48 protein-coding genes (2 of these 48 running past the window's edge) are annotated in these 57,671 nt (G+C 40.5%); 24 read left to right on the forward strand and 24 right to left on the reverse strand.

What is annotated here, in order from left to right:
• The 4 genes from gspD to AC2SLN_RS01145 form a co-directional block, all read left to right on the forward strand.
• A protein-coding gene (gene gspD, locus AC2SLN_RS01130; protein WP_486548914.1) for a type II secretion system secretin GspD crosses the window boundary here: on the forward strand, nt 1-618 show its final stretch. 1,734 nt of this gene lie to the left of the window's left edge; the window shows 618 of its 2,352 coding nt (coding positions 1,735-2,352); its start codon lies beyond the left edge, outside the window; the stop codon is at nt 616-618.
• Nucleotides 619-692: 74 nt separating this feature from the next.
• Nucleotides 693-851 carry a hypothetical protein gene (locus AC2SLN_RS01135; protein ID WP_486548913.1) on the forward strand — a complete coding sequence of 53 codons (159 nt, stop codon included), beginning with the start codon at nt 693-695 and terminating at the stop codon, nt 849-851.
• Nucleotides 852-1,049: 198 nt separating this feature from the next.
• On the forward strand, nt 1,050-1,961 hold the full coding sequence (locus tag AC2SLN_RS01140) for a TatD family hydrolase (RefSeq protein ID WP_486548912.1): 912 nt from the start codon (nt 1,050-1,052) through the stop codon (nt 1,959-1,961).
• A gap of 143 nt (nt 1,962-2,104) precedes the next feature.
• A complete protein-coding gene (locus tag AC2SLN_RS01145) occupies nt 2,105-2,986 on the forward strand; it encodes a tRNA threonylcarbamoyladenosine dehydratase (protein ID WP_486548911.1) in 882 nt (293 codons plus the stop codon).
• Nucleotides 2,987-3,011: 25 nt separating this feature from the next.
• Here the strand turns inward: AC2SLN_RS01145 and mnmC1 are convergent, their stop codons facing one another.
• The 4 genes from mnmC1 to ispZ all read right to left on the reverse strand — a co-directional run bounded on the left by mnmC1 (nt 3,012) and on the right by ispZ (nt 7,156).
• On the reverse strand, nt 3,012-5,165 hold the full coding sequence (gene mnmC1, locus AC2SLN_RS01150; protein WP_495057349.1) for an FAD-dependent 5-carboxymethylaminomethyl-2-thiouridine(34) oxidoreductase MnmC1: 2,154 nt from the start codon (nt 5,163-5,165) through the stop codon (nt 3,012-3,014).
• A gap of 299 nt (nt 5,166-5,464) precedes the next feature.
• On the reverse strand, nt 5,465-5,938 hold the full coding sequence (locus AC2SLN_RS01155) for an SH3 domain-containing protein (RefSeq protein ID WP_486548909.1): 474 nt from the start codon (nt 5,936-5,938) through the stop codon (nt 5,465-5,467).
• A gap of 53 nt (nt 5,939-5,991) precedes the next feature.
• Nucleotides 5,992-6,288: a YciI family protein gene (locus AC2SLN_RS01160; RefSeq protein ID WP_486548908.1), complete on the reverse strand. Its 297-nt coding sequence runs from the start codon at nt 6,286-6,288 to the stop codon at nt 5,992-5,994.
• Nucleotides 6,289-6,571: 283 nt separating this feature from the next.
• Nucleotides 6,572-7,156, reverse strand: coding sequence for a septation protein IspZ (ispZ, locus tag AC2SLN_RS01165; RefSeq protein ID WP_486548907.1), 585 nt, complete (start codon nt 7,154-7,156; stop codon nt 6,572-6,574).
• Nucleotides 7,157-7,483: 327 nt separating this feature from the next.
• On the opposite strand from ispZ, the gene AC2SLN_RS01170 reads away from it, so the two are divergent.
• On the forward strand, nt 7,484-8,380 hold the full coding sequence (locus tag AC2SLN_RS01170) for a PHP domain-containing protein (RefSeq protein WP_486548946.1): 897 nt from the start codon (nt 7,484-7,486) through the stop codon (nt 8,378-8,380).
• A gap of 74 nt (nt 8,381-8,454) precedes the next feature.
• On the opposite strand, the gene truD is transcribed toward AC2SLN_RS01170, so the two are convergent.
• On the reverse strand, nt 8,455-9,660 hold the full coding sequence (gene truD / locus AC2SLN_RS01175; protein ID WP_486548906.1) for a tRNA pseudouridine(13) synthase TruD: 1,206 nt from the start codon (nt 9,658-9,660) through the stop codon (nt 8,455-8,457).
• Between the two features lie 170 nt (nt 9,661-9,830).
• Here truD and AC2SLN_RS01180 point away from each other — a divergent pair, with 170 nt between their 5' ends.
• Nucleotides 9,831-10,505: a GNAT family N-acetyltransferase gene (locus AC2SLN_RS01180; RefSeq protein WP_486548905.1), complete on the forward strand. Its 675-nt coding sequence runs from the start codon at nt 9,831-9,833 to the stop codon at nt 10,503-10,505.
• Nucleotides 10,506-10,546: 41 nt separating this feature from the next.
• On the opposite strand, the gene AC2SLN_RS01185 is transcribed toward AC2SLN_RS01180, so the two are convergent.
• The 4 genes from AC2SLN_RS01185 to lon all read right to left on the reverse strand — a co-directional run bounded on the left by AC2SLN_RS01185 (nt 10,547) and on the right by lon (nt 17,117).
• Nucleotides 10,547-11,629, reverse strand: coding sequence for a regulatory protein RecX (locus tag AC2SLN_RS01185; protein WP_486548904.1), 1,083 nt, complete (start codon nt 11,627-11,629; stop codon nt 10,547-10,549).
• Between the two features lie 38 nt (nt 11,630-11,667).
• On the reverse strand, nt 11,668-12,726 hold the full coding sequence (gene recA / locus AC2SLN_RS01190) for a recombinase RecA (protein ID WP_486548903.1): 1,059 nt from the start codon (nt 12,724-12,726) through the stop codon (nt 11,668-11,670).
• A gap of 540 nt (nt 12,727-13,266) precedes the next feature.
• The gene (locus tag AC2SLN_RS01195) at nt 13,267-13,830 is read right to left on the reverse strand and encodes a superoxide dismutase family protein (protein WP_486548902.1); all 564 of its coding nucleotides are present in this window, start codon (nt 13,828-13,830) and stop codon (nt 13,267-13,269) included.
• Nucleotides 13,831-14,480: 650 nt separating this feature from the next.
• Nucleotides 14,481-17,117: an endopeptidase La gene (gene lon / locus AC2SLN_RS01200; RefSeq protein WP_486548901.1), complete on the reverse strand. Its 2,637-nt coding sequence runs from the start codon at nt 17,115-17,117 to the stop codon at nt 14,481-14,483.
• A gap of 312 nt (nt 17,118-17,429) precedes the next feature.
• Here lon and AC2SLN_RS01205 point away from each other — a divergent pair, with 312 nt between their 5' ends.
• Nucleotides 17,430-18,920: a Na+/H+ antiporter family protein gene (locus AC2SLN_RS01205; RefSeq protein ID WP_486548900.1), complete on the forward strand. Its 1,491-nt coding sequence runs from the start codon at nt 17,430-17,432 to the stop codon at nt 18,918-18,920.
• Between the two features lie 164 nt (nt 18,921-19,084).
• On the opposite strand, the gene AC2SLN_RS01210 is transcribed toward AC2SLN_RS01205, so the two are convergent.
• Together AC2SLN_RS01210 and AC2SLN_RS01215 are read right to left on the reverse strand one after the other, a co-directional pair.
• Entirely contained in the window at nt 19,085-19,390 is a 306-nt protein-coding gene (locus AC2SLN_RS01210; protein WP_486548899.1) for a hypothetical protein, read from the reverse strand.
• Nucleotides 19,387-20,007, reverse strand: coding sequence for a 5-formyltetrahydrofolate cyclo-ligase (locus tag AC2SLN_RS01215; RefSeq protein WP_486548898.1), 621 nt, complete (start codon nt 20,005-20,007; stop codon nt 19,387-19,389). Before AC2SLN_RS01215 ends, AC2SLN_RS01210 begins: the two co-directional genes overlap by 4 nt.
• Nucleotides 20,008-20,310: 303 nt before the next feature.
• On the opposite strand from AC2SLN_RS01215, the gene fumC reads away from it, so the two are divergent.
• The 4 genes from fumC to AC2SLN_RS01235 all read left to right on the forward strand — a co-directional run bounded on the left by fumC (nt 20,311) and on the right by AC2SLN_RS01235 (nt 26,297).
• A complete protein-coding gene (fumC, locus tag AC2SLN_RS01220; RefSeq protein WP_486548897.1) occupies nt 20,311-21,699 on the forward strand; it encodes a class II fumarate hydratase in 1,389 nt (462 codons plus the stop codon).
• A 610-nt stretch (nt 21,700-22,309) separates the two neighbouring features.
• Nucleotides 22,310-22,660, forward strand: a complete 351-nt coding sequence (locus AC2SLN_RS01225; protein ID WP_486548896.1) for a hypothetical protein — start codon at nt 22,310-22,312, stop codon at nt 22,658-22,660.
• 371 nt (nt 22,661-23,031) lie between these two features.
• A complete protein-coding gene (locus tag AC2SLN_RS01230) occupies nt 23,032-23,463 on the forward strand; it encodes an ACP-like domain-containing protein (protein ID WP_486548895.1) in 432 nt (143 codons plus the stop codon).
• Between the two features lie 1,175 nt (nt 23,464-24,638).
• The gene (locus AC2SLN_RS01235) at nt 24,639-26,297 is read left to right on the forward strand and encodes a hypothetical protein (RefSeq protein ID WP_486548894.1); all 1,659 of its coding nucleotides are present in this window, start codon (nt 24,639-24,641) and stop codon (nt 26,295-26,297) included.
• A gap of 567 nt (nt 26,298-26,864) precedes the next feature.
• On the opposite strand, the gene AC2SLN_RS01240 is transcribed toward AC2SLN_RS01235, so the two are convergent.
• The 7 genes from AC2SLN_RS01240 to AC2SLN_RS01270 all read right to left on the reverse strand — a co-directional run bounded on the left by AC2SLN_RS01240 (nt 26,865) and on the right by AC2SLN_RS01270 (nt 33,223).
• Nucleotides 26,865-27,293 carry an Hsp20/alpha crystallin family protein gene (locus AC2SLN_RS01240; protein WP_486548893.1) on the reverse strand — a complete coding sequence of 143 codons (429 nt, stop codon included), beginning with the start codon at nt 27,291-27,293 and terminating at the stop codon, nt 26,865-26,867.
• A gap of 454 nt (nt 27,294-27,747) precedes the next feature.
• Nucleotides 27,748-28,242 (reverse strand): hypothetical protein, encoded by a 495-nt coding sequence (locus AC2SLN_RS01245; RefSeq protein ID WP_486548892.1) that lies wholly within the window; start codon nt 28,240-28,242, stop codon nt 27,748-27,750.
• Complete coding sequence (locus AC2SLN_RS01250) at nt 28,220-29,248, reverse strand: DNA adenine methylase (RefSeq protein ID WP_486548891.1); 1,029 nt, start codon at nt 29,246-29,248, stop codon at nt 28,220-28,222. Before AC2SLN_RS01250 ends, AC2SLN_RS01245 begins: the two co-directional genes overlap by 23 nt.
• Nucleotides 29,241-30,269, reverse strand: a complete 1,029-nt coding sequence (locus AC2SLN_RS01255; RefSeq protein ID WP_486548890.1) for a DNA cytosine methyltransferase — start codon at nt 30,267-30,269, stop codon at nt 29,241-29,243. Before AC2SLN_RS01255 ends, AC2SLN_RS01250 begins: the two co-directional genes overlap by 8 nt.
• A 291-nt stretch (nt 30,270-30,560) precedes the next feature.
• Nucleotides 30,561-31,133, reverse strand: coding sequence for an rRNA maturation RNase YbeY (gene ybeY / locus AC2SLN_RS01260; protein ID WP_486548889.1), 573 nt, complete (start codon nt 31,131-31,133; stop codon nt 30,561-30,563).
• A 352-nt stretch (nt 31,134-31,485) separates the two neighbouring features.
• On the reverse strand, nt 31,486-32,616 hold the full coding sequence (locus tag AC2SLN_RS01265) for a PhoH family protein (RefSeq protein ID WP_486548888.1): 1,131 nt from the start codon (nt 32,614-32,616) through the stop codon (nt 31,486-31,488).
• 247 nt (nt 32,617-32,863) lie between these two features.
• Entirely contained in the window at nt 32,864-33,223 is a 360-nt protein-coding gene (locus tag AC2SLN_RS01270; protein ID WP_486548887.1) for a hypothetical protein, read from the reverse strand.
• A gap of 181 nt (nt 33,224-33,404) precedes the next feature.
• On the opposite strand from AC2SLN_RS01270, the gene AC2SLN_RS01275 reads away from it, so the two are divergent.
• The 6 genes from AC2SLN_RS01275 (at nt 33,405) to AC2SLN_RS01300 (ending at nt 43,950) form a co-directional block, all read left to right on the forward strand.
• Nucleotides 33,405-34,733 (forward strand): FAD-dependent monooxygenase, encoded by a 1,329-nt coding sequence (locus AC2SLN_RS01275; protein WP_486548886.1) that lies wholly within the window; start codon nt 33,405-33,407, stop codon nt 34,731-34,733.
• Between the two features lie 145 nt (nt 34,734-34,878).
• A complete protein-coding gene (locus tag AC2SLN_RS01280; protein WP_486548885.1) occupies nt 34,879-36,168 on the forward strand; it encodes an FAD-dependent monooxygenase in 1,290 nt (429 codons plus the stop codon).
• A 112-nt stretch (nt 36,169-36,280) separates the two neighbouring features.
• On the forward strand, nt 36,281-38,113 hold the full coding sequence (locus AC2SLN_RS01285) for a class I SAM-dependent DNA methyltransferase (protein WP_486548945.1): 1,833 nt from the start codon (nt 36,281-36,283) through the stop codon (nt 38,111-38,113).
• Nucleotides 38,103-39,512 carry a restriction endonuclease subunit S gene (locus AC2SLN_RS01290; RefSeq protein WP_486548884.1) on the forward strand — a complete coding sequence of 470 codons (1,410 nt, stop codon included), beginning with the start codon at nt 38,103-38,105 and terminating at the stop codon, nt 39,510-39,512. The genes AC2SLN_RS01285 and AC2SLN_RS01290 overlap by 11 nt, the downstream gene beginning before the upstream one ends.
• Nucleotides 39,505-40,686, forward strand: coding sequence for an SIR2 family protein (locus AC2SLN_RS01295; RefSeq protein WP_486548883.1), 1,182 nt, complete (start codon nt 39,505-39,507; stop codon nt 40,684-40,686). Before AC2SLN_RS01290 ends, AC2SLN_RS01295 begins: the two co-directional genes overlap by 8 nt.
• A 69-nt stretch (nt 40,687-40,755) precedes the next feature.
• On the forward strand, nt 40,756-43,950 hold the full coding sequence (locus AC2SLN_RS01300; RefSeq protein ID WP_486548882.1) for a type I restriction endonuclease subunit R: 3,195 nt from the start codon (nt 40,756-40,758) through the stop codon (nt 43,948-43,950).
• Nucleotides 43,951-43,965: 15 nt separating this feature from the next.
• Here AC2SLN_RS01300 and AC2SLN_RS01305 read toward each other — a convergent pair whose 3' ends face one another.
• From AC2SLN_RS01305 to nadA, 3 genes are all read right to left on the reverse strand, one after another.
• A complete protein-coding gene (locus AC2SLN_RS01305; protein WP_486548881.1) occupies nt 43,966-44,874 on the reverse strand; it encodes a LysO family transporter in 909 nt (302 codons plus the stop codon).
• Between the two features lie 147 nt (nt 44,875-45,021).
• Entirely contained in the window at nt 45,022-46,995 is a 1,974-nt protein-coding gene (gene nadB, locus AC2SLN_RS01310; protein ID WP_486548880.1) for an L-aspartate oxidase, read from the reverse strand.
• 74 nt (nt 46,996-47,069) lie between these two features.
• Entirely contained in the window at nt 47,070-48,179 is a 1,110-nt protein-coding gene (gene nadA, locus AC2SLN_RS01315) for a quinolinate synthase NadA (RefSeq protein ID WP_486548944.1), read from the reverse strand.
• A gap of 535 nt (nt 48,180-48,714) precedes the next feature.
• On the opposite strand from nadA, the gene AC2SLN_RS01320 reads away from it, so the two are divergent.
• The 3 genes from AC2SLN_RS01320 (at nt 48,715) to AC2SLN_RS01330 (ending at nt 51,990) form a co-directional block, all read left to right on the forward strand.
• Nucleotides 48,715-49,815, forward strand: coding sequence for an NUDIX hydrolase (locus AC2SLN_RS01320; RefSeq protein ID WP_486548879.1), 1,101 nt, complete (start codon nt 48,715-48,717; stop codon nt 49,813-49,815).
• Nucleotides 49,816-50,210: 395 nt separating this feature from the next.
• Nucleotides 50,211-51,104: a carboxylating nicotinate-nucleotide diphosphorylase gene (gene nadC, locus AC2SLN_RS01325; RefSeq protein ID WP_486548878.1), complete on the forward strand. Its 894-nt coding sequence runs from the start codon at nt 50,211-50,213 to the stop codon at nt 51,102-51,104.
• A 244-nt stretch (nt 51,105-51,348) separates the two neighbouring features.
• Nucleotides 51,349-51,990 (forward strand): MarC family protein, encoded by a 642-nt coding sequence (locus tag AC2SLN_RS01330; protein WP_486548877.1) that lies wholly within the window; start codon nt 51,349-51,351, stop codon nt 51,988-51,990.
• Between the two features lie 55 nt (nt 51,991-52,045).
• On the opposite strand, the gene AC2SLN_RS01335 is transcribed toward AC2SLN_RS01330, so the two are convergent.
• Nucleotides 52,046-52,642 carry a LysE/ArgO family amino acid transporter gene (locus AC2SLN_RS01335; protein ID WP_486548876.1) on the reverse strand — a complete coding sequence of 199 codons (597 nt, stop codon included), beginning with the start codon at nt 52,640-52,642 and terminating at the stop codon, nt 52,046-52,048.
• Nucleotides 52,643-53,020: 378 nt separating this feature from the next.
• Here AC2SLN_RS01335 and AC2SLN_RS01340 point away from each other — a divergent pair, with 378 nt between their 5' ends.
• Nucleotides 53,021-53,578, forward strand: coding sequence for a hypothetical protein (locus AC2SLN_RS01340; protein ID WP_486531509.1), 558 nt, complete (start codon nt 53,021-53,023; stop codon nt 53,576-53,578).
• Between the two features lie 127 nt (nt 53,579-53,705).
• A complete protein-coding gene (locus tag AC2SLN_RS01345) occupies nt 53,706-54,278 on the forward strand; it encodes a hypothetical protein (RefSeq protein WP_486548875.1) in 573 nt (190 codons plus the stop codon).
• 190 nt (nt 54,279-54,468) lie between these two features.
• Here the strand turns inward: AC2SLN_RS01345 and rluB are convergent, their stop codons facing one another.
• Entirely contained in the window at nt 54,469-55,449 is a 981-nt protein-coding gene (rluB, locus tag AC2SLN_RS01350; protein WP_486548874.1) for a 23S rRNA pseudouridine(2605) synthase RluB, read from the reverse strand.
• 447 nt (nt 55,450-55,896) lie between these two features.
• On the opposite strand from rluB, the gene AC2SLN_RS01355 reads away from it, so the two are divergent.
• Together AC2SLN_RS01355 and AC2SLN_RS01360 are read left to right on the forward strand one after the other, a co-directional pair.
• A complete protein-coding gene (locus tag AC2SLN_RS01355) occupies nt 55,897-56,610 on the forward strand; it encodes a DarT1-associated NADAR antitoxin family protein (protein ID WP_486548873.1) in 714 nt (237 codons plus the stop codon).
• A gap of 152 nt (nt 56,611-56,762) precedes the next feature.
• Entirely contained in the window at nt 56,763-56,981 is a 219-nt protein-coding gene (locus AC2SLN_RS01360; protein WP_486548872.1) for a hypothetical protein, read from the forward strand.
• Between the two features lie 192 nt (nt 56,982-57,173).
• Here AC2SLN_RS01360 and AC2SLN_RS01365 read toward each other — a convergent pair whose 3' ends face one another.
• Nucleotides 57,174-57,671 carry the 3' portion of a TetR/AcrR family transcriptional regulator gene (locus AC2SLN_RS01365; RefSeq protein WP_486548871.1) on the reverse strand. It continues 48 nt past the right edge of the window, so the window shows 498 of its 546 coding nt (coding positions 49-546); the start codon falls outside the window, past its right edge; the stop codon is at nt 57,174-57,176.

A 57,671-nucleotide genomic window follows, 5' to 3' on the forward strand; every position in this document is an offset into this window, starting at 1 on the left:
ATACCACATATTGGCGCCAATGGTACGGTTCGTTTAGAGGTCTCTCAAGAAGTCTCTTCTGTCGTCAACGATACACGAGGCAATGCCAGTGGCTTGACCACCAATAAGAGCCTGATTAATACTACTATTTTGGCAGATGACCAACAAACGATTGCTTTGGGTGGTTTGATGCGAGACAACACGACCAATGGTCAGCAAAAAGTACCGGGATTAGGCGATGTGCCGCTGTTGGGTAGACTGTTCCGTTCAGACACCGCAAATACAGAAAAAAGCAATTTGATCATATTTTTACAACCTACTATTTTGCGGGATGGCGGTGCTGTGGCGAGCGTGACGGAACGCCGTTATAATCAAATGCGAGTTATGCAGTTGGTCATTGATAAAAACGGTACGATTAAAAAAATACCAATGTCAGGCACTGCTGGATGGGATGAAGATACAAATGCGACACCTAATTACGAGCTTGCCCCTTTAAACCCAGTATCAAGTTCTAATAAGTCAGTGCCATTACCCGCCTCCTCGACCTCACCAGTCTACAACCAGCCGACAACCTCTAAGAGCAGTTTTAGTAATAAGGGTAACGAAACAGTTATTGATTTAACCACGGTCAAACCCTAAGTTATGGGTATGATGATATATTCTAAAATATGGATTTAGAGAGCTTAGACACCTGATAGTTTTACCGGAGGGTTATGCGTACATCTAATTTAATAAAACTTGTCGGAATTGGGGTGGCGTTGCTGCTTATCCCAAGACGTAGTAGCCGTGCTCCTATTATCAAACCAATAGATAACCCTCAATCAAAACCTGAACAAAATAATGAGAAACAAACAGATTGTAATAAGGACTAACTGATAATAATAAAAGGTTACCCTGTTAACCCCGCGTTCTCTACACATACTTGCTTTAAGTGCAACAGTGCTGGGCTATCTTGCCTGCGCTGTGCTGATTGCTTCGACACTGTTTTTAAAGCCTTTGCTCATTAATCCTGATATGACTTGAGCGAACAATACCTAACAGTAACTACCAGTAAATAGTTGTATACCATTATGCCTACTTTAGCGTCTAAAAACTTCATTGCGCCGCTGATCGATACCCATACTCACTTTGATGATTTTGCGTTCGATCAAGATAGGATTCAGTTGGCGCATTCTGCGTATGAGGCGGGTGTTCGTCATTTGCTATTAGTTGGTTATTTAGCAAAATACTTTGAGCGATTAAAAAATGTCAAACATCAGCTTCAACGAGTAAACTCAGAAATCGCATTAAAGAACGACGTATTGAAGGTTCCGACCGCCCATTTGGCAATGGGTTTGCATCCTGCCTATATTGCCGAGCATACACAAGCAGATTTAGAGAGTTTAGCTCGATTTGTGACACTCAATCCTCCCATTGCCATTGGCGAGATTGGTTTGGATACCTTTACTGATGAATTAAAAACACCGGATGCGGTTGCCAAACAAAAACAGTTTTTTATAGCGCAACTGAATTTAGCGGTAGAGCATCACTTGCCAGTATTACTGCATATCCGTAAAGCCCATGCCGAGACACTCGCCATTTTAAAGTCGCATTCGTACAATGCCAAAAAGCTTGGCGGCATTGCGCATAGCTTTAGTGGTGGAGAGCAAGAGGCCAAAGCGTTTATTAAGTTGGGTTTCAAACTTGGTGTAACCGGTCAAATAACTAACCCTAATGCAAAAAAACTGCATCGCTCAATTGTGGCTGCTGTTGAAGAATATGGGCTAGAATGTTTGGTGTTAGAAACCGACTGCCCCGATATGACGCCCATTCAGTGTCAGGTAGGTGATACTCATACCCGTAATGAGCCTGAAAACCTAGGCATAGTTTTAACAAGTCTTAGTGAGTTATTAGCAGTAGAGCCTGGACACTTAGCCATTCAGTTATGGCAAAACAGCTGTGATGCCTTAAACGTTAACTGGGTTTTGCCAGATGTGAGATGATTTTGTTAAGCCGATACGTCCAAGCACGTTTAAGTAAAAGTGATAGAAGTTTATAAAGCGGGTTGACTAACATCGTGATTAACTGCTGAATGTGTTATGTTAAATTTAACTTTCCCCCCAACTTATTTGATATATATTTTGTTATGACTGTAGATAATGCGCACGCCTTAATCAATGCCTCTAGCGCAACTAGCTCTGCTTCTAGTAGCAATGCTACTAGAGACGTCGATACCACTCAGTATCAGCGTCGTTTTCAGGGTACCCAAACTTTGTATGGGCATAATAGCTTTAACCGCTTTGCTAATGCGCATGTGATAGTCATAGGTATTGGTGGAGTAGGCGCTTGGGTTGTAGAAGGTTTAGCACGCACTGGTGTGGGTAAACTAACCCTAGTGGATATGGATGTGCTGGTTGCCTCTAATGTCAATCGCCAATTGCCTGCATTGGACAGTAACTTTGGCAAGAGTAAAGTCGCTGTCATGGCAGAGCGCGCTTCGCAAATAAATCCTAATGTTGTGATCACTCAAGTGGATGACTTTTTAACGGCCGATAATGTTCGGGAATTACTACCAAGCCGTGATGATGCTAGACAAAGGTTACAACATGGCGAAACAACTATAGTATTGGACTGTACAGATGATATGTCTGCAAAAATAGCCATCGCCTTACACTGCCGTTTTAATAAGTTGAAGTTGATTTGTGCTGGCGGAGCAGGTGGAAAAACAGACCCGCTGCAAATTACCGTAAGCGATCTGAAAGATACCTTTCAAGATCCCCTATTAGCAAGATTGCGCACCAAGCTGCGCCATGAACATGGCATCAATAAAGAGATGAAAGAAAAGTTTGGCATTAGATGCGTCTATTCCACTCAGCCACCTATTGTGGGTAAAGGCGACAATGCCTGTCAGACAGGTAGTCTACACTGCGGTGGTTATGGCTCTGCGGTTGCTGTTACCTCAGTGGTGGGTATGGTCATGGTCAGTGAAACACTCGATATGTTGAGCAAGATTTTCTCGAATAAATAGAAAAATTAGGTGCGCTAATGAAATCTTAGCGCAAAGGCTTCAGTAAGCTTTTACGCTTTGGCGATAGCTGAGCAAGCATCGAACTCGATAGGGGACAAAATTGACCCGTCATCATATCCGCCAAAGCTTCAGCGCAAAGCGGGGCAAACGCATAGCCCTTTGAGCCCATACCACTTAGGGTCCAAATTAGCCCGTCATTACCCACTTGACCAACCAATGGATGATAGTCTGGTGTTTGCGCTCGAATACCTGCCCGTGCTTTCCACCCTGAATACTCATTTTCCGCATCTTGTTTTTGCGAACTAAAAAGCTTCTCAAGCTCTGGGATGGCGCTGACCAATTTCTCTTTATTAACCCTGTGTTCTGACTCCCGAATATCTGTGGCTATATCGTTACGTACGAAGCTAGCCCCTAACAAGAAAGTAGAACAGTTTGTAGTGACTGGGTTAAGCTCATCATCAGAATCATTTGGTGTGAACTGCGCACAATAACCACCATATTTTAAAGGTAGGTTAGGCAGTGCTTTACGTTGTTCTTCAGTAGGCTCAAACCATGATAATTGCCCGCGTATTTTGCGGAACTCAAATATACGGCTGTCTAACGATTGACTGACATGCGCTATGGCAATCACAACGCTATCTGCACACAATTTTTCCATTGTTGAAGATTTCAAATTTAGACAAACGCCGTTGGTTATATCGGCGTTCTTATCAGCCACATTGTGAACTATTTTTTCTACATCAGCTTGTACAAAGTTAATCAGCGGATGATGGAGTACGGTATCAGCCAATGCTTTTGGATTGACCAAACCCGCTTGCGGTAGATATAGGTTGTTATGTAAATTTTGCTTGGTCAGTCCCGATTTTTTTTGTGCCTCAGCATGGGTTAGCGTCGTTGCTATCGACTCAGGATATTCAGAAACTTGGGCGGTATTAATGTTCGACTTCAGCATTAAGTCTAGCGTAGCAGTAGGTTCAAAGATGCAGGGCTTATTCTGACTCAAATAGTTGGGGTTTGCGTCAAGCTGCCGATAAAAGCGTTGGCTGTACAAATAACCCATAGTATGTAAATGCTCATCTACGTGCTTAAGAGGTGTCATCTTGGGGGTAAGTAGTGCGCGTGGATTACCCGAAGCTCCAGCCAAGGGCGCGGCTTTGTCCAATAAGGTAATTTTAATGCCACGCTGTGCCAATGCCCAAGCTGCCATTAAACCTGAAACGCCAGCGCCAATAATGGCAATGTGAGAATAGCTGTGTTGGGAGTATTTCTGCTGTGAATTATCCGGTGATAAAAAGTTCTCTTCTAAACCATTATCAGGTAGGAAAATCGAAGATTGTGAGTTTTCTGCATTACCCATTCTAGCGGTTAGCATCTCACGTTTATGTCCAAAGCCTTTGGCTTTTTTGATAGCAAAGCCAGCGTTTATCAACCCTCTTTTTACCACACCTGCAGAACTAAATGTCGCTACTGTGGTACCGGGTTTTGATAATCGTTGTATCTGGGCAAAAATTTCATCAGCCCACAATGATTCATTGCGTGACGGCGCAAAACCATCTAAAAACCAAGCATCGATATGAGGATGAGGCGTATTAACGCTAGCCTTGGGTAAAATGTGAGCGGTATTATCTAACTTAGCCAGATTTTTAGCAGCGTCTCCTAACCACAAGTCTAGGGTAACATCCTCCGCTAAATGGAGACGATGGCATCCTGCAACCAAACTTGGATACAGTTCAAGTAGCTTAACAATAAAAGGAGCAAGGCTTGGTTCATGCTGTTGCCAATTGCTTAAACTTTGTTTGAGATCTGCATGAGTAAGCGGATATTTTTCGGTGCTGATAAAATGTAGGCGAGGGGTTAAATGTGAAGGGATGTTTGATTGATTTTTCTCAGTATGCTCCGTTTTGACCTTATCCCATAATTGCCAAGTCGCTAACACATTTAGGCCAGTACCAAATCCTAATTCAGCAATGGTAAAGCTCTGATAACTAGGGTTCGTTGGAGCTTTTTTTAATAGGGAGGCAAAACGTTGAGGTAGGTGGTTTTGCTCACTAAAGACATATCGAGATTCTGCCAAACCATCTGCTAAGGAGTAATAGACATCTCCAAACAATTCAGAGACGGGTACCAAGACCCCTTGTGCATCTTCTTGCCATGACAGCTTGGCAGGGCTAATAGGCAAGTTATTAGAAGCCTTGGTATTAGAAGCCCTAGTATTAGAAGATCTAGTATTAGAAGATCTATTATTGGAAGACCCTTCAGAAGCAGTTTGATAGTGTTTGAGATGTGTCATAGCAAAGTATGGAGTGCCTGTCTGTGGTCATGGTCAAACCAAGTCTATTTGGTTACCTTGTGTCGATTTTAGAGTTTTTAACGACAGTTCTGTCAAATAAATCTCAAGATAAATGAAGAGGTTAAGTATAAATAAAGAAGTTAAGTAAAAGGTAAGGAGTTTGACTGTATAATCTTATAGCTCAAAACTTACCAGTTATCTCTACGACCAAACATATACCAGCCCAAAACAAAACCAAGGAATAAAGCAATAGTCACGGTAATGGCACCATACATAAATAATTGACCACTACGCTCATTGATCAGTACGTTAACGCGGGTTTCTAAATCATTGACATCACGCTGTAATCGAGCATTACGTCCAAGAAGCTCTTGATTAGCAGCGGATAATTCAGCATCGCTGGGGTGCATGGCACTGGCAAGGCTATTGGGGTTAGCAAGGGCATCAGTACTTATGTCATTAATATTGTCGGTAACTTGCTCATTAAATGGCGAGGATGGTAAAGGCGCTATTTGAGGGTCGCTAGGGGCTGATTCTGAGTCCGCAAGTTCAGTCGTTGGATTATTAACAATAACAGTAGGTTCTGCCCTCGCCAATGATGCTGTCAAGGTCACTATAAAAGCTAGGCACAGTACACGAGATATTGAGATGGGTATTGGCATTGAAGCGATTTCCAATTAAATCGGACGGGTAAAATAGGTGTTTATGGTAGGCATTAATCTTTTGGTAGCGATTGGATAAAGGGTTTAATATCCACATGACTGTAGACACCTGCCTTAATATAAGGATCATCATTTGCCCAAGTTTGTGCAGCCTCAATACTATTAAATTCAGCAATGATCAGGCTACCTGACATGTCAGTTTGACCGTGTTCAATAGGTGTTGGACCAGCAATAATGAGTCGATTTTCGTCAATCAGTTTGTCCAAACGGGCTAAGTGCTGGGCACGTACCTGTTTACGAAGCGTAGATGAGTTGGCAACATCATGACCAATAATAGCGAATAATGACATAATAATCTCGTTAGTTAAATAGGTAAGGGTTGAATCAAAACTGATAAAGATATCGTCAAAGTTTCTATATGGTTGAACGGTTGACCTCGCTAGTAGCACCCTTTTAATAAGCTGTACTTAGTTTAATAAACAGCTACATATCTGCGTTTGGTTGCCTTGTAAACAATGTAGCCCATATCTATAACAACTATATCTATTGCTTATGTTTACGATAGTGATGCTTTAGCAAATTTATTAAGATGAGACCAGTTAAAAGCGAATCGCTCTATCTAGTGACTCAACGTTAAGGTTTCTTTTGGTTTTCTCGTTCTTTTGCTTTTTCTGCAGCAGAATTAGCAAGCTCTGGATTCATATGGTTTCGTAGTAAAACAAACTGTCCAACCATAAACACCACCATAAATGGAATCCAGCCCCAAGTTTTAAAGTTAATCCATGTGGGTTCAGGCGTAAAAAAAGCAAAATAATATTGCAATGCCGCCATTAACACAAAGTATCCTGTCCAAGCTAAAGTCAGCTTATTCCAGCCAGATTGAGTTAATGAGAACACATTTTTCATGACCATTTTTAATAAAGGTCTGTTCATTAACACACTAACCAGTAAAGCCACAGCAAATACGCCATTAATTACCGTGGATTTCCATTTTAAGTAAATATCATCATCGAACATCAAGGTTAGACCGCAAAATAGTACGGTCAGCACAAGTGTGATCCACTGCTGCTTATGTAGTTTACCTTTTTGCGTCATTAGATGAATAATAGAGACAGCAACAGTGGCTACCAAAATTGCCCCTGCACCAGCAAGAATGCCATGCATTTTTGCCACATAGAAAAAGGCGATGAGGGGAATAAAGTCTAAAAATGCTTTCATAGTGACCACAGTGTTTAAAAAATAAGGTTTATGTCATAAAGGACATATTAATGTCGATAGTTTACACGCCATTGCCGACAAAAAAAAGTCATAACACCGCAGAGCCTACTTTAGTTAAAATAGTGGGGTTAGAAAGCTGGATTAGAAATGCTAACTTAAACAGTCAGTATTTGCTGACGGCTTATATATTGTTATTTATTAACAAAGGGAGTCAATAAACCGTTAAAATAGACATCAATCAACTCTCTTTCAAACCCTTAAATTAGAGTCAATATGCCTACTAAAGCACAACAACCTAACACAACATCGACGCATACTCCTATTGACATGAGTAAAAAGCATACCGACACGTTAATTGATTTACATAGTCATAGCACATGTTCTGACGGTAGTAATGATCCCACAACTTTAGTAGAAAAAGCACATGAAAAAAACATTGAGGTGTTTGCATTAACCGACCATGATACGTTGTTAGGGATACCAGAAGCCCGGCAAAAAGCAGAAGAGCTTGGTATGACCTTAATCAATGGTGTGGAAATTAGTTGCCAGCACACCCTTACAGGTGGTTATGGTAAAAACAAAGAAACAGACAAAGTTATTCATGTATTGGCTTTGGGATTTAAAAACTTTGCTGAGATGAACGACACCCTAACGCATATACAACAAAGCCGAGCCAATAGGGGGCGCGCCATTATTGAGAAGATGGCAGAGCTGACTGACTTTGACTTTGAAGAGCTATGGCAAGCGGTATTAGCAAAAGCGGATGGCAATGCCGAGGCAGTGGGGCGTGCTCATATCGCTAAAGTGCTTTTAGAGTTTGCCATTGTACCTTCCATGCAAAAAGCATTTGATAAATATCTGGCAGATAATAAAGCAGCCTATGTGCCTATTGAGACGTTGAGCATGGAAGATACGATCAGCTTGATTCATCGCTGCGGAGGTAAGGCAGTGTTGGCGCATCCAACCCGGTACAACTTATCCGCAACTCGCGTACGCAAACTGATTGCAGAGTTTGCTCAGTTTGGCGGTGATGCTTGTGAATTACCGAGCAATGATGAGCCGATTAGCAAGCGGCGAATGATTGATCGTTGCATTGCAGAGCACAATTTAATGGTTTCTACAGGTAGTGATTTTCATGGTACAAGCATGCCTTGGCGTAGGCTTGGCGATGTACCACGCTTAGCGGAGGGTCAAAGATTGGTCATAGAGGATATGCTGGCTTGATATTAGTCGCTTAGCTATTTAAATAAGCTATATAAATAAGCCGTTTGCATTCGCTCTCTAAATAGGCTATCTAATTAGCCATCTAAATTTTTCACAATACTGGCTAAAACGCTGGTAGCGAATGTGCCCGTGGGAAGTGTGAAATCTAGGACTAGTGTTGAGTCATCAGGCCATGTCCATTGCAAGTTAGTGATTGGTAGTCGTAATGCCCGGCGCATAGATTTAATTTGTTTTTCATCGAGTCCCTTAGCCAGTCTTGTTAAGATAGGATTGGCTGCTATAACTTCGGCTTCTATTGTCTTGGCAATACCACTTACTTTATCGTTTTTGATGCCCCACAGCGGCCCTGTAGGGTGGATATCACCGCTAGCCACACGTGTCTTTAAATCCTCATCTAACTGCTCACAGGCAAAAAGTGAGCCCGATCCTTCCAGATTAAAGACCTCGCCATCGAGTCCGGTATTCCAGCTACTGTTTATCACTCGTTCCGCTAAAATTTGATTAAAAATAGCACTGCGAGCGGAGGATAATAGCAACGACTGGATATCTCGGCTTTTCTTAGGGTGGGGCTTGCGATCGTTTATTGTGCCGTGCTCAAACCACTCTATAGCGGCAACAATATTATTACCATTTCGACCAAAGCGTTGATTTCCAAAGTAATTTGGTACCCCTTGCTTACCAATCGTATTTAAGGTGGCATCGACGGTGTGCTTATTGTCTGAGACATCAGGATTGAGCTGAATCTCGCGTAAGGTAATGACAAAATGGTTGGCTTTGTGGGTGCCTCTATTTAGCTTTTTGCTGTGCCAAACTTGTTTCAGAACCTTAATGGTCTCATCTTCGTTAGATCCCCCCGATGTTCTAGCAGTTGATTTTTCTTTGAGTCGATTTGATGTGATGAAATCGTCAAGATTAGTCTCAGGCATTGCTTGTTTAGGTATGCGTAAGCTAAACCACTGAGTAGTGACTGCCTGACGATCTTTTAACCCAGAATAACCGACATCACGGCTCGGTATGTTAGCCCACTTAGCCAGTTGCTGTGCAACAAATGTGGTATTCATACCACTCTTTGTAATCTGCAACCATAAATGCTCGCCAACACCGCTTAACTCTAGGTCTAGTATTTCATTAACCTGAAAGTCACTGGGGGTGTTTTTAAAAGTAGCATACGAGATAGGGGTCGGATAAGGTTGTGGAAACTGAGCAAGGTCGGTAAGTGCTTGTATTTGTTGCGCAGTGATTTGGGTAAAAGGAACATTATCTGCTTGTGGATTGATCATATGTTTGGCTCAATACTTTCAAATTAATTTCATTATAATAACATGAGCAAGTAGGGAACCTAGCAACACATTCTAACTTTACCTTTGCTTTCATTATCTGTTTTAATAGAGGGCGGAGGCATGTCATATATAGTCTATTTTATCCATGCATAATCTTGGAGACAAATCCAATGTCTAAGCCCAAAGTTCGTCTACGTCAAGCGACGGTAGAAGACGTACCAGCATTACTGACTTTATTAAATCAAAGTTATCGTCTCAATGTGGGCTGGACCAATGAGGCTCATTTGGTCATTGGCATTCGGACTACTGCCGCTGAAATCGAAGCGATGATTACTAATCCTAAGCATTATTTATTTGTCTATCCTGATGTTTTTATAGATGCGCAAACAGATAAGACACAAGAAACAGGAAAAGTATTGGCTTGTATTTCGGTCGAAATAAAAACAAATGATTTTAAAAATGATGATTCTAATGAGACTATTTTAGCGTATGATTCAGCTTATATAGGCACTTTTGCTGTTGATCCCATGCTACAGGGCAAAGGAATCGGTAATGAGGTGCTCTTTGCTGCAGAAACTTTTGCTGTTCGTCATTTAAATGGCGTTATAAACAGTGCTAAGAAAAATAACGATAAACAAGCAAATGCTGATAATGAATCAACGAGTCATCAAAACTTGGCCCATTTAAAAATGAGTGTATTAGAACGAAGACCCGAGCTATTGGCCTACTATCAGCGTCGAGGCTATGAATTGACGGGGAACAGTCAACCGTTTCCCGTAGATGGCAATAATGGCGAGCCAAAGTTTGATGACTTAAAGCTGTTGGAATTGGAAAAATGGGTTTAAAGAAATATGCTTAAAGAAATGGGTTTAAATAAATCCTGATACTAAAACCGACTATCAAGCGACTCTAAGTTAAAACCTATCGCCTGAAAGCATATGTCGGGTTTGAAGCCTCGATACTGTAAAAACCGCAATTGCTTTGCTTTTTCTTTAGGCTCAGTAGGAATGGCGTCGCCATATTTTTTAACCCGTGCTTCCACCGCTAATCGAAGCCAATCAACGCCCTCAACTAAGTCATTATCAGATAATACGTCTGCAAACTCTTCATTGTCATCCATCGCCATATCAATGAGCTCATCAATATTAGAAGGCATGGCGACTCTACGTTTGTAAAAGTCGTTCTTAATTCTTACCCGTCCATAACGCTTACGAATACCTTCTCGGATTAACATTAAAGCCGTACGGTAATCACTTTGATAGCCTTTTTCAGAAAATTCCGCTAATAATTCGTCAATCTTTACAGGGTCTTGTTCTTTATCAATGAGCTTTTGACGCAGCTCGCCTGCTGAATGCTCACGGCGTGACAAATAATAAAAAGCAAGCCAACGTAGGCGGCTATTTGCCTTAATTGCTTCTTTCTCAGCTTGGCGCTGCTCAGGGGTTTTAAGATAAGCCTTTAAGGCCGCCGGTAGATTGTCTAAACGAGAGAGAGCATCGGTCTCACAGTGTTTCGTTTGAATAGTTTCGACTTCAGCTTGAGATGTCACTGTATCATTGCTACTTGCAGAACCTTCCGATTTTACCTGTGCTAATAGGTTTTTAATACTATTGGGATTTACCTCTTTTACAGGGGGAGTGCTCTCTATCTTAGGTTGATAAGGAGAAGCGGGATGAAATGTTTTTTGCTTTTGTCGCTTTGGGCTATGATGCTTATTTTGTCGCTCAGTGTTCTTAGAGTCAGGGCTCTTTTCCTCAGCCTCAGTTTCCCATAGTTTTGCTGTATCTAAATCATCAGATACAGTAAAGCTATGGGTAGAACTACGGGTAGAAATAATAGGCGCCCGTAATTGTTGTTTTTGTTTCTTAATTTGTCGATCTTTAGGCGCCTTCCTTTTACGATAGTCTGAAGGTTTATTAGCACTATCAGGGTTCTCCTCCAAGATCTGAGCTAAGGTCTTTATCTCCATTGTATGTCTGTTTTCATCGTTATTCTTATCAGCTGAAATTATTCAACGTCAGTAATGGGTGTTGCAGTATCATCTGACGCTTTTTCTTCTTGCTTCTTGTCATCTGCTACGGCAAGTTTTTCCGCCCGTATTTTAGCTTCGATTTCTTCAGCAATAGCGGGGTTATCCTTTAAGAATAAAACGGAATTGGCTTTACCTTGACCGATTTTTTCATCGCCATAGCTATACCAAGCGCCCGCCTTACCAACGACACCAATATCAACCCCTAAGTCAATCACTTCGGCTAAGTGATTGGTACCTTCGCCATAAGTAATTTCAAACTCAGCTTGGCGGAAAGGGGGTGCCATTTTGTTTTTAATAACTTTAACACGGGTTTGGTTACCAATAATCTCATCGCCACTCTTAACGGCCCCAATGCGGCGAATGTCTAAGCGTACGGATGCGTAGAATTTCAATGCGTTACCGCCTGTCGTGGTCTCAGGAGATCCAAACATAACGCCGATTTTCATACGAATCTGGTTAATAAAGATGACCATACAGTTTGAGCGTTTAGCATTACCGGTAATTTTACGCAGTGCCTGACTCATGAGACGTGCTTGCAAGCCCATATGGCTATCACCCATCTCACCTTCGATTTCAGCACGCGGCGTCAGTGCAGCTACTGAGTCAATAACAATCATATCAAGAGCGCCCGAACGAACCAACATGTCAGTAATTTCTAATGCTTGTTCGCCATTATCTGGTTGTGATACCAATAAATCATCGGTATTAACCCCAAGTTTACGCGCATAAATAGGATCTAATGCATGTTCGGCATCAATAAAGGCACAAGTGCCCCCTTGCTTTTGACACTCAGCAATAGCTTGTAAGGTTAGAGTGGTTTTACCAGAGCTTTCAGGCCCGTAAATTTCAACGATACGGCCTTTAGGCAATCCGCCAATGCCTAAAGCAATGTCAAGACCGAGCGATCCTGTGGATACCACATCCACATCAAGCGTGGCAGAGTTATCGCCCAAATGCATAATCGTATTTTTACCAAATTGCTTTTCAATTTGACCTAAAGCAGCTTTGAGCGCTTTGGCTTTGTTGTCATCCATAGTGATGTCCTAATTTTATTGATTATTTAAATAAGGTGTTATTCATTATAAAGTTTAAACAAGCTGTGAACAGTGCGACTAAAATAGATGAACCATTATGAGGTATTACAGTATGCTTAATATTATTGGCAAAAATTGCTTAAATAACTTAAATAATAAGGAGGGTAGAGTGTTTCTTTTATGAGATAAGTATAACAAATTGTAGACGAGTTAATAGGGTATAAACGATACCAGACGACAAATATTGTCGCAAAGAGTAAAAGAGTGTAAATCTAGTAAGATAAGTTAAAGAAAGAGAGCCACTTCAATAGATTAAAGAGGATATAAAAATAACGTGATAGCATGGATACATGTGGGTCAGGGTAACTATATAGATATATTTCTAAATGAGTGAATGTTACTGGTGTCCCGCTTTTTATAGTAAATAGATAACTAAGAGCTGAGGCCAGAATATAAAAAGGTCAACTAGAGTTAAAGTTGACCTTTAAAGGTAGTTTTTAGCGTAATACCTATTTGCTTAACTTTTTACTTAACTTTTAATTAAAATTTTTCAATAACACCACAGGCAATGCGGTCACCTGAGTTACCAGAAGGTTGACTGACATAATCATCCGTACCAGCATGCACAATAAAGGCGCGTTTATACACGCTATTTTTGCCTGTCATATCAACTGAAATATCTTTATTTACAAAGTTCATTGACGCAACACCATAGGCATCTGCAGTAACGTTAGGTAAGTCGCCTGCATGGCTTTCTGCGGAGTCTGGGTTACCATGTGGCTTATTAAAAGGATTAAAATGTCCGCCAGCCGCTTTACCCATGTTTGAACAATTACCGGTTTCATGAATATGAACAGAAACCGTTGTCCCTGGTTGAAAGCCGGACAATTTGCCAAACACTTGCACACCGTCTGCAACAGGGCGTAAATACATATTGCCGAGTTTGGTATTTTTCTGATCGAAAGCAAAGATTTGAGATTTCAAAGTGGGTTTAACCTCAGCAGGTGGACTTGCTTTAGGCGGGGTAGTTTGACATGCAGATAATACTAAAGCCGAAGTAAGAATTGCTGAAGTAGTGAATATCTTTTGTATATGAGATTGCATATAACACTCCTATTATAAGTTCCTGATTGAGATTAAGAAAAAGTTAATATTAGCCGATAATGTAAATAGCGACAGTTATTAACAGTCGTTTTTATTATATAGTTACTTTGCAAGAGTTACTTTTTAACCATTAGTTTTAACCGTTATTTTTTACGGTATAACGCTATAAATAGTGCACTAAAATAAAGTCGCAATTTTCTGAAGCTAGAAAACTATAGCATTTGCCGTATTTGCTGATTACTATATTTAGTATAGCGTATTTAGTATAGCGTTTAGAATCTAGAAACTATTAGTTTAAGCGTTGCAATACGTTATTAAATGTTAAAAGGGTAAAGAAGCGTATATAAATAGGGAGGAGTAATAGGTCTGTCTTATTCAAACTACAGTTAAAGAGCTTTAATATCAATACAAGGAAAACGTGTGAAAGTACTACAACGGTAGGCTGCACAAGATTAGCACCGTAGCGATTTCATAAGTTTACCGTCGATAGTACGGATTGACGATAGTGCGGATTGAAAGGACACAAGCAATAAAAAGCCGCTTGATACAAAATCAAGCGGCTTTTTATAAAGGAGTAAATAATGAGAGTTGCAGCACCGTTATATAAAAATATTCATATAAAAGACCTCATGCTGATATGAGCAGTCAAATTAACTGCGTAGGGCTTTTTTTGACTTAGTAGTGTCTACGGTTACTTTAGTGGGCTTTATAGCTTTCGGCATTTTAACCAAAGCCACTTTAAGCACCTCGTCAATCGTAGCCACAGGCTGAATCGTTAGGCCTTCTTTCACGTTATCTGGTATTTCTACCAAATCACGCTCATTAGACTCTGGTATCAGGACATGTTTGATGCCGCCACGGTGCGCTGCTAAAAGCTTCTCTTTAAGCCCGCCAATACGCAGTACCTTACCACGCAAAGTTACTTCACCTGTCATAGCAATGTCTGGACGAATCGCAATCCCAGTCATGGCAGATACTAACGCCGTGGTTAATGCAATACCAGCAGACGGGCCATCTTTAGGCGTCGCCCCTTCAGGCATGTGAACATGCACGTCTTTTGATTTAAAGGTTTCATAGTCAATCCCAAGCATCTCGCCACGTGCTCGAACCACACTCATGGCCGCTCGAATAGACTCCTTCATGACATCACCGAGCGATCCTGTATAAACAAAATCCCCTTTACCTGGCATAGTTATGGCTTCGATCGTGAGTAGCTCACCGCCGACACTGGTCCAAGCCAGACCTGTGACACGGCCAACTTCGGGTTCCTCTTCCGCTAAACCATAGTCATATTTATGTACACCAAGATAATCATTGATGTTGTCAGCATCTACCACGACTGTCTCGATCTTGGCTTTCTTCGACGGTTTAACGCCATACTTTTCAATCGACTCACGCACCACTTTACGGCAAATCTTATTAACTTCGCGTTCGAGGTTACGCACACCAGCTTCACGAGTATAACGCTGAACGATGCTGTGTAGTGCTTCTGGTACAATCTCAATTTCTTCGTTCTTTAGGCCATTTTGCTTAATGGCTTTTGGTACCAAGTATTTTTCAGCGATGTTAATTTTTTCATCTTCGGTGTATCCGGGTAGACGTATGACTTCCATACGATCAAGTAGCGCTGGTGGTATATCCATACTGTTAGCGGTACAGATAAACATCACTTGCGATAAATCTAAATCTAAATCTAAATAATGGTCATTAAATTTGTTGTTTTGTGATGGGTCTAATACTTCAAGTAGGGCAGAGGCTGGATCACCACGGAAGTCTTGTGCCATTTTATCAATTTCATCCAGCAAGAATAGCGGGTTATTAACCTCTACTTTCGCCAACGACTGAACAATTTTACCCGGCATAGCGCCGATGTAGGTGCGTCGGTGACCACGGATTTCCGCCTCATCACGCACTCCGCCAAGCGCCATGCGCACAAATTTACGACCTGTTGCACGAGCAATAGATTCGCCCAATGACGTCTTACCTACGCCAGGAGGGCCTACCAAACATAGAATAGGTCCACGCAGTTTTTTAACACGAGATTGCACGGCTAAGTATTCTAAAATACGGTCTTTAACATCCTTTAAGCCATAATGATCCTCTTCAAGCACGGTTTCGGCTTTATCAAGTTTAACCGAGACCTTAGTAGAAGTTTTCCATGGCGTATCTAATATCCACTCAATATAGTTACGTACCACTGAGGATTCACTTGATGCAGGGGGCATCATTTTAAGCTTTTTAAATTCTTGCTCTGCTTTTTTGCGTACGTCATCAGGCAAATTGGCTTCTTCAAGACGAGTCTGAAGCTCTTCAATATCATCTTCACCATCAAAGCCACTGTCACTGATATCTGAAAGCTCATTTTTGATGGCTTTCATCTTCTCATTTAAGAAGTATTCACGTTGATTGTTTTCCATCTGGCGGCGCACAGCATCTTGGATATCTTGTTCAATGGACTGCTCAGCGCTTTGCTTTGCCAAATATTCAGTAAGTATATTAATGTGCTTAGCAATATCATCTTTTTCAAGCAATTGCTGCTTTATCTCTAAGTCCATTGATACACGTGTGGCTATAAAGTACACCAGCTCAAGTAAATCATCGATACGCTCAGTGACCCGAATGAGTTCACGGCTATTGCGCAGGCGAGCATCAGCGTAGCTTGCAAACAAGCTACGTAAAGCCTTCATAGTGTTATCTTGCTGGTTATCATCTAGTGGCAAGGTAATATCGCTGCGAACAAAGTCAGCCATTAACACAGCTTCTTTATCATTAGTGGCTTTCTTAATAGCGTCCAACCTCACTCGGTACTGACCCTCAATAAGGACTTTGATACAGTTCTCATCACTATCGTGTGGCATAGTACTGATAATGCGACAAAGGGTACCATATTGATACAAGTTTTCTTGATCGATATCTTCCGTGAGCGAGTCTTTTTGAGCAACCACCAAGACTAAGTCATCATATTCACTTTGCGCCAATTCAATGGCTTTTACTGAGGGCACACGGCCCACAAACAAAGCGATCTGCATATGCGGATATACCACCACATCGCGAAGTGCTAATAATGGCAAGTGAGTAGGGTCATCTCGCTGTATAGTTTCATTGTCAGCATCACTGTCGTCAGCATCATTGTCAGCTGCCTCAGAAGGGCCTTGTTGCAAACTCTCTTCAGCTATATCTTGTTCACTGCGCTGTTCTTCTTCAATACTTTGTTCTGTTGTATCGATAATGCTTTCAATTTCGGCATCTAAGATTGGGTTATCAATGTTTGTTTTTTTATTGCTCATAAGTGTTTCCTATAGCAGAATGCAGGCATATGTAATAATAGGGTGCCCAGCTTGCTTTTAATGATCTTAATATAACTTAGGGTCTTATCTTTCTATCTTATCTCTCTAAATGGTGGTGGTAACAGAAATTACAAGTTTAAGGGTTACCAATAAGTAGCATGAAACCAATAAGTGTCATCAAACTAAGTGTCATCAAACATACTATAGACCCTTATTTGTGCTAAAAAATCAGGTAGAATGTGTGTCTTTTTTAAGCTCTGCTGTTAACGAGGGTTAAAAGCTAGAGGTTGTTTATTTATTAAAGGTAGATATATGATGATAAATGCGGTGCTATTAGCAGTGATTATCATGCTGGGCTTATCGCTTGCTCGTGTGCATGTCGTACTAAGCTTGCTGATTGGGGCAATGGTTGGAGGACTGGTAGGTGGTTTGGGAGTTGATGCCACATTAACTGCCTTTCAAGAAGGTATCAAAAATGGGGCGCAAATTGCACTGTCTTATGCCTTGTTAGGAGCTTTTGCCGTTGCGATTGCCCATTCTGGCTTGCCACAATCATTATCAAACAGTGTTATTCATCGTCTCAATAATCAACAAAAAAATCAACAACCTGAGCAACAAAGTGACCAGAAAAAAAGCAGAAGTAAGGGCTCAATAAAGTGGATATTATTTATTGGCTTGGTACTGATGAGTGTGTTTAGCCAAAACCTTATTCCTATACATATTGCCTTTATTCCTTTGATTATTCCACCATTATTAATGGTTTTTAATCGTTTAACTGTAGATAGGCGTTTGCTGGCTTGCTTAATGACCTTCGGTTTGGTTACTACCTATATGTTCTTACCGTATGGATTTGGAGAGATTTATCTTGACCAAATCATGCTAAAAAATGTAGGCGAGGCGGGCTTAAATGTTGAAAATATCTCAGTTATGAAAGCCATGGCAATTCCTGCACTCGGTATGCTAACGGGTTTACTGATAGCGGTGTTTTTTAGTTATCGTAAGCCTCGGAACTATATGCATGCCTCTCATGAGTTTGCCTCTAGCACTTTAACCCGACCTAAATCTAACTCATCTGAAGCCTCTGATAATTTCAACGAAGTTAGTCGTAATATGGAGTCAGGAGCTCTAAATATAAATGCGAATGGCGATGTATTAACCAACGTCGCCAGCAGTGCAACGCTGCCCAGTAAAGGCAAAACGATTATTGCCTTATTGGCAATAGTAACCGCATTTGTGGTGCAACTATATACCGATTCACTGCTATTAGGGTCATTGTTTGGCTTTGGCATATTTATGGCCACAGGTGTCGTAAAATGGAATGAAGCTGACAGTGTCTTTAATGAAGGCATTAAGCTGATGGCAATGATTGGCTTTATTATGATAACTGCCCAAGGTTTCGCTGAAGTGATGAAAGCAACCGATCAGATTGCCCCGCTAATTGATGGCGCAACCACTTTATTTGCAGGTAATAAAGGCGTGGCTGCCTTAGTGATGTTGGTAATTGGCTTAATTGTGACTATGGGTATTGGCTCTTCTTTCTCGACCATTCCGATTATTGCTGCGATTTATGTGCCGCTTTGTATGACGATGGGCTTCTCACCTATGGCAACTGTCGCTATTATTGGTACGGCAGGGGCACTGGGCGATGCAGGTTCTCCAGCTTCAGACTCAACACTGGGGCCGACATCTGGATTGGGAGTCGATGGGCAGCACGATCACATTAAAGACAGTGTTATCCCAACCTTTTTACATTTTAATATTCCGCTATTAATCTTCGGATGGATAGCGGCGATGGTGTTGTAAGAATGGGAGTTTAAATGGTGTTTAAATAAGCCAAACTCTAATGTCAAATGAAGTTAATAAAGTGAATTCAATAAAAAAGGCAAGTGTGGCTGAGTCACATTTGCCTTTATAATATTTGATTGTTCACAATGGGTTTTATGACTGGTTTATAGCGTATCTAATCTTTATTCTTTAAATCTATCAATTGCACCGGTTAAGTAGCCCACTAAATTATCGCCATTTTCCATTAAAACCTTTAACTTGTCGGCATTAATCAAACGGGCCAATTCATCTTCGGTAGAAAGTTGCTCTTCTGGAGTGAGTTGACGTTGCTGATTACCGATATTCTTCTTTTCAATATCGTGAAGGTATTGATCGACATTATCCGCACTAGAAGCTATGTTATTCTTATCATTAATGACATTTTCTTTTTTAGTGATACCTTCCTCATTCTCATTAATAGTACTTTTGTTTTTTGAGTCATCACTCATTTGAACCACCGTATTTTTTCAGGAGTAATCAAGGCGTTAAGCGGGACATCCCACGGCTGAGTTTGCAGTTGCTCTACCACTTGAAACTCATAACACCAACCGACTCGTAATGGTTTTTTACGCTTAGAGTGATAACAAGCCCCTAAAGTAGTGTCATAAAAGCCACCACCCATCCCCATACGATTGCCATATTTGTCAGCCGCTACAAGCGGACAAAATATAACGTCTAACTGCTGCGCCCAAATAAGATGCCTGTGTTTAGATTCCTTCATACCCAAACTATGATGAACAGTCGGCATATTAGCCAACCGACTCTGGCTCACAGGCACAAAGCGCATGGTTTTATTGTCTTTGCCTAATGTATTGACCACGGGAATATAGGCACTAAATCCCATGCGTTTGCACCAGGCTAAGAGGGGTTGCGTTGGCAGTTCACCAAAGCCATCAATATATATACCCACCTTAGCACCTTTGGATAGGCGAGGGGCAAGCTTTGGCAAATGACGACTGGCAAGCGTGGCCGCAGTACGACGTTGCTGCTCAGTTAGGTCACGGCGTTGACGGTTCATGTGTCGTCTATCGGGATTTTGAGGACTATCGATGTTGTTGGTTGTCATAATAAATAGCGTAATTTGTTAGTGGGCCGACATTTTGATAGGTTTTGATGGGTTGTCAGAATGCGTTTGTTATAAAGTCATGCTATCATAATTACGTTTAAAGCTTACCAAGCTTAGCGTAGAAACAAAATCATGAAACTGATTACCATAACAACTATTTAAGACGATGAATGGTATTTAAGACGATGATATTAGAAACATCCATTTGTGTTCAATAACTTATGTTCAATAACTAGTATTTAACGTCTAGTATTTAATAAATTATGTTCAATAACTAATACTCGATAAAAAATAGGAGACATCATGTCAACTCGTACCGAAAAAGACACCATGGGCAACGTAGAAGTACCAGAGGATGCCTACTGGGGCGCACAAACTCAGCGCAGCCGTGACAACTTCAAGATTGGCGGCGAAACGCTTCCTCGTCCAATGATTGAAGCAATGGCGCTAGTCAAAAAAGCTGCCGCTATTACCAATGCGAGCCTTGGCCGTATTGAAGAGAGCCAACGCGACCTTATCGTCCAAGCCGCAGATGAAGTCATTAACGGTGGGTTTACCGATCAATTCCCATTAGTAGTGTGGCAGACCGGTTCTGGTACACAGTCAAACATGAACATGAACGAAGTACTGGCCAACCGTGCTAACGAAATCGCCGGCAACCCACGTGGTACTTACAAGCCCATTCATCCCAATGATCACGTGAACCATGCCCAGTCTACCAACGACAGCTTCCCAACCGCTATCCGTGTTGCCGCTGCTCGTCAAATCAATAGTCTTCTTATCCCAGCGGTCAAAGCCTTGCGTGATACATTAGATGCGAAAGCCAAAGAGTTTGATAGCATCGTAAAAATCGGTCGTACGCATCTACAAGACGCCACGCCATTGACACTTGGTCAAGAGTTCAGTGGTTATGTCAGCCAACTAGACCATGCGTTAACCCGCATCGACAATGCCCTACAAGGCTTATATGAGCTGCCTTTAGGCGGTACAGCAGTCGGTACTGGTCTTAACTCACACCCTGATTATGCCGTCAAAGCCGCTGAACAATTAGCAACATTGACTGGCCTGCCTTTTGTGACTTCTCCCAACAAATTTGAAGCATTGGCCGCCCGCGATGCCGAAGTATTTGCCTCAGGCGCATTAAAAACACTCGCCGCTAGTCTAAACAAAATCGCTAATGACGTGCGTTGGTTAGCGTCTGGCCCTCGTTGTGGTTTAGGCGAGCTTGAAATTCCTGCCAATGAGCCAGGCTCATCCATCATGCCAGGCAAAGTCAACCCCACTCAGTCTGAAGCGATGACCATGGTCGTGGCTCAAGTCATGGGTAACGATGTGACTATCAGCATGGCTGGCGCGTCTGGTAACTTTGAGCTGAACGTATTCAAGCCAGTTATAGCGTATAACTTATTACAATCTATCAAGTTATTGGGCGATGCCTGCAACAGCTTTAACGAGAACTGTGCCGTAGGTATTCAACCTGTGAAAGATAAAATCGACGAATTCCTACACAACTCATTAATGCTAGTAACCGCATTAAACCGTCATGTGGGTTACGAGAACGCCGCTAAGATTGCCAAAACGGCTTATAAAGAAAACAAAACCTTAAAGCAAGTTGCGGTCGAGCTTGATTTATTAACCGAAGCCCAGTTTGATGAGTGGGTGACGCCCGCCGATATGGTTCACCCTAAATAGTTCATCATATATAACTCTGCTACGTTGTCAGACTCGCTTACTGTACGACTTGTACAGTGAGCGCTCGTCTTCCTAGTAGCCGAGTCATATCTGACAAACTATTCTATTTATATAACGACAGTGTCGACCGTCCTTGATGTCGCCTTTTAATAAACTAGCTACAATCTTCGGTCGGTCGCCTTGTAGCAGGTTCAAATTTAACCCACTTAAGTTTAAGTATTATCAAGCTCAGCCTACGACTTGTCGTGCTTTCACTTGATTGCCTTGCTACTCAAATTTTTGCATAGGTATTCTAAGTTCTGATTAATATTTTGCAACGTTGTCAGACTCGCTTACTGTACGACTTGTACAGTGAGCGCTCGGTAGATATACTTTTGGCTAGTAGCCGAGTCATATCTGACAAACTATGATACTTTCTTAAAATTAATAAACCCTTGACATTTAGTATGGCAAGGTTTTTTGTTTGGGTGATAGATTACAGATGTGAAACCAATCATGCCTGACACTAATATATTCTTCTTATAATGCCTTATTATATTCTGCTCAATAAAAAAATTACTTATGATATATTTGTGGTATATCTAGAAAATCATTATTTGAAAAGGTTTTTATGTTAAAGATAAAGTCAGAACTAAGGAATGTTACTGGACTTTCAAATGAAGAAATTAATGAGATAAAAGCTTTCCTTCAAGGGGCAGTTTATTGTTGGTGTAAGAATCATGAAAATGAATGGTTTTCATTACGAGACCTTATGGGAGGTAAGAATTATCATTGGCAAGGAACACCTCTTATTAAGCTTTATAATAAGCATAAAACTAAAAAAGATTCTGTGAAATCTGCTGGGATTGACGCTGGTTGGTTGTTAAAAGCAGTAATTATTGATGATAAAAGAACATTTGATACTAAAAAGGAAGAACTTATAAGAAAGTACCTCTGGGTTGGAGGGATTGAAGACTATTAATACAAACATTGGAAGTCTTGTTTGTATTAAACAAATCATTTTAAAGCTTAACTTTGCCATTAACCCTATAGCTATTTAGCATTCTTTACGGTTTCATAGGGTAGCAACATTCCCTAAAGAATAAACGGCTAAACCCTCACATTTAATGTTATGTTATAACAAAACATACTATTAAAATTACGCATAAACAACAGCGTAAAATCAAAAGTAATTTAATATATCTTCTCAATTAGAACTAAAGTAAAACTCAACGTAAAGCGATATAATATAGATATTAATTAGAGGCTGTTTAAGTTTTTCTTTTAGTGGTAATGGCTTGGTTTTATTTAAAGTCATTTATCATGTTTTATTCACTCAAAAGAGGTTTATTTATGAAGAAGTTAACAACCCTACTATCATCTGCAACAATTTTAGCAGCAACTTTAAGCTCAGGGTCAGCACTTGCTTATACAGACCAAGTTATGGATCCTGCACAAAGCCATGATACAGCGGTAAAAGTTAGACAAGTAAACTATACTTGCCAAAATAATGGCAAAATAAGCGTCAAATATGGATTTAATAAACAAAACCTACCGACGTATGCGGAAGCTTATCTAAACGGTAAATCTAGATTCTTACCGATTAACCTTGGACGGTCAGACGATGTTGACACCGTATTTGGTGATGAAGAAAACTTTAGTATCATGAGTGATGCTTTACGTCTAGATAACTATCACAAATCAAGCGTCAACATTCAAAATGCGAACAGTGAATTCCTTTATAAAGGCTGCACTGTCAAATCAATTAAGAAAATTAAAGGCTAATTTTTCTTTTAATGTTTTATTTCTTATCTAAAATAAAGGACCTTGTCATTAATATGGCAAGGTCTTTTGTTTAGGGTACAGTTTATATTTTTTAATAGTTTCAGCGCAAATCTCTGAAAATATCTAGAAATGATAATGCTAATTTTAACGGCTTTTAGGACTAGCGGTGACCTCGTTGTATTACCGGTGTTGCTTTGTTCGTGGTAAGTGTGCAACTTTCTTAAGCGTCTGTAGAGAATTCAACTATGACAATGGTAGAGCCTGTTTTTTTGGGCACTGATTTTGTCACGTTATTGTTGTTTTTGCTAAAACGATTTAAACGTAGCTGATGACTACTTTTCATCACGTTAATGATCGTGTTAACAGGTTCTTGGTAGTCAATTTCTCCTTCAATTTTTCCTTCAATTACTCAAAGTGCGAAATTCTCTGCTGAGACTTCTTCTGGATGGCGAATGTATGATGAGTTGAGTTGAGTTGAACACTCTCATCATAGTTAGTCTCATCTCTATCGACGTATCATGCAGCCGCATCGCCTTCGATGGGTTGCATTAGCCCATTTACGTCTTTAACCGCAAGCAATCCGTCAGTTAGATATAATACAAAGGGTAACTTAATCACTATTTGGTATGGCGCAATGGATTGTAGTACGCGTACAAACGTATACTGTTGGCCTTTATATTCTAGATCAATACCAAAATTTGAATTCGGTGAGTCTGGTGGTCTTGAGTCTGAGTTATTGGTAATAAGCTATTGGGAACAAGTTATTGGAAATAAACTATTTGGAATAAGCTATAGTTCCCATGTCCTACTCGATAAGAGTGCAAAATAACAAATTATTCTAACTGCTAGTAGGATATTTGCTCTTTGCCGAGGGACGAGGTACGGACATAATCATTAAAGAACGCCTACGGTTGACTAGCATATTTCTCCCTTTCTTAAGAGCTCCGATATTAAGGCCAGTCTTTTGGTTCTTAGACTGTAACGTTGGGCTATGCGGGCAGTAAATGACGGACTAGTATTGCTTTTTTATACCAATATTTTTATTCATCAGGCTCGTCACGTTCAAACCAAGATTTAGTGAAAAACTCATGAAGTGATTAGAAATGGCTATCTATTTTATAAGGCGACCTTTACACTCCATTCATAATAATTCAAACTAATTCAGGGTGTTAGAAATGGCTTCAAATTCTGTAGATGATTATGGTAAGACTATCAAACAGGGCATGATTGAATATCAAAACAGTGGCAGGAACGCAGATGATTTGAGTGCTTTGGCACTGAGGTTGGAAGAAGTCTTCATGCAGTCCATTGCATTAAAGTCAGCGCATGAACAAGCAGGTACTAAAAATTCGAAAGCAAACATTATTAGCACTATTTATACTGAGCTTGCCGAGCTGAGCAGTCAGTTACCTGAGGATGCTTTACTGGCAGGACTGGTCACAAGTTGGCAAGCTCGGTCTCGGTATGGTTGTGATAGCCCATTAAACTTAGAAGAGCGCGCTCAAGTTAATGCCAATGAAGTTTCGCTCCCGCCTCAAAGCTCAGCTTCAGCTAGTCAGCCCCAACTCATAGTTAGTTCAGAAGCAGGCAGCTCAGAAGCAGGTAGTTCAGAAGATGCAGGTAGTCCAGAATTAGTAACCTCACAATCCAGCTATATACCAGCATCATGGTTGCATGTCACAGCTATATCTGTGGTTGTGTGGATTTTGATAAAGCTACCTCAATGGGATTTTCCATCTGGTATAGCACCCCTTGGTAGTGGACAATACTATGTTTTGGTTGTGCCATTGTTGGTGGTTTTAGGAATAGTTTGCTATTTGCTGTTTTCGCAGAAAAAACCTGAAAAACTAACCTTACTCTGGCTGGGTGGTCTCATAATATATAGCCTATATCTGCTAGTTATAACCTTTTTTGAAGCGTTCGGTTCGTTCCATAATAACAATGATACCGTGGTCATGATGTGGTTGCATAGTCCTATTGTGCTAATTAGTATGCTAGGTGCAATTATGTACAGCCATGCCTCTAAATCTTGGCAAGCACGGGTAGCTTATCTGCAGTATTTAAGTGAGATAGGGGTGTTTTCTATCTTAATATTGTTTGGTGGCATCATCTTAACAGCGTTTACTTTAATGCTGTTTGAGATGTCGAATACCCGAGGTATTGGAGAATGGTATATTGAAAATATGGTACCTCTAGGTATCGTGGCTACACCTTTAGTCGCCACTCATTTGTATTTTACGAGGTTTAAAGAGAATAGCCGTTTGGCGTCTATTTTATTGCAAGTTTTCTCGCCACTATGCGCAATTACCTTTTTGGTTTATCTTATTCATATGCTGTATACGGGTACGTCGCCTGTAGAAAACAGAGAAGCACTGATAACCACCAATGGGTTGCTTATCGTGATTTGGGTAATGAGTGTTTATCATATTTTTGCCAGAAAGGCTTCGACGGATAGTAGGTCAAAAGAGGTCATTTCAAGCAAAGCTGTATCTACTCAGGTAACGGCGACTAGCCACTTTGGTTTGATGGATGTGTTAACGACTTTTATGCTCTTTGTGGTTAGCCTCTTCAATGTGGTTATTTTATATTCTATGTTTAGTCGGTTTAACGCACATGGTTTTACACTTAATCGTTTTATTGTAACGGGTGTCAATATATTAATTTTTACCCATCTTTGCCAAATTGGCTATCAATACTTTAAGTTGTGGCGCCATCCAGAAAAAGGTGATATTGCACTTAAAAAATCTATTGTCAACTATTTACCGATTTACGCAATATGGTCATTGCTTGTCGTTATTGTTGTTTCCATTGACACAATAAGACTGTCAGCGTAACTATCAATGCTGATTTGACACTGCTGAATCATCATCTGTAATGCGACTTATTGAAGCCTTAGACTCTATGCGGTGTGCGTTGATTTTCTGGCATACTGCATTCTCTTTAATATGCGCTTTAATATGCGCTTTAATGTGCTCTTTAAAGCACTCATCACAGTGCTTGTTAATGCGAGCACCATCCTAAACTCCTGTTTAAAACTTGATTAAACTTGTCGTCAAAATCATGCATATAGCGCCGATTCTGTTAACCATAGGCCAAATCAAAGCTCATGAAATGCTACACAATCAAAATGACTCTTATGCGATTATGCTTTCAGGTAATGTTAGGTGTCATATTTGCCGTTAAATTGTATAGAAGGGTCGTGAATGTTAGATTTGATTGGTATCGGTCTTGGCCATTTTAATTTAACCTTTACTGTTTATAGAGAAAAATTTATAAACAGTAAAAGGGCACATGAATAACTCATGTGCCCTTTTATTTACAGTCTTGTTACTAATAGTCTTGGTGTATTGTATAAGCCAAACTGACTACTAATAAATCAAGCTGCTTGCTTAATAGCGAGCTTATTTAATAGCAAGCTTTTTACTCACTGAGCCGGTTTCTTTTGGTAGGATTAGCTGCAATACGCCGTTTTCATAAGAGGCTTCAGCCGCATCTACATTTACTTTTTCTGGCAACTGGAAGCTGCGTGATACAGAACCAAAATAACGCTCGCTACGTAGCACTTTATTGCCTTCTTTCTGTTCGTCTTTTTGTTCAATCTCAGCGCTTATTGAAACAATATCGCCAGACAGTGATAAGTCGATATCCTCTTTTGCGACACCCGGTATTTCAGCAGTCACGTAGAATTTATCGTCTTTTTCACTGACATCAATTTTAATTTGCTCTGCCGAAGGTAGGGCATCTCCGTGTAGAGGGCGCATATAAAAGCCAGGTACCATGTTGTCAAATAAGCTGTCAAGTATTGAGTTTCTAGTCGCTAATTTATTCATAATATTCACCTTATAGTTGATTAACTCATTGTTTATTATGTTGCTTTCTACAGTATCGCTACTGTCTTACCTATATAAGTAAGGATTAGTCTTAGAATTTCAAGAGGATGATATTAGGTAAGTTTTTAGTTGTATTACCCATATTTAACAGCAAGTTATGACTCTACAAAGTCTCTAAAACCAAAAAGCATCCCAATTTACGCAACACTCATTTGAACGATTTGGTGCTTACTATTTTATGAGACTTAGCTATTGTATGTGTTGGTATTTCATGGGACTGAGCAGGGTTAATAATAGAGGGTTAATAACTATAATAGCTATTAAACAGCTATGTTCTAACTATCATATCCCTATCTCATATCATAACTTGAATACTCTGTTAACTAGCTTAACCCTAGGAGATGGCAGTACAATGAACCCTCACAATAAGTCAACAAATGCGTATTATTCTTTATTATTCAAAGGTATCAATAGTGATTGGAAGTAAATCAGATAAAGGAATTTCGTAATAGGGTGCACCTTTATTTTGTTTTACAGGATAGTTTAGGATATCAGAGCGCTTAATGAACCCAATGATCTGTACTTGATTGGGCTCGACTGTTTCATTGTACTTAGTACCGATATAGATATCTTTTGGTTTGTCTCTTACATCGTGTATTTTGGGCATTAAATATCTAAAGTAGTTTTTAGTTGCTGATTTTATTTCAACTTTTTTACCATTAATGATCATGTCACAGTCATCAACAATGCCTGAGTCATCAAGCCCTTTAGCGAATTTATTTATTGTGAAATGTTGTGCAAGCCAATTGCTGGTTAGTATCTCGCAGACAACGCCTCGCCATGCCTCAACATTGGTGTAGCGCCAGCGGCCCGCATCAATTTTTTTAAATGCATCAATTTGATCTTTGGCAAATTGTTTGTCCTGCTCAGTGACTTGAAGGGTTATCATGATTTGTATTCTCAACAATGAATAAAAACTCTTTATTGGTGTCTTTTTTAACCTTACCTGTAATTTGATAGTTATGCTTGCGCTCAATAACGTGTACCCTGCTTGAGTACTTATTTAATAGTGCTAGCAGGTCTTCTTTACTGGGATAGGATGAGTCGTTATAGCTTAAATACCAGTGTTTATAATGACCTAGTTTAGCGAATAAGTTATCAAAAAGCTCAATAGCAGCGCTTTTGTTCCTAAAATCATTCGCAAATGGCTGGGTAACGGTTGAGGTAATAAAATCATCAACCAGACCATAAAACCCAAAATAATTGTTCATCGTACCAGTATAGGGTGGATCTAAATAAATGATATCTGCTTTTACTGTGTCGAGTAAATTGAAGATGTCATCATTATAAGCTTTGTTGTTTTGACCATTATCAAACACCGCTTGGTTGTAGTCATCCAAGTTTTGTAGAAAATGATGCTTAAAAGATTGATTATGATAGGCGCGTCTTCTTTTATATTTGCGATAGCTGTATTCTTCATCACGCAGTTGCACTATCTTTTCCCAGTTTATAGTAAATCGTGAATAGGGCATTTTTCTGATCATAGATCGACGCATCAAAGCATAAGCCAGTGACTGCTTTTTATCGCACGCTAATTGTTCAATATTATGTTTATATAAATCGAGCTCTCTACACTCTTGAGGGAAAAAGTACACCTCTGAGTAGTTTTTATACATAAAACCTTCAAAAGGTTCGCCGCTAAAAATAACCTCAATGTCTGATTCGTCAAGCGTTGTTTCATTGTTTTCGATTAGGGCATTGGCAATATGATAATTTACTTTCAGGATATCGTTTGTGTAAACTTCAAGACCTCTTCTCTTGGCCTCATAACTCAAAGAACATCCGCCAGAGAATGCATCGAATAAGGTGTTAACATTTGCTGGGAATTGGTCACATATCCACGATGCAATTTTTTCTTTATTGCCAATGTAATTGACAGTTGGGTACTTACTCATGGTTACTTATCTTGTCACTCATCATAAGCTCATTATTCATCATAATAATGGTACTGGCTATGGCTTCTGCCATTTTTGGCGGAACGGCATTACCCACTTGTTGTTGTTGCGATATTCGAGTGCCTTTAAACACAAAGTCGTCCGGAAAGGTTTGTAGCTTGGCCAATTCTCGCACCGTCAGCGCTCTATTTTGCTCATAATGAAAGATTTTACGCATATCGCCAGTAACGGTAACAGAGGGCTTATCACTCGCATATTTGATGTATTTTCGAATATCGCCCGTTTTAGGCCGAAAGGGCTCAGGGATTTCATGCCTATCGCCACCGTCTGAGACAAAGCTCATTTTGTGTAGCATTTGTTCGGAATGTGACATGGCAGCGTGGTTAGGGATATCCGACTGCTGACCAGACTCTAGTTTCGGATAAGATGACAGTGCCTGACCTACAGTGGTATATTCATCGACACTTCTTTTAGGGAAAAGTATGGTCTGGTTATTTTTTGAGCCAATAAAAATAACGCGCTTCCTAACTTGTGGTACACCATAATCTGCTGAATTTAAAATCTGACAATCGACTGTATAGCCGAGTTCTTCAAAGTCTGAGATGATTTCTTGTCTGGTTTGACCTTTATTATGCGTGTATAAGCGAGCCACGTTTTCCATCACAAAAAATGTTGGCTTAATAACTTTGACCACTCTAACAAACTCTTTAAACAGTCTATTTCTTGGGTCGTCAATAAACTTTCTGCCGATATTGCCAGCCATGCTAAAGCCCTGACAGGGGGGGCCACCAATAATGACATCAATATTGGTGTGAGACTTTAAAGATGCCAGTTCAGCGTCTGTGACATCGCATAAATCTTTTTGTATTAACTGATGACTGGGAAAGTTGTGACGGTACGTTTCACAAAAGCTAGGCTCAATATCAACTGAAAAAACATTTTCAAAGCCTTTATTATCAAAACCAAGAGAAAACCCACCAGCTCCTGAGAACAAGTCAATGTACCTTAAAGTTTTACTCATAATTTTGTTTTACCTATTTAGCATGCCACAACGTTATTCGTTTTTAGGTCTGCATTCTGACTATATAGCCCCGATAAACATTAGGCTTATCGGGGCTAAGTATGGGTTTATATATCAAAAAAAATTGCTCGAAATTATCTAGCATCACTTTCGATCATAATTTGCGGCTGAAATTTGCGGCTGAAATTTGCATTAGTCATCGGGCAAATATTCTACCAGAAATAGCAAATGCCTGCTTTAAAAAAGCTAAGTGAATAATCCTAAAACCTAAGGGCATCTCCCTAGTAAAAGCTACTTACTAATGTAAGGATTATTAATCCCAAGCTTTGCTAAGATAGCAATTTCGAACCCTTCCATTTCATTCTGCTCAGCTTGCCCTAATTCATGGTCAAAGCCTAGCAAATGCAAGATACCATGCACCAGTAAGTGTGTGGTGTGTTCGGCAACGGTTTTGTTCTGTTCCTTCGCTTCTGTAACCACCACATCATGGCAAATAATTAATTCGCCCAGTGGAATCGTGGGCATTTCTTGCAATATAAACGGCGGTAAATCACTTGGATAAGATAAAATATTGGTCGCATAATCTTTGCCACGTGCCTCGTTATTTAGCGCCTTGGCTTCGGTCAAATCCGTGATATATACGTCAAGCTCTTTAGGGGTGGCTAACCATAACTCACTGTCTAATTCTTGGTAATACGGAAAAGTTAAACCAGATTTTTGCTGTATATTCATGAACTCTAAGGTATTTACCAATACCTTTTGCAAGGTATCAGGCGCATAGTATTGCGAGATAAACTCATCGGCTACCAATGCGGAATGGCTGATATTGATCGTGGGCTGGGTTGCTGATTGTGAGATGGGCATGATTAGAACCTGTGAGAGAGATACGTTGTGAGAGATACGTTGCCTATTAAACCATAAAGTAGATAATTACTCATCGTCAAACGAATACAGTTCTTTTGAGCACAAACATTTATTTGCAGTGCAATAAGCGCTATCACGAAGATAATTGCCGTTGTGTGAGGGACGAACACCGGACATAGTGTTGTACGAGCGTCTACTTATGATATGCCTATTTCTCCATATTGATGGAACTACGATATTAAGGCCATGCTTTTTATCTTTTAGTTTTTTAAAGCCATAAAAAATCCTCCCAATCACATTTGAGAGGACGTTATAATGTATGTTAATGTTAGTAGATAAAGCCTATGAATGGCTACTGAGTTTGAGAGGCGACTAAAGCTTCGGCTTGTTTGCGCTCTTGCTCAGCAATACGAGCCTGTTTTCTCGCTTCTTTAAGGGCTTCTTGTTCTTCGTCAAATTCGCCATATGCCTCGACGATTTTTTGAACCAATTGATGACGTACTACATCTTTTGAGTCAAATTTAGTGATATGAATCTCTTCAATATTACTTAGGATTTGCATTGCTTGGGCAAGCCCAGATTTGTGACCACGTGGCAAATCAACCTGAGTAATATCGCCTGTTATAACGGCACGAGAGCCAAAGCCTAAGCGAGTTAAAAACATCTTCATCTGCTCAGGCGTGGTGTTTTGTGCCTCATCCAAAATAACAAACGAGTTGTTCAATGTACGCCCTCGCATATAAGCAAGCGGCGCAACCTCAATGACTTGCTTTTCGATGAGCTTGCTCACTTTCTCAAAGCCAAGCATCTCATACAGTGCATCGTAAAGAGGACGCAAGTAAGGATCTATTTTTTGAGTTAAGTCGCCCGGTAAGAACCCTAGTTTTTCGCCAGCTTCAACGGCTGGGCGAACCAGTAGTATGCGCTCAATCTCGTTACGCTCTAACATATCTACTGCACAGGCCACTGCGAGATAAGTTTTACCTGTACCAGCTGGGCCAACACCAAAGGAGACATCGGAAGTCAAGATGCGCTGTACATAACGCTGCTGGTTACCCCCTCGAGGTATTATTTTGCCTTTACGAGTCTTGAGCGCAATTGAATCATAATTTGCCAATTCATCGTATTGATACGGGTTTTGATTGGGGTCATCTGAACCTTGCTCATCAGGCGCTTCATCTTCAGCTGGGGCAGGGTAATCAAATTTGCGAGACATACTGGCTTGAATGATGAGGTGTAACTCTTCTGGTGTTATGTCTTCGGATGATCGAGCTTCATCAGCAAGCTTATTTAAAATATAATCGCCACGCTCAACGGCTATTAAATCGCCTGCTAGGGTAAATTTATGTTGACGTTGATTGATATTAATATCTAGGCGGTCTTGAATGTATTTTATGTGGTTATTGTATTCGCCTACTAGGGTTTTTAGCTGAGGGGAAGTTAGAAAGTCTAAGTTAACTTTACGAGTAACGGCGTCAGTCAAGTGAGAATCCTTTTATCGTTTAATTTTAATATGTTGTATGACTTTAATCTGAATAAGACAGGTTTCTATTTTTAAAATGGGGGCTTATTAGTTAACTAAAATGGTTGCACTAATAATAATAGTAACAGTTGTAACTAAGTAAATCCTAAAATTAAACAGCTTAATAATGAATTGATACAATTTCATTACATGACTAAAAAAAGGATTGAGATAAGCCTAATAAACGACGCTTGATTGAGGTTTATTTTTAGTTGTATTCAACACAAGTGATGTCTTTATCACGACAAAACATCTCATTAAACTGATTAAGACACTGTTTTTTTACGTTAAGGCGGGCTTTACCTCTGTTAGTATCTTCAGCATGATAAGTGCTTGTAAAGGCATTTAATTTACACATATAAACGGATTTATCTTTTTTCTCAGTTGTGTCTTTTTTGTTATCAGTTGATCTCGTGTTTACGTCTATAATAATAGGAACGGCAACAGGTACAGGTTGGGTTATGACACCAATATCTCCAACGTTATCAGTAGAGATAGGGATAGTACAGGAGGTTAATAAGGTTAAGGTCATTAATAGAGTGCTGGTAATAACGGTAAATTGTTTCATATAGAGTACTCCAAAAAAGAGCGTATTTTAAAGCTGAGCAGCTGCTTTAGTAAATAATAAATTTTTAGTAAAAAGGTGTGATTATATTTCTAGATTAAACAGCATTAGAAGCTTATGATAATATCCATACCTAATAATATGACAGTATTCTCTTAATGATTATAAAAATCAGGCTAAACTTATGAAAGACACTGTATCATCAAGCTTACAAACAAACCAACAAAGCCAAAACAACCATACCAGCAATCTACATGCCATTACAGAGCAAACGGTATTGATTGCAGGTGGTGGTCAAGTGGGTTTGTCTTTTGCGCTACTTTTGGCCAGTAAAGGTATTGCCAGTACTCTTATTGAAAAGAATACCTACCCTGAGATTAGCCCAGATGATGATGTCAATCGTACCCATTATTTAGACAGTCGCAATATGGCGTTGTCACGTCGCACCGTGCAAATTTATGAAGAGATTGACTTGTGGCATGAATTGCAAAGCCATGCTTGCCGTATTGATTCTGTGCAAGTGAGCGAGCAGGGCAGTTTTGGTTATGCTGAGCTGAATAAAGAGGAAGAGAATGTTGAGTCGTTTGGTCAAGTGATAGAAAGTTCGTGGCTTGGGCGTAAGCTGTTGCTTGCCGTGCAAGACAATCCGCTGATTACCCTGATTGATGGGGCGGTGGTCACGTCGGTTCAGCAAACGGCAAAAGCAGTAACGTTAGTCTATGACACAAAGACAGCCAGCCAACAAACCTTGACGGGTACTATGCTGGTGGCTTGCGATGGTCAACATTCTACTGTGCGTAATCTGCTTGGCATCAGTGTCAGCACCTACGATTATGGGCAGACCGCAATCGTAGGTGTGGTGCAAACCGATACCCCGCATCAGCATGTGGCGATTGAGCGCTTTAGCCCAGCGGGACCTTTGGCTGTGTTGCCACTGACCGACCCTAATAACCATGAACGCGGCGATGGTAATAACCCTGTTCAAGATGGTTACCGCCGTTCGGTAGTGTGGGTATGCAAAACGGGCGAAGAGCAACAGTATCTTGATGATGATGACTTGTATTTGTCTACGATGCAACAGGCATTTGGGCTACGTGCGGGCAAGTTTGTTAAAGCAGGCAGACGGGGTGCCTATCCGTTAACCCGTGTGCTGGCAGAGCGTCAGGTAGAAGGGCGTGTGGTCATCATGGGAAATGCGGCGCACACGTTGCATCCTGTTGCGGGTCAAGGGTTTAACCTGTGTATGCGAGATGCGCATGTATTAGCAAAAATGCTGTCCAATCAAGTGCTACGCGGCAAAGATATTGGCGATGCGGACATGCTTAAAAGCTATGAACAAGCCCGTTTGAAAGACCAAAAACGGGTCATTCGCTTTTGTGATGCGGTGGTGCATGGTTTTACCCATCCCAACCCTGCGGTTAAGCTCATGCGCAATGTTGCCTTAAAAGCATTTAATAAAACACCGGGTATCAAGCCTTTGGTGGCATCGTATGCCATGGGGTTAAAGACCTGACGGCATAGGGTTAGTATTTTATATAGTTAATACCGTCAAACTACTTTTAAAACTTTTACAAAAAAAGATAATCGACTTTTTAACATTCTTTTTAGTAAACACCTCTCTTTTTAATAAACAACTCTTTTAATAACGGAAAACCACTATGTCCGTATCACCTCAAAATCGACCAATGAACACCCTTATTATTGGTGGTGGCATTGTTGGCGCTACGTTGGCTCTAAAACTGGCAATACAAAAACAGCCAGTGACTTTGGTTGATGCCAGACCTGCTTTGAGCGATGTGCAATGGCAACAAAAACTGAGCCAACGTGATGCTCGCGTGTATGCGTTAAGCCTAGCGAGCATTGCTCAACTGCGAGAGGTTGGTGCGTGGCAATTAATCTCACAAAGTGGGCGTAAGGCGGACTACACTCAAATGCAGGTATGGCAACAAGATGGCAAAGGCGAGCTAAATTTTGGCGATGATGCCGTGCCACAACTACTGGGTAGTATGGTTGAGCCTTTTGTTATTGAGCATGCATTGGCTCAGCGCCTTAAAGCAGATGAGTTTAAAGATAATCTGACCGTAGTGTCGGGTCATAAAGTGACAGAGCTGGATTGGCTTGGCGAGCAAAAAGGTTATGCGGTTGGGCTGGATAATGGTCAGACGTTGCAAGCCAAACTGATTATTGGTGCAGATGGGCGAGGCTCATTGGTACGCCGTGAAGTAGGTATTGGCTTAGACACCTTTGATTATCATCAAACCGCCATTTGCTGTGCGATTAAAACGCAAAAACCGCATCTCGCCACGGCACGTCAGTTAATGCTGCCAACAGGAACGTTGGCCCTATTACCCTTGGCAGATATAACTGCTGAAGATCAAGCTAATCCACAGCATTGGCAATCTGTGGTATGGACTCTGCCAACTAATAAAGCAGAAGAGTTGTTGCAACTTAATACGCAACATGCTGGTTTGCAAAAGAATGACCTGATTAAACAAGAGTTGGTAGCAGCGACGCAGTATGCTTTAGGCGATATTGAACAATTAGAGTCATTGGCGAGTTTTCCACTCAATGCCCAACAAGCAAAGAGCTATGTCAAAGAGAATTTGGTGTTGGTTGGCGATGCTGCGCATGGTGTGCATCCGCTGGCAGGTCAGGGTTTAAACCTAGGAATGTTGGATGTAGAAGCCTTGGTTGATACGTTAATGACTGACTATAAACGTAGTGGTAACAAACTGTGGGGCGAGCTTGCGACATTGCGTCGTTATGAGCGTGTGCGTCGTCCTCGCAATAGTATGATGATGCATAGCTTTTCGCTAATTAACTGGCTATTTGCCGGCGATTTTGCTGCGCTGCGACCTGTGCAGCAAGTGCGTAGTGAGGGAATGTACCGCGTCGGCAAAATCAAACCGTTAATGCGATTGTTTACCAAGCAGGCGAGTGGGGTTTAAGTTTTAAATGGAAGTTTGAGTTAGTTATTCAAAAGGTATTTATTTAAAATTAATGAGTTATAAGTTAATGAGTAATAAAATGAGTTCAGAAACGACAACCGAAAAATTTAATATTTCCGAAGTTGAGCAACAGTTTTTAAATGAGCTAGATACAAAGCTCTGGAAAGCGGCTGATAAGTTACGCAGTAGCCTTGATGCTGCCAACTACAAGCACATTGTATTGGGACTTATTTTTATTAAATACGTGTCTGATGCTTTTGAGCAACGGCGTAATGAGCTAAAAGAGCTGTTGAATAAAAATGATGGCGATAATGTTTATTATCTTGATCCGACGTTTTATGAAAGTGAGGATGAGTATCAGCAAGCGTTAAGTGATGAGTTGGAGCTTCGTGATTATTATAGTGAGCAAAATGTCTTTTGGGTGCCAAAAATGGCCCGCTGGGACTATATAAAAGAGACGGCAGCCTTACCAACAGGGAGTGTCCTAAAATACGAGTATCAAGGCAAAGATGTTAGTAAAGAAGATGCTGCAATTATAAGAGCACAACATCAAGGACAGACAAAAGACAATGATGACAAAGACCCTATTAAAGAAATAAAGCTACGCTCGGTCTCATGGCTCATTGATAATGCGATGGATGAGATTGAAAAAGCCAACGCAAGATTAAAGAATGTGCTTAACCGAATCAGTGGTTATCAGCTACCTGATGATAAGTTAAAAGGACTTATTGATAGCTTTTCTGATACCAGCTTTAATCAAGTTAAATATGAAGGACATACGTTAACTATCAATAGCAAAGATATCTTAGGGCACATCTACGAGTATTTTTTAGGGCAGTTTGCGTTGGCTGAAGGCAAGCAGGGCGGACAGTATTATACGCCTAAAAGTATCGTAACCTTAATTGTAGAGATGCTACAACCTTACCAAGGGCGTATTTATGACCCAGCAATGGGTAGTGGCGGGTTTTTTATCTCAAGCGATAAGTTTATTGCTCGTCATGCGGGTGAAAAGCACTATAACGCCAGTGAGCAGCGCCGTAATATCTCTATTTATGGGCAAGAAAGCAATCCAACCACATGGAAGCTAGCAGCAATGAACTTAGCAATTCGTGGCATGGATTATGACTTTGGAGAGCATGCAGATAGTTTTTTAAACGATCAACATCCTGATCTGCGGGCAGACTTTGTAATGGCAAACCCACCATTTAATATCAAAGACTGGTGGCATGAAAAACTGACTGATGATGCCCGCTGGAAATATGGCACACCGCCTAAGAGCAATGCTAACTTTGCGTGGATTCAGCACATGCTTTATCATCTTGCACCCTCTGGCAGTATGGCATTGTTGTTAGCAAATGGTTCGATGAGCAGTCAAACCAGTGGTGAAGGCGATATCCGCCAAGCACTTATTGAGGCGGATTTGGTTGAGTGTATTGTGGCACTACCTGGCCAGCTATTTACCAATACTCAAATACCTGCTTGTATTTGGTTTTTGAGTAAAGATAAAGCCAATGGCTTTGCGTATGATGTGCGCAAGCGTGATCGTCAAGGTGAGGTGCTGTTTATTGATGCGCGCGACATCGGTTATATGAAAGATCGGGTATTGCGTGATTTTACCGATGAGGATATTGGTCTGATCACTCGCACCTTTCATGATTGGCAGGAGGCTAAAGCTGCTAATGACGCTGATAATAGCATAGAGAGCGAAGGTTATAGAGATATCGCTGGATTTTGCTATAGCGCCAGCCTTGAGGATATTCAAAAGCATGATTATGTTCTAACACCAGGGCGCTATGTAGGTGCGGCTAAGGTTGAGGAGGACATTGAACCGTTTGCAGATAAGATGACACGCTTGACTGCCACGCTATCAGAGCAGTTTGCACAAAGTAGTGAGTTAGAGCAGGAGATTAAAAGGAACTTGGCGGGGTTGGGTTATGGGTTTTAATAAAAAAACGATTGAGGAGATTAAAGAGCCTTCAAAAGGTGCTATAGCTATGGGACCATTTGGTTCTAGAATAAAAAAAGAAAGTTTTAAGACCTTTGGCGTTCCTATTCTTAAAGGTGGAAATCTTCACGGATACACAATTGATGAAACGAATTTCGATTTTATTTCAGAGGATAAGGCAAAAGAATTAAAAAGCTCAATAGCTTATAGAAGAGATATTGTAATAACTCATAGGGGAACCTTAGGGCAAGTTAGTATCATCCCAGATAATAGTAATTTTGATAAATATTTGGTTTCCCAAAGTCAACTTAAGATAACTTTAAATCAAAAGATAGTTAATCCTTATTTTGTTAACTATTATTTAAGAAGTTCTGAAGGCCAATTTCAGCTCTTGTCCTTTGCTTCTCAAGTTGGAGTACCTGCAATCGCCAAAGCTTCCACTTCAGTTAGAAAAATAAATGTGCCTTGCCCCCCATTGCCAACTCAAAATATTATTGTAGAAATTCTTGGAAATTTAGACAAAAAAATCCAAATCAATAATCATATTAACCAAACCTTAGAGGAAATGGCGCAGGCGATTTTTAAAAGTTGGTTTGTGGACTTTGATCCTGTGCGTGCTAAGCGTGAGGTATTAGAAAGTGGCGGTAGTATTGACGATGCAGAACGTGCTGCCATGCAGGTAATCAGTTGTCAAACCGACGAGCAGTTAGAGAGCATGAAAAAATCTAAGCCCAATGATTTTGCTAAATTGCAACAAAAGGCAAGTTTATTTCCTAGTGAATTGGTAGATAGCGAGTTAGGAGAGATTCCTAAAGGTTGGGAGGTAGGTCGATTAAAAGATATCTGTAGTTATACAAACCAAAGAGAGCCTGTAGAAGAACTTACTATTAGGAACTATGTTTCTACGGAAAGCATGATTGAAAATAAGCGAGGTATTACTACAGCATCTAAACTACCGAATGTAAAAACCGTACCGAAAGTGGAAGAAGGTGACATACTTATATCTAACATTCGGCCTTATTTTAAGAAGATATGGTTTGCAAGCTTCGAGGGAGGAAGATCAGCGGATGTCTTAGGGTTTAAAAGTATCAATCAAGAAATCAAGGAGTTTGTTTATAATTTGTTATTCCAAGATTCTTTTTTTGATTTTATGATGCAAACCTCAAAAGGCGCAAAGATGCCTAGAGGTGATAAAGAAGCTATAATGAATATGCAAATAGTCATGCCAATTCATGAGATTATGACTTTTTATTCTGAAAAAGTACAAAAATTTTATCCGAAAATAGATCAGTCAAATTTACAAAATCAGAACCTTGCCGAACTTAGAGATACGTTATTGCCTAAATTGCTATCAGGTAAGCTGGATGTGAGTGGGCTTGTGGAGATGCAAGATGACTGAAAAGTGGAAAGGACTGGTTGATACGGTTCAAAGCTTTAAAACATCTGTAAAAGCGGAGCTAGACGCTGAGAATAGTTTATTTCACAAAGAGTTAAACGGCGAGTCTCCTATCGAGTTTCATGGATTAGGTGCTAATCAAGACAGTCCAAATAAATACTCTATAGAAGCAAGTGAGGTATTATTTTGGTATGATCCTACTGCTTATCTCGATGAAATGGAGCGATGGAGTAATCAGGTTGAAGCTGATAAGTATGAAGATATTAAGGAATATTTATCAAGATCTAATCAAATCGCACCCTTTAACAGGTTAGTTAGTGCGATAAAAAAACAGAGGATTGCCCCGTTTGTTGGTGCAGGGTTGTCTAAAAACTATGGTTTCCCTCTTTGGGGTGAAGCTTTACAAGCTATATTTGAAAAAGTTAAAGCAAATACAAGTCTTGATGATGAGATGAAAGTTAAGATTTCTAGTTCTATTAAAGAATGGAGATATATAGAGGCTGCTGATGAACTTTATAGTATTGACCCTGTGATAGTTGCCAGCTATCTGAGGAATAACTTTGATACTAATAGTATTAAAGACAGTTTGAAATCTGGATCTTCAGGTATAGCCTCGTTATTACCAGAACTGACAGATGCCTGTATCATTACGACTAACTTTGATAGGATTATTGAGCAAGTTTTTACAAATGCCCATAAATCTATCGAAGGGTATATGCATGGTATGCAGCAAGAAAACCAATTTGCTGCAAAATTGGTTCAAGGCGAGAAATGTATACTTAAATTACATGGAAATTTTGATTCACAAGATAGCCATATTTTTAGCAGTTCTCAATATGCTGATGCTTATGGTGATACTCAAATCGATTATACTAAGCAACTGCCTAGAACCTTAAGACAAATTTTTATCAGTCACTCGTTATTATTTCTTGGTTGTAGCTTATACCAAGATAAAACTATGGCTGTTTTTCAAGATATTATCGACTCAAAGAGTTTTGATATACCCAGTCATTTCTCTTTAATGCCTGAAAGTGCAAATAAAGATGGAAAAGAAAGTGCTTTGCTAAATTTAAATATTCAACCCATTTGGTATGAAGTAGTCGATCATGACCATACTCAACTAGAACAGTTATTACGTTTTGCCATTGATTGTGCTAAGGGTAAAGTTTCTCTCTAAAGTGAAGTTGCAAAGCCAAATAAAAATTAACAGTAATAAATATTATTGACCAATTGGATGTTCACTCCTATGACCGAAGAAGACCTAGAATTACTATGTTTAGACTGGTTTGCTGATGTAGGCTGGCAAATTGTCTACGGCCCAGAGTTAACCCCAGAATCCAACCAAAGTAGAGCTCGTGATAGCTATCATGACGTACTATTGGTTGATGACTTACAAGCTGCTGTCAAGCGTATCAATGCTCATATTCCAGTAGATGCGTTCGAGGAGTGTTTTGAACAAGCGTTGCGGCAATTGCGCCAGCAAATGAGTATGGATTTAGCAAGTCGTAATCGCAGTATCCATCAGCTGCTTTTAGCGGGTATTCCTATTCAATACAAAGATGCCGATGACCGTCAGCAGCAAGACAGGCTTTTTGTCATTGACTTCCAGACCGTTAATAACAACCAATTTACTGCTGTCAATCAGCTAACAATAAAGACTATCATAGAAGGGCGTCCACGTCGTCCCGATATCATTTGCTATGTTAATGGATTACCGCTGGCTGTCATTGAATTAAAAAGCCCAAGCGATGAAGCGGTAGACATCACTGATGCCTTTAACCAGCTACAAACTTATAAAACCGAATTGCCAGATCTGTTTATTTATAATGAAGCGCTGGTAATTAGTGATGGCTATAGTGCTAAAGTAGGATCGCTGACTGCCAACGAAGAGCGCTTCATGCCATGGCGTACCATTTCCAATGAAGATGATAAGCCTATGTTAGAGTGGCAACTTGAGACCGTTATTAAAGGTTTTTTTCGTCGTGATCTATTTATAGACTATATCCGTTATTTTGTACTCTTTGAAGAAGAGGGCGGGCGACTGATTAAAAAGCAAGCGGCATATCATCAATTCCATGCTGTACGAGAAGCCGTTAAAGCCACAGTTATTGCATCAAAAAATATCACAGCAGAAGGCATAAGCGGCGTCTCTGAACCCAGAGCAACGTATGGTAGCAAGGTAGAATCTGGTAGCAAAAAAGCAGGTGTGGTTTGGCATACTCAGGGTAGTGGTAAGAGTATCTCAATGTGTTGCTATGCAAGTAAGCTGTCACAACATCCTGAAATGGGAAATCCAACCATAGTTGTCGTCACGGATCGTAACGACCTAGATGGTCAGTTGTTTGCCACTTTTAGCAGTGCGCATGAATTACTGCGCCAAACACCCATACAGGCAGAGGATAGAGAAAGCCTGCGTGAACGCTTAAGGGAACGTGAGTCTGGCGGTATTATCTTTACTACTGTTCAAAAGTTTGCATTATTATCAAATGAGGAAGCACACCCTGTTTTAAATGAACGACATAATTTAGTCGTTATATCTGATGAAGCCCATCGCAGTCAATATGGGCTAAATGCCCGATATAACCAAAAAACAGGTCAGTATCAGCACGGTTTTGCTAAGCATTTGCGTGATGCATTGCCTAACGCTACCTTTATTGGCTTTACTGGAACGCCCATTGCGACAGAAGATAAAGATACAAGGGCGGTATTTGGCGATTATGTGTCGATATATGATATTCAAGATGCAGTCGATGATGGTGCAACTGTACCCATATTTTATGAGTCACGCCTTGCAAAGTTAGATCTCAATCATGCCGAAATTTCCGCTCTGTCTGAGGAAGTTGAAGTGATTATTGAAGAAGAAGAGGATATCAATCGTGAAAAGACCAAAGGTGAGTGGACACGCTTAGAGAAGCTAGTCGGCAGTAAACCACGTCTAGAATTGGTAGCGTTAGATCTTGTTAATCACTTTGAGCAGCGCCTACAAGAAATTGATGGCAAGGCAATGATTGTGGGTATGAGCCGCGATATCTGTGTACAGCTTTATAATGAGATTATCGCTTTGCGCCCTGAATGGCATGATGAGGAACCGAGTAAAGGCGCTATCAAGGTTGTAATGACAGGGTCAGCATCTGACAAGCCATTGCTACAACCGCACATTTATAGCCAAAAAACCAAAAAAATGCTGGAGAGTCGTTTTAAAGACCCAAACGACACGCTTAAACTTGTTATTGTTCGTGATATGTGGCTAACAGGTTTTGATGCCCCAGCTTGTCATACAATGTATATTGATAAGCCCATGCGAGGGCACAATCTCATGCAGGCCATTGCACGGGTCAATCGTGTCTTTAAAGACAAACCTGGCGGGCTGGTGGTTGATTATATTGGTATTGCGAATGAGTTAAAAGACGCACTTAAAATATATACTGAATCGAAAGGTCGTGGACAACCAACCTACAATACAGCAGAAGCTTTACAAGTGTTTTTAGCTAGAATGGATGCCATTCAAGGTATGTTTGCTAAAACAGCACAACATGATGAATTAGACATATCTGAGTTTGATACTCAAACTGCACGATTATTGCCTATTGCAGCCAATCACATTTTAGGACTTGATGATGGCAAAAAACGCTTTTCTGATTTGGTATTACAAGCTAGCAAAGCTTATGCACTATGCTCAACTTTAGATACTGCCCAACCTTATCAGAAGAAGTTGGCATTTTTCGCAGCTATTAAAGCGGCATTGACTAAGTTTGAACGTCGGCAAACGTCAAATAGTAACCAGCAAAAAACATCAGCGCTTAAACGGATTGTAGATAATGCTGTGGTGGCAGAAGGCGTTGATGATATTTTTAAATTGTGTGGCTTAGATAAGCCCAATATTGGTTTATTATCTGATGATTTTTTAGATGATGTGCGACAAATGCCAGAGCAAAACCTAGCGGTTGAGTTATTGAAAAAGCTTTTAAGAGATGATATCCACGCTAAAACTCAACGTAATGTTTTACAAGAGAAGAAGTTCTCAGAGCGTTTGCAAGCCACGTTGACTCGCTATAACAATCGCTCAATTGAGACGGCGCAAGTCATCGAAGAGTTGATTGCGATGGCAAAGAGTTTTCAAGAAGAGATGGCTCGATCTAATGCGTCAGGCTTGAACTCTGATGAGATTGCCTTTTATGATGCACTGGCAAATAATGAAAGCGCAGTGCGTCAATTAGGGGATGAAACCCTTAAGAAAATTGCTGTTGAAATTACTGAACGTCTCCGAAAATCGACAACTGTAGATTGGCAAAAGCGTGAAAGTGTACGCTCGAAGTTGAGAATTCTTGTACGTCGTACGCTACAAAAGTGGAAATACCCACCTGATAAAGCTGCCGAAGCGGTTGCTTTGGTGATGCAACAAGCAGAAGTGTTAGCAGATGCATGGAGTGAGTCAGTTTAGCTTTATAATATTAACTTAACCAAACGACGCAAAAAACACCATCAATACTGGCGCAACAATATTAATAATAAAACCAAAGCTTATAGCAAGTGGTACGACAGCGAGTCCGCCCGATTGCTGAATAACAGGCAAGGTAAAATCAAGACTGGTTGCGCCGCCAAGCCCGACCGCAGCTGATGGATGACGATGCATAAATAGGGGAATAAATAATAGTGCAAAAAACTCTCGCACTAAGTCATTAAACAATGCGACACTGCCCCAAACCGCACCATACGCGTCGGTCATAACGATGGCAGAGAGTGAATACCAACCAAATCCAGAAGCCAGAGCCAAGCCTTGGGTCAAAGATACGTCTGCAAACAGCATCGCAAATATCACACCGCTCACCAAGACTGAAAGGGTGAATATCACACTGGTCTGCATACCGCGTTTGCTGAGCACCACCTCTTTTAAGGTAATTCCCGACCCTTTTAAACCAATACCTACCAGCAGTATTAACAGCATGAGTAATCCAGTCATGGTGTTTTCAGGTGGCATATATGTGGCGGGTAATACCTTCCCAATAACAAAACCCAAACCAACACATAAGACTTGTATCAGACTGCCACGGATACTGACTTTATGATGGATGGCAGATTTTTCCCCGGGCGGAGTCCAAGGCACAAATCGGTCGAATAACATCAAACCAGCCAGCCCACTGCCAATTGTTAAGATTGACAACACCGTGACATAGAGTGCGATGTTGGCTATTTGACTGCTCAGCCCTTCCACTTGTGCCAATTCAATACCAATTAAGGTAAGAATGACGTATACCAAATAGCCAAGAAGGCGTTCAGAGATATGGAAAAGACTGCGGTTTAACGGCAATGCAAATCCAATAAATAGGGGGGCAAGGACTAGAATTAAAGTGGTCAGGCTAGACATGATAGAAGGCACGCAGGCAGTTTATAGCCATAGTTGAGAAAAGAGTGACAATGTTGAGATACCGATATGTACAATTTGCGGTAGCTCACCTCGTCCCTCAGTTATCTGATTACGACTATATGTGAATAGACTATATTCTATAATATTTTATGAAATGGCGATTCTATCACAGCTTAAAGAGGAAGCGAGCATTGGGTAATTATCTTGTCGGCTATTAAATAGCAAATCATCTATTAAACAGTCGTTGATGAAACCGCTATTTGAGTCTTGATTGGCATAATGATTGGGATAAATAACACTAATGGTAGATGCTTTATCATGCTGAGGGTAGTCATTACGATAATGCCCCCCACGACTCTCGAGGCGGTTTAGAGCTGATGTTAACAATAGCTCAGCTAATGTTAACAAACGTAGCCAGCGTAAAGCTTGCACGTCAAATAAATCCAAAGCGTCTAATTGAGCATTAGGGGTAATCGAGTTAGTCTGTAACAGTGTTTGCTTCCAAGATTGAACCCGTTTTAGCGCAGAACTTAAGTCGGTTTCATCGCGTCTAATGCCCATATTGTCTGTCATTAACTTTTTTAAATGAGCGATAGAATATAGGTGGGGTTTATCTGCCTTAGATGCCTCATTTGGAGTGTGAGAAGACAATGACACACCATTATTAAGTTGATTTTCTTTATAACCAGCGATGTTTTTAAGTGTTTTATTGAAGCTTAGAGTGCTACCGACGCAGACATTTAAGTTTGTCTGTGTGCCTGTTAAAATTGGTTTTTGCCATGATAACGTATTATTTAGATACACAGGAATATGGGCCGCAATCTCACGACCAACCACCACACATTCAAGTAGAGAGTTACTGGCCAGTCGGTTTGCGCCGTGTAGTCCCGTATGCGCCACTTCGCCAGCAGCATATAAACCAACTAAATCTGTATGCCCTGAAGCCGTAGTCATCACGCCGCCACAAGTGTAGTGCGCAGTTGGCGCAACAGGAATAGGGTCGGTAGTAATATCCACTCCCAGTGCTAAACAGTGCGCATAAATATCAGGGAAATGCGCTTTAATAAACTCAGCAGGTTGATGTGAGATGTCTAAATAGACATAACCCAAACCGTTGTTTGCAATCTCATTGGCAATAGAACGGGCAACGATATCTCGAGGCGCTAGCTCTTCTCGCTCGTCATAATTTGGCATAAACCGAGTATTTGTGAGTGGGCAAATTAAATGCCCCCCTTCTCCGCGTACCGCTTCTGATATTAAAAAATTACTGTCGCCTAGCGCCAATCCTGTTGGATGAAACTGTACGAACTCTAAGTTTGCTAAGCGACAACCTGCTTCCCACGCCATCATGATGCCATCGCCAACACACACTTCTGGAGCAGTGGCTCTACTAAACAGTTGTCCCAGACCGCCACTGGCAAGCACCACAGCGTGACTATTAACCGTTAGCCGTTTGTCTGATTTAACATCAAGAACCGTAGCGCCCGTGCATCGTCTATCCGCAAAAGCGTCCTTAGTAGGCAGTTCGCTAACCAGTAAGTTTAAAGCCTCATGATACGGCAATACGGTAATGTTAGTAGCAGTAGCCACCTGCTCATGCAAAGTGTGCATGATGTGCTTACCAGTTGCATCATCAGCATGAATAACACGGCGGCGTCCATGCCCCCCTTCTTGAGTCAGGTGCAAATTATCTAATGGGTTAGCAGGTTTATCGGTAAGATCAGAGGGTTCTGTTACCGTAGTTTTAGTGGTAAAAGGGACGTCATGCTTAACCAGCCAGTCAATAGCGTGACGACCTTGGCTTAAAATCTGGGTGGTTGCTTGCGTATCGCAAAGCCCATCACCTGCTATGAGCGTATCATTCACATGATCCGCTACGTTATCTTCTTTATCAATGACCGCCGCGATGCCGCCTTGAGCATAGTTGCTAGAGCAATCATAAATATCTTGTTTAGCAAGCACAACGATTTGTAGGTTATTGGGTAATGACATTGCTGTGCTTAACCCAGCCAATCCGGCACCAATAATAAGCACATCGGTATGAATGATATCTAAATTGACGCTATCTGAATTATCAATATCTGAATGAACAGTATCTGATTGAGTCATTAATTTTGACATGGGCTGGATCTCTTGATGTTTTTTTAAAAGAGTAGAGTGGTGTTCAGCTTTCATGCCACTCTACGTTTATAAACTTAAGCGGCACCGACTTTTGTAAAAAGCTCACGGTCTTTCACGATATCGCCACTGGTGGCAACGCGGCGTTTTTGTTCGGCGGCAAAGTCGAGCATACGTTGTAATGGTTTCATAGCGGCTTTAGCCAATTCAGGTTCAATCACAATTTCTCCTGTGCCATTTTCTAAGCACTGTTCAATACCCTTTAAGCCATTCATTGCCATCCACGGGCAGAATGCACAGCTTTTACAGGTGGCGCTTTCGCCAGCGGTCGGTGCTGCTAAGAAGCGTTTATTTGGAGAATGCTTTTGCATCTCATGCAAAATACCTAGGTCAGTACCAACAATAAACGTCTCTGCATCCATCTCTTTGGTGGCGTTTAATAGCTTACTGGTTGAGCCCACCACATCGGCCAGTTCAACCACGCTATCAGGCGATTCAGGATGTACCAATACAACCGCATCAGGATACTCGGCCTTTAATTGCTCAAGCTCACGGGCTTTAAATTCATTGTGCACAATGCACGAACCTTGCCATAGCAACATGTCAGCGCCTGTCTCTTTTTGAATATATTTGCCTAAATGACGGTCTGGACCCCAGATTATTTTTTCACCGCGCTCATGCAGGTGTGACACAATCTCTAAACCAACTGATGAGGTTACTACCCAATCAGCGCGGGCTTTCACTTCAGCACTGGTATTGGCATATACCACCACGGTGCGGTCGGGATGCGCATCACAAAACGCACTGAAATCTTCGATAGGGCACCCTAAATCCAGTGAGCATTCGGCTTCCAAATCCGCCATCAGAACTATCTTATCCATACCTAAAATCTTGGCAGATTCGCCCATAAATCGCACGCCAGCCACAACCAGAGTGTCTGCTTCATGTTCGCTACCAAAGCGAGCCATCTCTAAAGAGTCGCCCACACATCCGCCTGTCTCTAAAGCTAAATCTTGAATATAAGGATCGACGTAATAATGGGCAACCAATACGGCATTTTTCTCTTTTAATAAGCGTTTGATATTTGCGACCACTACCTCACGCTCATTACGTGGCAGTTCAGCGGGGATTTTGGCCTTGGCATACTCAATATCGATATTTGGTGCACAGCTACGTGTTTGAGCCATTTCACTTTGACGTAACGTTGGCGCATCATAGGGAAATATCTTAGTTTTTTCGCTTGGAGTAGGGGCTACAGTTGCAGTGGTCATAAGTAGTTTCCTTTACTTTAATTCTTTTACTCAGGGCAAAAGCTGCTTTGGCATCCAATAGCTTAACGGTTAAGGTTAAAGTTCATTGCTATTACCGATTTGGTTCAACAGGCATTATTAGATAGTGTTAAAAAATAATGACAATCTGATTAATATTTAATTAAATCTATAATTACAATTATGCTCATATTGAGTATAAATACAAGTATTTTTTTATGACTTAATGTATTTTAAGTAAAGAGTCAAATAAGGGATTTAAAAATAACAATGACTTCTAACGAACCCAAAAGGGTGTGAGGGGTTGAATATAAACAGCATGATAAAGTGTATATATAGTCAGAGAAGTATCAGTTTTAGAGTTATCTAACGATAGGGATGGCATATTGGTAAAGGCGTGTAATTCTTTACCTTTAACGTTATACTATGTGTAATTTTAGCGATATTTAAATTTATGAGTCTGTCTTTCTCTCACGCTCACAGTCAAGGTAGCGGTACTACAGAAGTAGTGGCGGTGTTGATTGCGATTACGAATAATTCGGCGCGTGTACTAACGGTCGACTCAGGTAAGCTACTCCCAAATGGTCCATTAATGCCCCTGCATCGTTCATTGCAAGCAGGGGTGCGTCAATGGGTAGAAGAACAAACAGGACAACCGTTAGGCTATATTGAACAGCTGTATACGTTCGTGGATACCAATAGGCGTAATAAAGAAGGTCACGCCTTGGTATACGTGAGTTACATGGGACTGGTTCAAGAAGTGATATTACAGTCGGGCACTGGAGATAATAGTGCACGCTGGCGAGATTGGTATGATTATTTTCCTTGGGAAAATCATCTAGATAAACACGCCCGCCTTAATATCCATTATATTGTCAAAAACCTTATGGCATGGGCGAATACAGCAGTAAACTCTGATGAGCGGCAGAGGCGAATGCAACGTATAAATTTATGCTGGGGTGGGACGTGGCAAAAAGACGATTTCGAATTGAGTGACAGTCCAATTGATAACACTGCAATTAATAACAGTCTAAATGATAATGACACATTATTAGATGATCTGGCAGTTGGCACATCCTCCAACCAAGATATATTTTTAGAGTGGGTCGCTGAACACGCCCTGCTCAGATATGAGATGTTGTATGAGGCAGGCTTATTACCAGAATCGCCGGACTACCAACCTTCAAAGCTACCTAATAATTGGCAAACTATAACAGGCGAGCCAATGTATTATGATCATCGCCGTGTTATTGCGACGGCAATATCGAGATTGCGAGCTAAAATTGAATACCGACCTTTAATTTTTGGGTTAATGCCAACGGAGTTTACCCTGCTGCAATTACAACAAAGCGTTGAGGCATTATCGGGCGTGACACTACATAAACAAAACTTTCGTCGACTATTAGAGAGTCAAAATCTGCTAGAACCAACGGGCAATAGTAGCCATACAGGTCGAGGGCGCCCCGCAAAGTTGTTCCGCTTTCGATTTGATATTGAGTTACAAAGTTTACTAATGGACAGTAAGCTGCCCAAGCGTCACACTCGTCATAAATAAACTACCTAAATAAAGTGTCCTTCTTATATAAAGTACCTGTCTTATATAAATCACAACACATATATATTTGCTAATAGTACAATTTTTGGCTATATTTATGCTCATATTGAGTATTAAGGATAGTTTAGTCAGCTTTTTTATTACTGACTATGATCTTTCATTACTTGCTGAAAGTTATAAGAATTTGTATTCATAAGCTAAAGTTAGGGAATTCCTAGAATAAAATGAGTCAATACGAGGCACCATTAAATTAAAAGCTCAGGTTGAATAGTTATTCTATATAGCCATAATTTTAACAAAAAAGTAGTGGCTCATTTTAGGCGCAAATAGCCAATTATAAGCTTTTAATACAGGTTCTAAGGTATAACGTTAGGATAATAATATAAGGATAGTCCATGTCATCTGACCCTAAAGCCGTAACAAACATTCAAGAACCTCGCTTAAATGATGTTTTACTTTTACCGTTGATTGATGCCGCATTGTCTGAGGATTTAGGTCGGCGCGGAGACATTACCTCACAGGCAACTATTCCAGCGGATAAGCAGGCAACATTGACGCTTAACGTGCGTGAAGATGGCGTGGTTTGTGGGCTGGATTTAGCAAGGCTAGCTTTTGCACAGATAGATGCAGATATCGTTTTTACTGCCCATACACATGATGGTGCAAGCGTTCAAAAAGGACAGTCCTTAGCAACGATCAGTGGTAATGCACGTAATTTACTGACAGCAGAACGTACGGCACTCAACTTTATGACCCATTTAAGCGGTATTGCCACGACCACAAGACGCGCTGTTGATTTAGTGGCTGAATATCCGGCTCAAATTACGTGTACTCGAAAAACTATACCAGGTCTACGTACGCTGCAAAAATATGCGGTACGCTGTGGCGGTGGTCGCAACCATCGCTTAGGTTTGGATGACGCTATTTTGATTAAAGACAACCACATTGCTATTGCAGGTAATATTCCTACGGCAATTGCCCAAGCCCAAAAGCTGGCTGGTCATCTTATTCCCATCGAAATTGAAGTCGATACACTTGAGCAATTACAGATAGCTATCGACGCAGGTGCGGAGCTGGTATTACTAGATAACATGAGCCCTGACATGTTATGTAAAGCCGTTGAATTGTGTAGACAACACTCAAGTGGGCGTGTTAAAACTGAGGCCTCAGGTGGTATTACGCCAAATAGTGTAGTAGCGGTTGCCGAAACTGGTGTAGATTTTATTGCTATGGGATATCTGACTCACAGTACAACCGCACTTGATATAGGTATGGACTTTTCAGCATAAAAACGATTTTCTCGTGCCTATTTGCTAACGGTTATTCACAATATAAAGGTAACTCATGTATTTGATCACTCATTCATGTTATAAGAGGGGGTTATATCATTGTTAATAAAAGTCCTCAATCATGGGTCGTTTATTAGCCATATTACTTATTGAGTCATCGCAATTGAGGTTTTATACCGCCAATCGGATATGCTAAAATCGCCTTTTTTAAATTCAACTGTCCTTCCAATTTAAGGCGCCTATCATGGATACTGAAATTGTCAAAATAATTTTGGCATTCGTGGTGCTAATTAACCCTTTTAGCGCTCTTACCCTGTTTTTAGACTCTACACGTGGGTATAACTCAACTGATAGACGTAAATTTGCACGTATTACTAGCCTGACTGTGCTTATAACCATCACTTTTTTTACAATTGCTGGCGAGCTATTGTTAAAAGTATTGGGTATATCCATTGGCTCATTCCAAGTGGCTGGCGGAATATTGGTCTTCTTAATCGCCATTAATATGATGAATGGCGATGGTAACCCAGTCAAACCTGACCAAGAAAATGTTGATGTAGATGACCGTGTTGAAACACTAGGTAGCACTGCAGCTGCTGTTGTGCCGTTAGCTATTCCTATGATTATTGGGCCGGGTGGTATTTCCACGGTTATTATCTATTCTGCACAAGTCAACGATTGGCATCAGAAATTGGCCATCATTATTGCTGGATTTCTAATTAGCCTTTTTTGTTATCTATCCCTTATGGCAGCAGGACGTCTGAGTCGATTTTTGGGTGATACAGGCTTAAATATAATGAGCCGAATCATGGGTATGCTGTTGGCGGCTGTAGCGATTGAAATTTTAGTGAGTGGCATACGTACCATATTTCCTAACTTAATTTAGCGTTAGTCAATTGTTAGATGCTCTCTATTAGACGCCTGCTATTAGATATTTTTTATTAGATATCTGTTATTAGATTCCAAGCCAAATATATCATCAGTATGCCAACTAAAGCGTCAAGAATATTCCAAGCTTTAGGGTTGCTAAATAGCGGCGAGAGTAGCCTTGCTCCATAGCATAAACTAAAAAAGAATACGAAGGATGCACAAATCGCCCCTAAAGCAAATATTAATTTACTGTCAGCGCCTGTCGACACCATACCCACCAATAACAGCGTATCCAAATAAACGTGGGGATTAAGCCACGTAAACCCAAAACACAAGAGCAATGCTTTTTTTAAACTGGTTACCGCAGTGCCATCATTTTCAAGTGCATGCGATTTAGTAACGCTCGCATATAGGCTTTGCAATCCATAGATAAGCAAAAACAAGGCCCCTGCTAGTTTGGCGAAGTATACTAGGTGTGGATAACGTGCCGTCACTGCACCAAAGCCTGCGATACCTGCAGATATTAAGATAGCGTCAGATACCGCACAAAATAAACTGATGGCAAACACATGTTCTTTTTTTAGGCCTTGCCTAAGCACAAAAGCATTTTGGGAGCCAATCGCTAATATCAGCGATAAGCCAAGTGCAAAGCCTGATACATAATCCATATATTTATCTCGAAATAAACTATTAGAATATTCTTTTAGCTTATTTATTTTAGGGTTTAGGTACTAAGAGCTCAGTCTAGTATTAAGTTCAGATCAGGGCTTGGTATTAGACCAATGAATAGACCAATGAATCAACTAAGATATAGGTTAAGAGAGCTATTGAGCAATAATGAGCGAATGAAAAGTCCTTGAATTAAGTGATTGAACCCAATCAATTACCTTCATGTTAATCGGCTTTGCCGAGTCACTCTTTGCTAGCTAGAAAAATGTTCTAGCAAAAAAGGTGCTATAGGATAAATGCTATCGTACGAGAATGCTATTATAAAGGGTATCAGATAATTTATTATATTTTTAAAAAATGATGTTAAGGGTATTTATATGTCTCAAGCTGCCGCAATGGTAATCATGTTTATTATGTATGGCGTTCTGCCAGCAGCAGGGCTATTTCTCGGCTATCGTGGTGTAAAAAAGTTAACCCAGCCTAAAATGCTCGAATATAAAGCGATGCCTCAACTAGGCTATATACCAGAGAAAAGCTTGCCAACTGATGTCAAACAAACATTGGATAAAATAAATCAAAAAGGCGAAAAGCTTAAAATGATTTATGGTGATACCAATAACGATGGCGTTATTGATGATAAAGATGCCGTGAATGAGTCCTACATCATGATCAAGACCTTGATGGATAAGCATATTCCCGAAGCCGTAGGGGACTATCGTCGTTTGCATGATTTAGACGACTCAAAAGGAGACAATGCAAGTCGCGCAGACACAACGAAAATAAAGCACTCCAATGTCACTGGCAAACAGGCATTGTTAGAGGTGCTTAATACGGTCAACGCTCAGTTTGATGAGTTGCTTGATGCGTCTTATCATCAAGATGGACAGAAGCTATTGGCGACGAATCGCTATATAAAAGAACGGTTCGAATCCTAAGTAGCTTTTAATTAATAGTTTTTGCAGTCATAGTTTGAAGTAGCATAGGTTTAAAATCTTAAGTTCATAAACAAACATAGCATTGTTAGCTATATTAGCTATTTAGAGTGGGGGGTGTGCTAACTAGATGAGTGTTATTATTGGTGCAGGAGTTATAGGTACCCTCATTCTTGGCTATGTCGGTCGCAAAGGCTGGCTGGCATTTCACCGAGCTGTGGGTATCACGCCTGGCACCCTAAAATACGTAGAACCCTCGCAGTTGCCACCCCCAGAAATGATACGGCTCGATTTAGATAATAACCTTATTCAAAACCTACCTCCCGTTGTCATCGAACAATTAATGCGTATCGATAATAAGGCAGACGTTTATCAAGCATGGCGGGATGATAGGCAACAATCTGGTCGTAGCGTGAGTACCACGGAAGATGAGTTTGTTATCCAAAAGCTACTCAATACCCGATTGCCCGAAGTCATTCAAAGCTATCAGAATATAGTGCGTCATGACAATCGCCTACAGCAAAGCAATCATTTAAAGAACGTTAACTCTGTAATGAGTAAGAATCAAACTGATGCTTTAAACTTACTGTTAGAGTTATTAGTTAAGATAGAAGAAAAACTCGATGTGTTACTGAGCCAATGCCAAAAAGATGCCCTACAAGAGATGCAAGTCATGAATCGATATCTTAAAAATAGAAGATAGAGGATTGTGAGTAGATAAAGGATATCAAATACAAGACAGAAAGATCAGATGTAAAAAAAGCCCCTAGGGGCTTTTTTCTTTAGCGTCAATTTTGTAAAAAAAAGATTACAAAGCTAGCTAAGCGGGTTTGATGGCGGTTAACCTGTACTAGCTCAGTGAATCCCATCTCACTATCATTTATCCAGCAAGACTAACGCTGTGTGCGAGTTTTACGAGGATCACGAACCGTACGTGCTTTCATTGGTTTCTTCTGGAAACGCTCTTTTTTCATTTTAGCCTTACCGCTAATCCCCATTTCTTCACGAGGACGCAAATCAACCAACTCGATTAAACGGTGGATGTCTTTTCTATCTAGCTCAATAAAACGTCCCGTACGAAGCTCTTTTGGTAAAGCAACCGAACCGTAAGTCGTCCGTAATAATCGGCTTACTTTAAGACCTTGCGACTCAATTAAACGGCGCACTTCACGGTTACGGCCCTCTTTCAGCTTAACGTGATACCATTTATTGACGCCTTCACCGCCGCCTTGTCTGATTTCCTCAAACTTAGCCAAGCCATCTTCAAGCAACACACCATCCGTCAAGTTGCGCATCATCTCTGGGGTCAGCTCGCCCAAGATACGTACGGCATATTCACGCACAATCTCATTTGAGGGATGCATCAAGCGATGCGCCAGTTCCCCATCATTGGTAAATAATAATAGACCCGTTGAGTTAATATCCAGACGACCCACCATTACCCAGCGGTCATGGGTCAACTTCGGTAAACGCTCAAACACAGTGGTACGACCTTCAGGATCATTGGCAGAACAAATCTCGCCTTCAGGCTTATAATACGCTAACACACGACGACGCTTTTCACGCTCAGACTTATATTTAATCAGACGACCATCAACGCGAATCTCATCACCTTGAGTGACGCGGTCGCCAATAGTCGCAGGGGTTTGATTGATAGAAACACGACCAGACTTAATGACTTCTTCCATCTGACGACGTGAGCCTAAGCCCATACGTGCCAAAGCTTTTTGCAGCTTCTCAGTGCCTGCGGTGCTGGCTTTAGTTGTCGGTTCCTCAAACTGAAACTCGACGTTATTTGGGATAGGGGCGTTTTTAGGCGCTAATTCTTGATCGAACTCTTCGGGGGCTTCATTAGATTGATTAATACGAGGCATAGTATGCTTCCTTGAATCGGTGAGTGGCTACATTTCACAATGTAGGGAATTTTCTAAATCAGTTTTAAAGCTGATCTGGGGAGGTATTATACGTTATTTTAAAGATAATATCGCTATGCTTACATAATTCGTTTTAAAGTTTGCATTTATTCAAAAACTTTTTTGGAGCATGCCCTAAGCTTGCTGAATAACTGCATAATTGAGCAAGATAAATATTTGGTAATAAGATAAAATGCCTTGCTTAGACTTAGAACCTGTATTCATAACCTAAAGTTAGTAAATTTTTAGAATAAAATAAGACGATACGCGGCAATATTAAGCTCAAAGCTCATTCTATTTAATCCTAATATTAACGAAGTAGTGGCTTATTTTAGTCGGAAATAACCAGTTATAGGTTGTGAATACAAGTTCTTAATAAGATCATTGAATACAGGAAAACATATTGTCATGCTACAAACACAGAGCGCTATAGAACAGAAACCAGTATTTATGCCACGTGTAGGCAGTGATAATCTGGTAAAAACAGACATGGTTAGTGTCGAGCGGCATGTGGGATTTGCGAGTAGACAAAAGAGAAAAACCATCAATGATTTACATCAAGTCATTCGCAAAAAGTATGGCTTTAAGCAAGTGTTAGAGTTATCTAGCAAGTCAGGCAATAAGTTGAGTTTTCCGCTAAGTCCCGAGAGCTTAACGCTAACCAATGAGCAGGACGGTAAGCAGTATAGTGTCGACAATGCCTTTCAAAGTAGTCAGGTTTTCAAAAAGGGAGGACCTTATCTCGACCTGCTGACTGCCGCCCCAAGGCAAGCTAGAAAAGATGAGCGATTAACCACCTCTGGTGAATTAATTGGATACAATTATTTTGGTATGGAGTGGGGCATAGAGCCCTTAACTGCATTTTATGATTGGCTGTATATTAATGCCTTAAAACAAAACCCTCAGTTGCATGAAGAGGTGCTGCAATACCAAGCCTTTACTGATATCTCATTTAATCCTAAAAAATCCATACATTGTGCGGCTTATTCACTGGCCATGTTTGTGGCGTTATATAAACGAGAATTGCTCGATAATGTTGAAGACCCGGCGGCGTTTTATGACTTAATAACTGAGTTTAAGGTAAGCAATACAGAGCAGTTTTTGGAAGAGGGTTGGTTTTGATAAAACAAGCCCGTAACTTACTTTCTATAATTTATTTAGTGTGATTTCTAGAATGTTTAGATGGCTTTATGATATTTGATGTTGCTAGCATAATTATTTAAGTTAAAGAACTTGCCTCTTATTTAGAGCTAAACCAAAGTTCAGTGTCACGAATGGTTGAATGCCTAGAGCGTGATGGATATACGATTAGAGACTTATGTTCAGCTGACAAACGCGGGGTTTATATCTTGCTGGCTGATAAAGGACGTGTAAGATTAAAGAATGCACAAGTTGATTATGAAAATGCTTTAGAGGCAGCGCTTAAAGAATATGATTGTGACCGCTTACTATCAATGGAGTTTATTGAAAAAGCATTAGCAAACGATGTATAGGAGCTAAAACGGTTAAGCGCTGATTGTCATGCTGATTAACAACATCCGAATAATAGAAAACTTTAGACAGGAAGAGTATCCCATCTCTGAAATAGAGAAGTACAACCGTCTTATTAAAAAATATTTTGAAAAATAATGATTGTCACGCTAAGAGGGGATGATTTTCTTATTTTAGATGATAGTTTTAAAGACTCACTTTTTCAAACACTGACTAATCCAGTCAGCATTCCAATTTAAATCTACTTGTCCCGTCTGAGCACTAACAATAACACCTTCACCTAAGACAAATAAGGTATCAGCTACCTGCTGAGGATTATTGATGCTAGCATGCTCAAACTTATTTAATAAAAACTGTCTGACCTCATGTTTATGATTTTTTGCGATAGTATGGGGGAGTGTGTCATTACTTGAGAATTCGGCACAGGCATTAATAAATAGGCAGCCATAAAAGTTATCTGAGGTTACCCAATCTTGCAAAAAGCTCAAATAGCATTGACTAATAGACTCTAGGTTCATATCCGTTAATGGTTCAAACCAGTTAGCCAATTGGCTCATAAACATCTCGTGTCGATAAGAAAGAACAGCCTTAATTAATCCCTCTTTATTCCCAAAATGAGCATACAGCGTACGTTTGGTAGTACCCGCTTGCTTGGCTAATAACTCAACACCGCTATCATGAAATCCGTATTT

The sequence above is a fragment of the Psychrobacter sp. CX90 genome (genome assembly GCF_057396305.2).

What these genes read in the sequence shown, in the direction of transcription:
- AC2SLN_RS01135 (WP_486548913.1), top strand. Translation starts at nt 693, where the DNA reads ATGCGTACATCTAATTTAATAAAACTTGTCGGAATTGGGGTGGCGTTG.
- AC2SLN_RS01140 (WP_486548912.1), top strand. Translation starts at nt 1,050, where the DNA reads ATGCCTACTTTAGCGTCTAAAAACTTCATTGCGCCGCTGATCGATACC.
- AC2SLN_RS01145 (WP_486548911.1), top strand. Translation starts at nt 2,105, where the DNA reads ATGACTGTAGATAATGCGCACGCCTTAATCAATGCCTCTAGCGCAACT.
- AC2SLN_RS01155 (WP_486548909.1), bottom strand. Translation starts at nt 5,938, where the DNA reads ATGCCAATACCCATCTCAATATCTCGTGTACTGTGCCTAGCTTTTATA.
- AC2SLN_RS01160 (WP_486548908.1), bottom strand. Translation starts at nt 6,288, where the DNA reads ATGTCATTATTCGCTATTATTGGTCATGATGTTGCCAACTCATCTACG.
- ispZ (WP_486548907.1), bottom strand. Translation starts at nt 7,156, where the DNA reads ATGAAAGCATTTTTAGACTTTATTCCCCTCATCGCCTTTTTCTATGTG.
- AC2SLN_RS01170 (WP_486548946.1), top strand. Translation starts at nt 7,484, where the DNA reads ATGAGTAAAAAGCATACCGACACGTTAATTGATTTACATAGTCATAGC.
- truD (WP_486548906.1), bottom strand. Translation starts at nt 9,660, where the DNA reads ATGATCAATCCACAAGCAGATAATGTTCCTTTTACCCAAATCACTGCG.
- AC2SLN_RS01180 (WP_486548905.1), top strand. Translation starts at nt 9,831, where the DNA reads ATGTCTAAGCCCAAAGTTCGTCTACGTCAAGCGACGGTAGAAGACGTA.
- AC2SLN_RS01185 (WP_486548904.1), bottom strand. Translation starts at nt 11,629, where the DNA reads ATGGAGATAAAGACCTTAGCTCAGATCTTGGAGGAGAACCCTGATAGT.
- recA (WP_486548903.1), bottom strand. Translation starts at nt 12,726, where the DNA reads ATGGATGACAACAAAGCCAAAGCGCTCAAAGCTGCTTTAGGTCAAATT.
- AC2SLN_RS01195 (WP_486548902.1), bottom strand. Translation starts at nt 13,830, where the DNA reads ATGCAATCTCATATACAAAAGATATTCACTACTTCAGCAATTCTTACT.
- lon (WP_486548901.1), bottom strand. Translation starts at nt 17,117, where the DNA reads ATGAGCAATAAAAAAACAAACATTGATAACCCAATCTTAGATGCCGAA.
- AC2SLN_RS01205 (WP_486548900.1), top strand. Translation starts at nt 17,430, where the DNA reads ATGATGATAAATGCGGTGCTATTAGCAGTGATTATCATGCTGGGCTTA.
- AC2SLN_RS01210 (WP_486548899.1), bottom strand. Translation starts at nt 19,390, where the DNA reads ATGAGTGATGACTCAAAAAACAAAAGTACTATTAATGAGAATGAGGAA.
- AC2SLN_RS01215 (WP_486548898.1), bottom strand. Translation starts at nt 20,007, where the DNA reads ATGACAACCAACAACATCGATAGTCCTCAAAATCCCGATAGACGACAC.
- fumC (WP_486548897.1), top strand. Translation starts at nt 20,311, where the DNA reads ATGTCAACTCGTACCGAAAAAGACACCATGGGCAACGTAGAAGTACCA.
- AC2SLN_RS01225 (WP_486548896.1), top strand. Translation starts at nt 22,310, where the DNA reads ATGTTAAAGATAAAGTCAGAACTAAGGAATGTTACTGGACTTTCAAAT.
- AC2SLN_RS01230 (WP_486548895.1), top strand. Translation starts at nt 23,032, where the DNA reads ATGAAGAAGTTAACAACCCTACTATCATCTGCAACAATTTTAGCAGCA.
- AC2SLN_RS01235 (WP_486548894.1), top strand. Translation starts at nt 24,639, where the DNA reads ATGGCTTCAAATTCTGTAGATGATTATGGTAAGACTATCAAACAGGGC.
- AC2SLN_RS01240 (WP_486548893.1), bottom strand. Translation starts at nt 27,293, where the DNA reads ATGAATAAATTAGCGACTAGAAACTCAATACTTGACAGCTTATTTGAC.
- AC2SLN_RS01245 (WP_486548892.1), bottom strand. Translation starts at nt 28,242, where the DNA reads ATGATAACCCTTCAAGTCACTGAGCAGGACAAACAATTTGCCAAAGAT.
- AC2SLN_RS01250 (WP_486548891.1), bottom strand. Translation starts at nt 29,248, where the DNA reads ATGAGTAAGTACCCAACTGTCAATTACATTGGCAATAAAGAAAAAATT.
- AC2SLN_RS01255 (WP_486548890.1), bottom strand. Translation starts at nt 30,269, where the DNA reads ATGAGTAAAACTTTAAGGTACATTGACTTGTTCTCAGGAGCTGGTGGG.
- ybeY (WP_486548889.1), bottom strand. Translation starts at nt 31,133, where the DNA reads ATGCCCATCTCACAATCAGCAACCCAGCCCACGATCAATATCAGCCAT.
- AC2SLN_RS01270 (WP_486548887.1), bottom strand. Translation starts at nt 33,223, where the DNA reads ATGAAACAATTTACCGTTATTACCAGCACTCTATTAATGACCTTAACC.
- AC2SLN_RS01275 (WP_486548886.1), top strand. Translation starts at nt 33,405, where the DNA reads ATGAAAGACACTGTATCATCAAGCTTACAAACAAACCAACAAAGCCAA.
- AC2SLN_RS01280 (WP_486548885.1), top strand. Translation starts at nt 34,879, where the DNA reads ATGTCCGTATCACCTCAAAATCGACCAATGAACACCCTTATTATTGGT.
- AC2SLN_RS01290 (WP_486548884.1), top strand. Translation starts at nt 38,103, where the DNA reads ATGGGTTTTAATAAAAAAACGATTGAGGAGATTAAAGAGCCTTCAAAA.
- AC2SLN_RS01295 (WP_486548883.1), top strand. Translation starts at nt 39,505, where the DNA reads ATGACTGAAAAGTGGAAAGGACTGGTTGATACGGTTCAAAGCTTTAAA.
- AC2SLN_RS01300 (WP_486548882.1), top strand. Translation starts at nt 40,756, where the DNA reads ATGACCGAAGAAGACCTAGAATTACTATGTTTAGACTGGTTTGCTGAT.
- AC2SLN_RS01305 (WP_486548881.1), bottom strand. Translation starts at nt 44,874, where the DNA reads ATGTCTAGCCTGACCACTTTAATTCTAGTCCTTGCCCCCCTATTTATT.
- nadB (WP_486548880.1), bottom strand. Translation starts at nt 46,995, where the DNA reads ATGTCAAAATTAATGACTCAATCAGATACTGTTCATTCAGATATTGAT.
- nadA (WP_486548944.1), bottom strand. Translation starts at nt 48,179, where the DNA reads ATGGCTCAAACACGTAGCTGTGCACCAAATATCGATATTGAGTATGCC.
- AC2SLN_RS01320 (WP_486548879.1), top strand. Translation starts at nt 48,715, where the DNA reads ATGAGTCTGTCTTTCTCTCACGCTCACAGTCAAGGTAGCGGTACTACA.
- nadC (WP_486548878.1), top strand. Translation starts at nt 50,211, where the DNA reads ATGTCATCTGACCCTAAAGCCGTAACAAACATTCAAGAACCTCGCTTA.
- AC2SLN_RS01330 (WP_486548877.1), top strand. Translation starts at nt 51,349, where the DNA reads ATGGATACTGAAATTGTCAAAATAATTTTGGCATTCGTGGTGCTAATT.
- AC2SLN_RS01335 (WP_486548876.1), bottom strand. Translation starts at nt 52,642, where the DNA reads ATGGATTATGTATCAGGCTTTGCACTTGGCTTATCGCTGATATTAGCG.
- AC2SLN_RS01340 (WP_486531509.1), top strand. Translation starts at nt 53,021, where the DNA reads ATGTCTCAAGCTGCCGCAATGGTAATCATGTTTATTATGTATGGCGTT.
- AC2SLN_RS01345 (WP_486548875.1), top strand. Translation starts at nt 53,706, where the DNA reads ATGAGTGTTATTATTGGTGCAGGAGTTATAGGTACCCTCATTCTTGGC.
- rluB (WP_486548874.1), bottom strand. Translation starts at nt 55,449, where the DNA reads ATGCCTCGTATTAATCAATCTAATGAAGCCCCCGAAGAGTTCGATCAA.
- AC2SLN_RS01355 (WP_486548873.1), top strand. Translation starts at nt 55,897, where the DNA reads ATGCTACAAACACAGAGCGCTATAGAACAGAAACCAGTATTTATGCCA.
- AC2SLN_RS01360 (WP_486548872.1), top strand. Translation starts at nt 56,763, where the DNA reads ATGGTTGAATGCCTAGAGCGTGATGGATATACGATTAGAGACTTATGT.